Origin of the sequence: Bacillus sp. ISO11 (genome assembly GCF_003458115.1) — a bacterium.
In the GTDB taxonomy this organism is placed as follows: domain Bacteria; phylum Bacillota; class Bacilli; order Bacillales; family Bacillaceae_G; genus Bacillus_A; species Bacillus_A cereus.
The window spans coordinates 1-57,671 of sequence record NZ_QXCO01000002.1 but is presented as its reverse complement, the minus strand read 5'-3'; the positions used below and the strand labels follow the sequence as shown (position 1 = coordinate 57,671).

Below are 57,671 nucleotides of genomic sequence, written 5' to 3'. Positions count from 1 at the left end.
TTAAATAATTAGAGGGGATTCACTCCCCCTGGTTAACGAGGTTTACTTACAAATACAAAGATAAAAAAACCTTGAAACATAAAAGCTTCAAGGTTCTCTGCTTATTAACTTAATCTAATAATAGTCAGGGTAGCCCCTGGCGTTGCTGTAGATAATGTAGCTATTGCAACTACTCCAAATAACTGTAAGCTAACAGCAGCTCCAGCAGGCAAGTTAGCAATTATTGTTGCACTAAATGAACCAGTAGCAACTGTCGGAGCATTTATCGTTCCCGCAAGCGGACTGCCATTTACAGTTATACGAGAACTTACAAGTAATCCTGCCGTTAGATTAATTGTATAAGCTATATAATAATTCCCTGCATTCGCAACTGTAAATACAGTATTTCCTCCACTAACAGTAATTCCTGGACCAATATTTTGATTGTTCGGTAATGGTACATTCGTGCCACCTAATAAAACAGAAATAGCGGTTCCTGATGTATTATTCGCAAATGCATATGTTGCAGTTGTACTAACTCCAGTCGCCCCGGTCGCTCCAGTGGCTCCAGCTCCGGTTGGACCTGTATCTCCAGTTGGGCCTTGTGAACCGGTTGCTCCTGTAGCCCCCGTTGGACCTTGGATTCCTTGCGGGCCTTGAATTCCTTGTGGGCCTTGAATTCCTTGGAGACCTGTCGCTCCGGTTGCTCCTGTAGCTCCCGTTGGACCTTGAATTCCTTGGAGACCTGTCGCTCCGGTTGCTCCTGTAGCTCCCGTTGGACCTTGAATTCCTTGCGGGCCTTGAATTCCTTGGGGACCTGTCGCTCCGGTTGCTCCTGTAGCTCCCGTTGGACCTTGAATTCCTTGCGGGCCTTGAATTCCTTGTGGACCTTGAATCCCTTGTGGACCTGTCGCTCCGGTTGCTCCTGTAGCTCCCGTTGGACCTTGAATTCCTTGCGGGCCTTGAATTCCTTGCGGGCCTTGTGGGCCGGTCGGACCTATGTCACCTTGTGGACCTTGGATTCCCTGTGGGCCTTGTGCTCCTGTTGCTCCTGTCGCTCCTTGGATTCCTTGAGGACCTTGTGGACCTTGAATTCCTTGCGGGCCGGTTGGACCTATGTCGCCTTGTGGGCCTTGAATTCCTTGGGGACCTTGTGCTCCGGTTGCCCCCGTTACTCCTTGGATTCCTTGAGGACCTTGAATACCCTGTGGACCGGTTGGACCTATCTCTCCTTGAACACCTTGGATTCCTTGCGGGCCCTGTAAACCCGTCACTCCGGTTGCTCCCGTTGCTCCTGTCGCTCCTGTCACTCCAGTTGAGCCTGTCGCCCCGTTATCTCCTGTTACTCCTGTCGCACCTGTTGCTCCTGTCGGGCCAGGTGGTCCACCTGATGGACCTGTCACTCCTGTCGGACCTGATGGCCCCGTTGGGCCGGTCGGTCCTGCTGGTCCTCCTGACGGACCAGTCACCCCTGTTGGACCGGTTACTCCTGTTGGACCGGTAGTTCCTTCTCCCGTCGCTCCGGTTGCCCCCGTATCTCCTGTTGCTCCCGTCGGACCTTGTATCCCTTGAATTCCTTGTGGGCCTTGCACTCCTTGTGCACCTGTTGCTCCTTGAATCCCTTGAATTCCTTGCACTCCCTGTGTCCCCATCGGACCGGTTGGACCAATCACCCCTTGTATACCTTGCACTCCTTGGGGGCCCTCTGGACCCGTTGCTCCTATTTCCCCTTGTATCCCTTGAATTCCAGTTGCTCCTTGTGCTCCAGTTGCTCCCGTTATCCCTTGCACACCTTGGATTCCCTGTATTCCTTGTGGACCTTGTGGGCCTGTTGCTCCTACCGGTCCTTGAATGCCTTGTATCCCCTGAGGACCCTCTGGACCCGTTGCTCCAACTGGCCCTTGAACACCTTGTATTCCTTGCGGGCCCTGAAGTCCTTCTGGGCCTTCTGGACCTGTTGGACCTATTTCTCCTTGTATCCCTTGGATTCCAGTTGGACCTTGTGGCCCAGTCGGACCTATGTCACCTTGCGGACCTTGGATTCCCTGTGGACCTTGTGCTCCTGTTCCCCCTGTCGCTCCTTGGATTCCTTGAGAACCTTGTGGGCCTTGAATTCCTTGTGGGCCGGTTGGACCTATGTCGCCTTGTGGGCCTTGAATCCCTTGCGGACCTTGATCTCCAGTGGCCCCCGTTACTCCTTGAATTCCTTGGGGACCTTGAACACCTTGGGGACCCGTCGGACCTATCTCTCCCTGCACACCTTGGATTCCTTGCGGACCTTGCAAACCCGTCACTCCGGTTGCTCCCGTTTCTCCTGTCGCTCCTGTCACTCCAGTTGAGCCTGTCGCCCCAGTATCTCCTGTTACTCCTGTCGCCCCGGTTACTCCTGTCGGGCCAGGTGGTCCACCAGATGGACCTGTTACTCCCGCCGGACCTGATGGCCCCGTTGGGCCGGTCGGTCCTGCTGGTCCTCCAGATGGTCCTGTTACCCCTGTTGGACCGGTTACTCCTGTTGGACCTGTAGTGCCTTCCCCTGTCGCCCCAGTTGCTCCCGTATCTCCTGTTGCCCCCGTCGGACCTTGGATTCCTTGAATTCCCTGTGGACCTTGCACTCCTTGTGCGCCCGTCGCTCCTTGAATTCCTTGTACTCCTTGCACACCTTGGGGACCCATCGGACCTGTTGGACCAATCTCCCCTTGAGCACCTTGCACTCCTTGGGGACCCTCTGGACCCGTTGCTCCTATTTCCCCTTGTATCCCTTGAATTCCAGTTGCTCCTTGTACTCCAGTTGTTCCCGTTATCCCTTGCACACCTTGTATTCCCTGTATTCCTTGTGGACCTTGTGGACCTGTTGCTCCTACCGGTCCTTGAATACCTTGTATCCCCTGAGGACCCTCTGGACCCGTCGCTCCAACTGGACCTGGCACACCTTGAATTCCTTGCGGCCCCTGAAGTCCCTCTGGGCCTTCTGGACCTGTTGGTCCTATATCACCCATCGGACCTTGTATCCCTTGAACTCCCTGTGGCCCTGTTGCTCCTGATGGCCCTGGTACTCCTTGTATTCCTTGTGGACCTTGATCTCCTGTTGCCCCTGTTGCCCCTTGAGGCCCTATAGCCCCCTGTATACCTTGTGGACCTTGATCTCCTGTTGCTCCCGTTGCCCCTTGAATACCTTGAACTCCTTGTATTCCTTGTTCACCAGTTACTCCCGTCGGACCAGGAATACCTTGAATACCCTGCGGACCTTCTGGACCTGTTGGCCCAATTGGCCCTTGAATCCCTTGGATTCCTTGCAAGCCCTGTGCTCCCGTGCTTCCAGTCGGACCTGTACTTCCCGTTGCTCCTGTTACCCCTGTACTTCCTGTAGCTCCAGTATTCCCAGTTGCTCCAGTCGCACCTGTACTTCCACTCGGTCCACCGCCCGGACCTGTCGCACCAGTCGGCCCCGTCGGACCAGGAGGTCCTCCAGATGGTCCAGTTATCCCAGTTGGACCTGTTATTCCAGTCGGGCCTGTTATCCCCTGACCAGTTGCTCCGGTTGCACCTGTATTTCCACTCGGTCCTTGTGTTCCTTGTATCCCTTGTGCTCCTTGTATTCCTTGTGGACCAGTTACACCCGGTAACCCTTGGACGCCTTGTATTCCTTGAGGTCCCTCAGGTCCCGTCGCTCCAATTGGCCCCTGTAATCCCTGTATCCCTTGTATACCTTGTGCCCCAGTCGCTCCCGTTGGACCAATCGGACCTTGTAACCCTTGCACCCCTTGAGATCCTGTCGCTCCAGTTTCTCCTTGTGGTCCTCTCAATCCTTGTGGGCCCTGCTGTCCTTCTGGTCCAGTTGCACCTATTGGCCCAACTGATCCTTGTATCCCTTGCACACCTTGAGGTCCTGTCGGGCCCATCTCCCCCATCGGACCTTGTAATCCTCTTGGTCCTTGAGGTCCTGTTGGGCCTTGTGGACCGGTTGGACCAGTAATCCCTATACCTGTAAACCCAGTTGGAACAGGGGGGAAAGTAGGCCCAATAAGTTCGGGTGGAATTCTAAAATTAGAGCTTAACGAATTTTGCTTCCGATTATTATCACGATTCTTCACACTTTCACCACCTACAAACCATCTTTTTCATAATAAATAAGCCTCTTCTTAATCTATTTACAAAAATAATTTCCAAGACTATTTTTATTTTAAATAATAAAAACTCCCTTAATTTCTTAAGGGAGTCCTGCAATTGAATCCATATTATCTGTATTAGGGACAGCTTGCGCTATACTCGATGTATTTACATTTTGCCCCATATTTGCTCCTGTTACAGTACCAGCAGGAGTGCCCCTTGTATACGTCGTCGTCACCGAATCTCCCGGCTGTAAACAAAGCTTCGTCTCCGTCCCTATTACTGTAACAACATCAATCCAAGTACACCCCATTGAACCACTATATGATTTCGAAGCAGTAAATGAAGTGTCACTCAAATTATCACCGGTAAATATATTTCCAGTGTTATTCACAATAACAAACTCTTTTATATGAGCAGGCATAATTACACTCTACCTTTCCTCTATGAACCTAACGTACGTGTACTCGTTGCCAAAGGCGGAAGAAATACTGATGTTCTAATGACCGCTTCTGGCTGCCTTTTTCCATTAAAAAAAATAGCCGCACTTGATCCTCCAGCACCTGCATATACTTTTGCTACAGCTAAAGGTGAGAGATCATAACAGTCACCGACATTAACAGCTCCTGTATTATTAATAATTTTTACTTTACGCAAATTAATCCCCATTTACCCCTCCTCCTTTTTTATACTGTATGCAAAAGAAAAAAACTTGAAACAGACTCGTTTCAAGTTTTTTTCAATTAACTATTTCGTTTCACCTTCATATTGAAGCATACCGCCAACCATGTTCACTGTTTTAAACCCTTGTTCATTTAAATAATGACATACATTTTCACTGCGCATTCCTGAACGACAAATAAAGATATATTCATTCTCTTTATTAAAGAAATCTACTTTATGTGGGATATCGCCCATTTTAATATGTACAGCTTCTGGAATTTTTCCTGCCGCTACTTCTTCATCTTCTCTTACATCTACTAAAAATAACGTTTCTCCATTTTCTAAACGCTCTTGCACCTCTTCTGTAGTAATTGTTTTAACTTCTGTCATATGTAGTTCCTCCTTATATACAATAAAACCTTTAGTTTCTTTTTCACAAACATTCTCTACCAATTTTAGCATGCAAAAGAAAGAACGCAAAGAATCGAAAAGCTATTTCTCAATTTTCTCGTAAAACTTATTCTTTACAAACATAACTAGCACATTGTATCCTCAATATACTTGTTTTATGAAAGGAGTCGATTAAAATGACGCTTTTTCTTTTCATTATAGGCATTGTGTTCTTACTCGCTGCAATTATTGTACTTAGTATGAAAAATAATAAAAAGATAAAATCGCCACAAGAAATGTCATTCTTATTTCTATTGCTTAGCATAGCGTTTTTCGGTATAGCAATTGCTACATATATTTTCCGTCTACAAATCATGTGAAAAAAGGTGCCTACTTCAAACACTGCACCTTTTCCCCATCATTTTCCTTCTACACAAAACTAGATACTTTCCGATTCAAAAATTCATAAACTTTCTTTTCGAATAAATGAATATCCAATGCTCCTGCCATATGCCCATTTATACTTTCTATCTCATATACTTCCGCATATTTTCCTTGTTTTTGCAAAATATCAACCATTTTATAATTATAACGAGACGGCTGAAGCAAATCTTGTTTACACGGAATCATAAGTACATTCGCTTCTATGTTAGAAAGAGATTCTTCTAGTGAAGAAAACCCATGTGCAATATCATGCAATAAAACTGCCTTCGCAGTATATATCCATGAATTTGCATCTACTAACTCCATACTTCTATATGTCGCTTTATTTATTTCTTTTTCAAATGATGTTAGTGTAGCAAACTTTTCATAAGGTTCTATCTCTATACTATTACGAGGAAATGCCATTTCATAAAAATGCTCATCAAACGCGTTCATAAACATCATTCTATTTGCTAAATGAAGCCCCTTTATCGGCTGCTGTTCTCCATATTTCCCCTCTTTCCAACTTGGATCCAGTTGAATTGCTTCAATCGCATTTTGCGCTACGTTTACTGACGTAATAATTGGATTTTGTGGGTTCGTAATAACGCCAATCATCCGCTCTACCATATGTGGATAGTGAACCGCCCATTGTTGTGCAATCATCCCCCCCGCCGACGGTCCGATTACAGCGTGTAACCTTGAAATTCCCATACCTTTTATTAACTCATATTGCACACAAGCTACATCAAGAAATGTAAAAATCGGAAAATCCATAGCATATTCTTCTCCAGTTTCTGGATTAATTGATTTCGGTCCTGTTGTAATTACATATGGATTCCTCACCTGCACATTACAAAGATTATCCGTACATATAACAAAATACTTATTTGTATCAATTGCTTTTCCAGGTCCAATTAGCCCATCCCACCAACCAGACTCCTCATCATGCACTGTATATTTTCCTGCCGCATGACTTGTTGCACTAAAATAATGACAAACCAAAATCACATTTGACCTTTCTCTATTTAAAGTGCCATATGTCTCGTATCCCATTTGAACAGGAATTTCTCTGCCATTTTCAAACGTAAACCCTTTTAAAACAAACTTCTCCTTTTTTACAATTTGCACAGACTCTCCCTCTCCCCGTTATAGTATGAACTGCTTACTAAAGTTTTTTTTCTATGCAAACTAATCTCCTTCTTCTTTTCATAAATAAATGAATAATATACAAAATTAGCCACAAAATAGCACTATATTACAAGATTAAAGAGGGCGTACATATGATTTGGAATTGGTTACGTAAGAAAAAAAAATCAAATAAACCAGAAGCAAACGAAACAGATAATCAGGAGCAGCATTCTAACAATCAAGAGGATGATAACAAAGAACAGACTAGAAGTATGAAACATAATAAAGGTAAAAATAACGAGCAAAAAGATTCTTCTCAGAATAAGCAACAAAGTGCTAAACAAGAGGATTCCTCTCAGGATAAGCAACAAAACGCTAAACAAGAGGATTCCTCTCAGGATAAGCAACAAAACGCTAAACAAGGTGATTCGTCTCAGGATAAGCAACAAAACGCTAAACAAGAGGATTCGTCTCAGGATAAGCAGCAAAGTGCTAAACAAGATGACCCTTCTCAGGATAAGCAACAAAACGCTAAACAGGATGATTCCTCTCAAGATAAGCAGCAAAGTGCTAAACAAAATGACCCTTCTCAGGATAAGCAACAAAACGTTAAACAGGATGATTCCTCTCAAGATAGGCAACAAAGTGCTAAACAAGGTGATTCGTTTCAGGATAAGCAACAAAGCGCTAAACAGGATGATTCCTCTCAAGATAGGCAACAAAGTGCTAAACAAGATGATTCGTCTCAAGATAAGCAACAAAGCGCTAAACAGGATGATTCCTCTCAAGATAGGCAACAAAGTGCTAAACAAGATGATTCGTCTCAAGATAAACAACAAAGTGCTAAACAAGGTGATTCGTTTCAAGATAAACAGCAAAACACTAAGCAAGATGAACCTTCTCAAAGTAAGCAACAAAGCTCTGGAGGTAATAGTATTTATGACTTTACAAAACCAGAAAAAGATCGTATTCATTCTTTACAAAATTTAATAGAGAAGCTGAAAAAGTCTAGTGATTTTGTAAATTATCATACATCCGACGATGAAACGATGCCTTATTGGATTTCTTACTATCGCCCTTCACTTGATGGAGAAAAATTACAAAAGTATTTAATGCCCACTCTTTTAGAACGACCTAACGCATCACTAGAAGAGCTTAAGGAACATATCCCGATGAGCGGCATTACAATTACGAACGACTTACAAAAAATTGAGGATATGGTTTTAAAGGGGCATGCGATTATTCAATTGAATCAGCAAGATCAAAAATGTATGCTTGCAAACATTGCAATTGATAATTATCGTGCACCAACCCCTCCTTTAAACGAATCAACTGTTATTGGTCCGCAAGAAGGTTTCGTAGAGGATATTGATACAAACATTAATTTAGTTCGAAAACGTCTTCCTGTTTTAGATTTACAAACAAAAGAAATGATTATCGGCGAGTTTTCCAAAACAAAAGTTGTCATGATGTATTTAGACAACCTTGCTGAAAAAGATAATGTAGATTTTCTAGAAGAGTCATTACGCGCTCTTGAATATGATCAAATTAATGATAGTGCTTATTTACAAGAATTAATGGGTGAAAAATCGATTTTCCCTCTCTATATCAATACAGAACGTACTGATAGAGTTACAAAAGCACTAATTGATGGAAAAATCGCTATTTTTGTTGATGGTTCTCCAAGTGTTTTACTAACACCCGTATCCTATTTTGATTTTTTCATTTCACCAGAAGACTATAACGTCTCCTGGATGTACGCTACATTTTCAAGGATTTTAAGATTAATTGCCGTTCTATTTTCAATTTGCGCTACACCGTTATACGTTGCAGTTTTAAATTATCATTATGAACTTATTCCAAGTGATTTACTTGAAACCTTAATTTTATCAAGAGCACAAGTACCATTCCCACCTTTAATTGAAGCACTCTTTTTAGAACTTGCGATCGACTTACTGAGAGAAGCTGGCGCGAGGTTACCGATGAAAGTTGGTCAAACGCTCGGTATCGTAGGGGGTATCGTAATCGGACAAGCATCTGTACAAGCAGGTTTAACGAGTAACATTTTATTAATTATCGTTGCACTATCAGCACTCGCTTCCTTTATTACACCTATTTATAAAATGGGTAATGCGGTTCGATTACTACGTTTCCCGTTTCTCATATTTGCAGAAATAGGAGGACTTTTCGGGATTTCACTTGGATTTATCTTTTTATTTACCCATCTATTTAGACTCACTTCTTTACGCAAGCCGTACGCTTTATTTTATCCAACAAGACAACAATCTGTTAAAGATTCTTGGATTCGTTTTCCTTTAACAATGATTGATACAAGAGATGTACAAGCAAGGCCACAACATGTAAAAAAAGCAGCGAAAGGAATTTCAACAAAGCATAGATCAGACTTTGATGATTAAGAAATGAGGTGCATTCGATGAGTAAAGTTCAAGAAAAATATCAAATATCTCCTATCTTTGTTTTCTTCTTAATTCACGGTGCACAGTTCGGTGCTGGCGTTCTCGGCTTCGCTCGAATCATCGCAAAGGCCGCTGGATACGACGGATGGATGGGAGTTATAATCACAGGAATTTTAATCCACATTCTTATATGGATGATGTATGTCTTATTAAAAGAAACAAATGGGAATTTAGTTGATTTACATCGGCAAACATTTGGAAAATGGCTAGGAAATGGCATTAGCATCATCTTTATGGCTTATTTTTTAATCGTTAGTATTTCAGTCATCCGAACATATGTTGAAATTATTCAAGTATGGATGTTTCCTACCGCTTCTACCTTTATGTTAACACTCTTTTTATGCTTAGTTAGCTATTACATTATCTCTTCTGGATTTCGTGTAATTACCGGTATTTGCGTCATCTCTGTTGGTGGTACATTAGGATATTTATTTCTAAGCTTATTCGTTTTGAAATATTCACATTGGGATAATTTACTACCTATATTCACACATTCTTTTTCAGACATTTTAAAATCCGCTCAACTGTCAATCTACAGTATGACCGGTTTTGAGATTTACCTCATGGTGTATCCATTTGTGAAAAAGCCTATGCAATCTCATAAATACGCTCAGTTTGGAGCACTATTTTCAAATCTTCTATATTTATTTAGCACCCTTTTAGCCTTTGCATTTTTTAGTGAAAAACAATTGTTAAAAACGATATGGGCCCAACTTTCTATGACCCAAGTTATTCAATTACCATTTATAGAAAGACTCGAATATATTGCAATTTCAGGCTATGCACTCGTTATTATTTCAAGTTTTATCCTCCCTTTATGGGCGTCAATGAGAGCAACTCATGAAATATTCCGTGTAAAACAAAGGGGTGTTTTAATTGCTTTTATCTTTATCACTCTCATTGTTTCGCAACTTTTAACAAACAGACACGATATTAATAACTTTATTAGTAATGTATCAAAGGTTAGTTTTTGGCTCATTTATGTATACATCCCAATCCTATTTATTATTGTGTGGGTGAAAAGAAAATGGAAAAAATCAAAAGCACAAGCAAATTAATACTTATTTCTTGTATAACATTCTTCAGTCTAATTGGATGTTTACAAAAAAATATTATCGACGATGTACAACTTATTCAAGGATCCGTATTTGACGTTGCAAAAGATAATAAAGTAAAAGTGACATTCGTTTGTCCCATTCAAAAAAAAGGAAATAAAGTTCAAGTTTTTGAAGGCAGTGCAAATGCGGTAAAACAAGTAAAAGCAGACACATCTTTAGAGTCTTCTCAACCTTTTGCTAGTGGACAAATGCGTGTCGCTCTATATACGATAAGACTTGCCAAAACAGGAATGTCTACTTCATTCGATACATTACTCCGAGATGTGAATATAGGGAACGCTTTATATGCTGCTTTATTAGATGGGAATGGTACTGAACTTTTAAAAGGCAAATATTCGACTTCATACAACGTTGCAATTTATATAAAAAAATTGCTAGAACATAACATGGAGACCGGACCTTTACCAGCGGATAATCTACATATAGGAGCATTTCGCTATTATCAAGAAGGAAAAGACTACTATATTCCCATTCTAAAGAAGCATGGTGATAAAATAAAAATTACCGGAATTGGCCTTTTTAAAAAGGATAAATATATCGGTAAAATTGCGGAAAAAGATATGTTCATATTTAAAGGACTATTAGAGAAACATAAATTAGATTCACATGAATTTAAAACAGATTCTGCGTACGTAATGATTAATAATATTCGTTCTGTTCCAACTTACGATATAAAAATTAAAAACGGAAAGCCTTCTTTTTTCATTCACGTTCGTCTTGATGCACGTATTCAAGAACTATCAAAACAAATTAACTTAGAAAATAACAAGAACACAAAAAACATTGAAAAAGATGTACAAAAACAATTAGATAAACAAGCTGCTAAGTTAATTAAGCAATTTAAATCTTTAGGCGTCGATCCTCTCGGGCTAGGTGCAAAGTATAAACAACATTATCGCCCATTCAAATTAGAAGAATGGAGACAAATGTATAAAGATGTTCCGGTTCATATAAAATACACCGTAAATATTACAAATTCTGGTGTTATTGAATGAGAAATGATTGAACTCCTCTCTCCAGCATGATACAACGGAGAGAGGAGTTTTTTATTATCAAATAGAGAGAGAAGATATTTATGGGGGAGCTTATGTCTAAAAAATTAGTAAAGCCTATTTTAAATGGTATTTTATTTCTCGGCGTCTTTTTATTTGCTCATACATACTTAAAAAATGTTTCCTTCACACGTTACTTACTTGTCGTTATACCAATGTTACTCGTCGGTATTTTTGGCATCGATCTTATTTCATCGCTTTTAATAAAAAAAGAAGAATAACGAGCGAACATCTTATTTCGATAAGATGTTCTTTTCATTTCATAATCACCTTATGTTACAATAAACTTCGGCATAACGTAAGAAAGGATGAAACAACATGACAAACGAAAAAGGTTTAGATAAAGGATACGAACTTGTTGCGAAAATGCATGAAGTATTCGGACATCCTGTGACAAATACTCCAACAAAATTAACAGAAGAGCGTGCAAAAATCCGTGCAAGTTTTATGCAGGAAGAACTAGAAGAATTTCTAGAGGCAACGACTGTTGAAGATCAATACGATGCACTGATTGACCTTATTTACTTTGCATTCGGAACGTTTGCAGAAATGGGCGTACGTCCAGATAAAGGATTCGAAATTGTAAACAACGCCAACATGGCAAAACTATTCCCTGATGGGAAGCCTCGATTCCGTGAAGGCGACGGTAAGATTCTAAAGCCAGAAGGCTGGCAAGCACCGGAACCACAACTTCGTGCTGAAATTGAACGTCAGCGTCAAGAAGCTGAAAAAAACTGCTAGGATTTCCTAGCAGTTTTTTATTATGGCTTTTTTTCTGCCAATCATTAATGACCCACGTGCCCTGCGTGTCCTGCTGCTCCACTAATACTAGCTGCTCCTGCTGCTGCCCCTGCTCCTCCTGCTCCAATTCCACCTGTCCAAGGAGAAGATTGTTGTTGTTGTTGATATTGCTGATATTGTTGGTGCTGTTGGTGCTGTTGGTGCTGTTGACCTTGGTGTCCATGATGTTGGCCTTGGTGCCCATGATGACCGTGTTGGCCTTGATGACCTTGGTGATGGTGGTGACCTTGGTGTCCATGATGTTGGCCTTGGTGGTGATGTCCATGGTGACCATGTTGGCCTTGGTGAGTTTGATAAAGAACAGCTTGCGGATGAATGTGGTGGTGACCGTGGTGATGTACTTGTTGCCCCTGATGACCATGTTGACCTTGATGATGGTGATGACCATGATGGCCGTGTTGACCTTGATGGTGGTGATGACCATGATGGCCGTGTTGACCTTGATGGTGGTGATGTCCATGATGGCCGTGTTGACCTTGATGGTGGTGATGTCCATGATGGCCATGTTGACCTTGATGGTGGTGATGATGACCATGGTAGCCGTGAACTACTTGCGGATATCCACCTACTCCTCCTGCTACAACACCTACTCCCGGTACAGGAAATCCTGTCTGTACTCCTCCAACGAAAGATGGAAATGCAGTTGGTACGCCTACTGGTACTCCTCCCGCTGCTCCGCCAACAAATGTTGGGATTCCAGTTTGCACTCCGGCTACCGATGATGGAAATCCTCCTGTTAATGTTGGAATTCCAGTTTGTACACCCGCTACTGATGTAGAAAACCCTCCAGGTGTTCCGCCCATCCAGCTCGGAATTCCACCGTATCCTTGTTGTCCTCCTCCCATTAACATCATTTGTTCATAACTATCCGATCCACTCCCGAAGAAACCATGTGGTGCATTATTGTCCATCCCTTTCATTCCTTTCACCTCTTCTACTCAATTTAGCCTACCTTTTTTATCATATTTCCTATAGAAGAATAGGTGTTTGTCTGCACTAGAATTCCGCTTCTTTTTCTTCATTCATGATAAAATTAATTAACTGAATATTTTTTCTAGGAGGTATTTATATTGAAGAATGTAACAAAGGCTTCTATCAATGATTTAGATTCAATCGTCCATATAGATATTGACGTAATTGGAAACGATAGTAGACGAAATTATATTAAGCACACTATCCGTGAAGGCAGATGCATCATTGTAACAGAAGAAAATTCTATCTCTGGCTTTCTAACATACGATACAAATTTCTTTGGTTGTACTTTCCTCTCATTAATCATTGTTTCACCAACTAAAAGAAGGCAAGGCTATGCAAGCTCGTTAATCTCATATATGTTAAGTCATTCTCCTACTCAAAAAATATTTTCTTCAACGAACGAATCGAATGAAAGTATGCAGAAAGTATTTAACTCGAATGGTTTTATACGTAGCGGAATAGTTGAAAACTTAGATGAAGGTGACCCTGAGATTATTTTCTATACAAAAAAGCTCAGAACATAAACGCTCTGAGCTTTTTCAAATGATTTAGTTTGCAACAACGTTAACAAGTTTTCCAGGAACAACAATTACTTTACGAACTGTTTTCCCTTCAATTTGGTCTTGAATTGCTTCAAGTGCAAGTTGTTCCATTTCTTCTTTTGATGCGTCTTTACTCATTGTTAGTTTTGCGCGAACTTTACCCATAACTTGAACAACGATTTCAACTTCATCTTCTACAAGTTTAGACTCATCAAATGTTGGCCAGCTTGCATATGTGATTGTTTCATTGTATCCAAGTTTGCTCCATAGCTCTTCCCCGATATGAGGTGCAACTGGTGCAATCATTTTTACGAAACCTTCTACATATTCTCTTGGAAGTGTTTCAGCTTTGTATGCATCGTTGATGAATACCATCATTTGAGAAATCGCTGTGTTGAAGCGAAGCTCTGCATAGTCTTCTGTTACTTTCTTCACTGTTTGATGGTAAGCTTTTTCAAGCTCTTTATTTGGTGCGTCAGTAATTTTCTCACTTAATTCACCGTTATCTTGAACGAATAGACGCCATACGCGGTCTAGGAAACGACGAGCTCCGTCAAGACCATTTTCAGACCAAGCGATTGAAGCATCTAATGGTCCCATGAACATTTCGTATAGACGAAGTGTATCTGCACCGTGGCTTGCTACGATATCATCAGGGTTTACAACGTTACCTTTTGATTTACTCATTTTCTCGTTGTTTTCACCTAGAATCATACCTTGGTTGAATAATTGTTGGAACGGTTCTTTCGTTGGAACTACACCGATATCGTATAATACTTTATGCCAGAAACGAGCATATAGTAAGTGAAGTACAGCGTGCTCTGCACCACCGATATAAATATCAACTGGAAGCCATTGTTTTACTTTTTCAGGATCTACAAGTGCTTCGCTATTGTTTGGATCGATGTAACGTAGGTAATACCAACAGCTACCAGCCCATTGCGGCATTGTATTTGTTTCACGACGACCTTTTTTACCAGTCTCAGGATCAACAACATTTACCCACTCGTCAATGTTAGCAAGTGGTGATTCACCTGTACCTGAAGGACGGATGTTTTCTGTTTTCGGAAGAACTAATGGTAATTCCTCTTCTTTCACAGCTGTCATTGTACCATCTTCCCAGTGAATTACTGGAATTGGCTCACCCCAGTAACGTTGACGGCTGAATAACCAGTCACGTAGACGGTACGTTACTTTTTGATTTCCTGCGCTCGTTACTTCAAGCCATTCAATCATTTTTGCGATTGCTTCTTCTTTATTTAAACCATCAAGGAATGCTGAGTTTACGTGTGCACCATCACCTGTGTACACTTCTTTCGTAATATCTCCGCCTTTTACAACTTCCTTCATTGGAAGATTAAATACTGATGCGAATTCATAGTCACGCTCATCGTGAGCTGGAACTGCCATTACAGCACCTGTTCCGTAAGTTGCAAGAACATAGTCAGCAATCCAGATTGGTAATTTCTCACCGTTTACTGGGTTAACTGCGTAAGCACCAGTGAATACACCAGTTTTTTCTTTCGCAAGTTCTGTACGCTCTAGATCACTCTTCATTTTTACAGCGTTAATGTAAGCTTCTACCGCTTCTTTTTGTTCTGCTGTTGTAATTTCTGCAACAAGTGCATGTTCTGGAGCTAGTACACAGTATGTTGCACCAAATAATGTATCAGGGCGCGTTGTGAAAACTGTGAATTTCTCGTCTGTACCATCGATGTTGAAGTGTACTTCTGCACCTTCAGAACGACCGATCCAGTTACGTTGCATATCTTTTAAGCTTTCAGGCCAATCAAGCTCATCTAGATCTTCTAATAGACGATCTCCGTAAGCTGTAATTTTTAACATCCACTGTCTCATCGGACGACGCTCAACTGGATGTCCACCACGCTCACTCTTACCGTCAATGATTTCTTCGTTTGCAAGTACTGTACCAAGTGCTGGGCACCAGTTTACAGGTACTTCATCAACGTAAGCTAAGCCTTTTTCAAATAGTTTTAGGAAGATCCATTGCGTCCACTTATAGTAGTTTGGATCTGTTGTATTTACTTCACGGTCCCAATCGTAAGAGAAACCTAATGATTTAATTTGGTTACGGAACGTATTAATATTATGCTCTGTAAATTCAGCTGGGCTGTTTCCAGTATCAAGTGCATATTGCTCTGCTGGAAGACCAAATGCATCCCATCCCATTGGATGAAGAACGTTATATCCTTGCATACGCTTCATACGAGATAAAATATCTGTCGCTGTATAACCTTCTGGATGTCCTACGTGTAAGCCTGCACCTGATGGATATGGGAACATATCTAGTGCATAAAATTTTGGTTTTTCTGTCTCATCTGGCGTACGGAATGTTTTATTCTCTTCCCAGTACCCTTGCCACTTCTTCTCAATTTCTTGATGATTAAAGCTCATGAGATACCCTCCTTGAAATTCTATTTATTTTCACCGCCCAAAATACAAAGAACCTCTCATCCCTAAAAAGGGACGAGAGGTTATAGATTCCCGCGGTACCACCCTAAATTAATGTACAAATATACATTCGCTTAGATCCGTAACGTGGATTAACGGCAATTGCTACTATTAGTTTCACAACTGCAACTCAAAGGCGAGTTCATAACGAAACGTGGATTGACTTGCACCGACCGTCAACTCTCTAAACCAGCTTCTATTACTACTACTCCTTCTCACTGTTATTACACATATAAGTTACGTAAACTATCCTTCACCTAGTATCTCTTAAGAGCTTACTTAAAGCGAGGACTTCTCGGTTAATCGTTACTCTTAATAACTAACGAATTCATCTTAAGACAGCCGAGCTATCTCCCTTGTTCTAAAGGTTGTTTTATTTAAATATATTCTAAAACATGTTACATGTTCCGTCAAACTAAACTGCAATTTTTTCTTCAACTGTTTCTTCTACTTTTACTCGTTTATCATAAATGCTCGTTGCTATAAGCGCTACTACAAGCATTACCATGATTGCTATAAACAATACTTCCATATTGTATAAATCCACAATTGCTCCGCCAACGACCGGCCCGAACATTTTCCCTACAGTCGCCGCACTATTTACAACCCCTTGATAAAACCCTAATTTATCTTTTGGTGCAAGTATATTTGCAATCGTTGGAACCGCAGGCCATACAAATAACTCACCTATTGTTAATGTTACCATCGCAACGAGGAACATCGTAAATTGTTGCGCTTGACTTAACACAATGAATGAAGCTGCAAAAATGAAGATTCCAATCATAATTTGCTGTTTTAAAGAACGCTTCATCCAGCGAATTAGCATACTAACAAGTGGCTGTGCACAAACAATCATTGCTCCGTTTATCGTCCATAATAAACTATAGTGACGAAGGCTAATATTCAATTCTTGCATATGTGTTGCAATCGCTCCTTGCCACTGTACGTATGTAACCCAGCATAAAGCATATGCTACACACACGATAAGAAGTGCTTTAAATCCAGGTGTAAGTGACCAACCTTTTTTCATTTCCACTTCTTTTTGTACTCCTGGCTCCTTCTTGTCTTCCATACCACGAAATCCAATAAAAGCAATTAAGAAGAAAACAAAGTATAAAATAAAGTTCGCTAAGAAAATATAATCAAAACGATACGATGCAACTAATCCACCACATGCTGTTCCAATCGCAATACCAACATTTTGTCCAACGTACATCGCATTAAATGCCCGTCTTCCGCCTTCTGGCCAAACCGTACCAACCATCGCATACATCGATGGGAAGACCATTCCAGAACCGAAGCCGATTAACGCTAGCCATACAACATATAACGGCCAACCGTGGAAGAACACAAGACCTAAAATTGATACAAGTGTAATCACTATCCCTACTAAAGTTGATTTATAACCGCCCCATTTATCAAATAAAACACCGCCGAGCAAGTTTCCGATTACACCAGTAAGCGAGTTGATCATTAATACCATTCCGGCCACAGATAAAGATTTTCCCAAGTGATCATGTAAATAAATTGTATTAAAAGGCCATAAAAAAGAAGCACCCGTGACATTAATAATCATCCCAGCTACTAATAGCCATACTTTCCTTGGCATAGCTTCCCCTCCTATTCTATTTTTTTCGTTCATATATATAACAGTAAAATTGTAGTCGTTTTTAAATAGGAAGGCAACTGATTAATAGTTGATGAAATTCAGATAATAGTTCGTCGGTAAATGAATTTATATTGGTTGCTTCTTGGATTATATCAGCGATTATCAGAATATATCGGCGCAACTACAAATATATCAGCGATTATTAAAATATATCGACTTACCGACAAAAAACGACAACAGTAACAATATATAAAAGGGTAGACTGCATGAAATTTTCATGCAGTCTACCCTTATTTGTACTATCCAACTTCCTTTTCTCGCTTCACACGTTCTTTAGCACTCCATTTAAACACCTTATCTAGTAGCGAGTATATTCTCCCAGATTCTTTCGTTAACAAAGGTCCTAACGATGCTAATATTAAAACATACAAAGCTGAGAACGGTTTAATCGCTGCCATTAAGCCACCCGCAATTCCAATATTCGCGACGATAATAGAAAATTCTCCGCGTGATACAAGTGTTAAACCGATATTCGTAGAAGCCTTATGCGATAACCCAGCTTTACGCCCCGCAACCATTCCAGCAGTAAAATTACCGATAAGAGTAATGAAAACTGCTCCTAATGCCAACCACACTGCTCCGCCAAGTGAAAATGGGTCTATACTTAAACCGAAGCTGAAAAAGAATATAGCTCCAAAGAAATCACGAAACGGAACGACAAGCTGTTCAATTCGATCACTATGCTCTGTTTCAGAAAAAACGAGTCCTAGTAATAATGCTCCAATTGCCTCTGCAACATGAATCGTTTCTGAAAATCCTGCTACAAAGAACAAAATAGCGAATATTACAATAATAAAAATTTCATTGGACGAAATATCTAACATTTTATTTAAAAACCGTGTAGCTTTTCTAGCAACTACAAAGAATAGTAGCATATAACCTACTGCGATTAAAATAGATGTAAGAGCACCTACAAATGATGTTGCCCCTCCAAGTACTAATCCTGAAACGACTGATAAATATACCGCTAAAAAAATATCATCAAACATAATGATTCCTAAAATTAGCTCCGTCTCTTTATTACCAGATCTTCTTAAATCAACAATTACTTTCGCAACAATTGCACTCGATGAAATTGTTATGATCCCAGCAATAATTAATGTTTCTAATAAGGGGAAACCCATTATATATCCGTAAAGTAAACCTAATATAAAATTAAGCGATATATGAACAGTTCCCCCAAAAGCAATTGATTTTCCTGATTTAATTAATTTTTTAATTGAGAATTCTAAACCTAAGTAAAATAGGAGGAATATGACGCCAACACGGCCGAGGAAGGAAATAACTTCTCCACTTTCAATAAATCTTAAATCGATAAGCCCTAAATCTGGGGCATGAGGCCCCACTAGCATACCGAGTATAATAAGAAACGGAATAATCGAGAACTTTAACTTTGCAGCGAGAATAGCTGCAAAAGCGACTAATACTAACGCAGTTCCAACTTCAAAGATTAAAGTATCCATCGATTATGAATCCCCTCCTACTGAAAGCAACTCATTAATAATTCTTTTCACTTCATGTCTTTCACCTGATAATACGAGCATATCGCCAGCTTCAATGATAGAATCTGGGCCTGGATTAAAGAACTTCTTCATATTCTTTTTCAAAATGGCAATAATCGTTACGTTATATGTGTTTCGAACATGTAAACTACCAATTGTTTTTTGTACAACTGGTGCATTATTTTCCACCTTAAACCACTCAATTGATAATCCCTCAAAAGCCATTTCAATCGTATCTAAAGCTTGTGGCCTATATACCATTCCGCCCAATATAGCTGCAATTTGTCTCGCTTCAGAATCACGAAGAGAGACGCTTGAAATACTCTCTTCATGATCAGCATCAAAATGGTACATTTCTCTTCGGCCATCATCATGAATAACGATAACCATCTTTTCATTACCTTTTGTAATCACTTCAAACTTACATCCAATACCCGGCAGTTCACTCTCTCTAATATTCATATTTTCCGCCTCCTAATTTTTTAGTTACGGCTTTTATAAATCGACATCAATCTCCGTTTTAAAGCTCTCATCCTTTGAGATACCTAAATACTTTAGTGTCTCTGATGGAGTCGCGTGATGAAAATGTTTTTGCAATAGTGCAATCGCTATCCCTCTTTTGTACGCATGAAATCCGAACGTTTTTCGCATTGAATTCGTTCCGATTTTACCAACAACTCCAACTGCTTCTGCAGCATTATGAATTACACGATACGCTTGTTGGCGCGTAATTGAATTTGGCGTTTTATTAGATTGGAATACGTAATTTTCTCTTTTAACGCCAATAGATTGTACGTAATCTAAAAGCGCTTCTTTTACTTTTGTATTTAAATAAATATCTTGTTTAAATTTTTCATCTTTCACAGGAAGAGCATAAAACTCTTTAACAGTCCCGTCTTCATTTAATACATCTTCAAATTTCATGCTAAGTAGTTCTGTAATTTTTAATCCTGTGTTAATTCCAATAACAAATAAAAGATAATCTCGCTGGGAGTGCTCTTTTAAATATTTTTTCATAGCCTCAATTTGGCTTATATCTTTTAATGCCTCTACAACTTCCATACATGTATTCTCCTCATCTTATGAACGGTAATTTTCTCATTATGTTGTCCATTTTACCTTATCATGCTATGAGATTTCCATGTGTTATCCATTATTTTCACAATATACTCAGGTGGTTCTGAAAACTTTCAATGTGGAAACTTACGATTGTATAAATACGTTGCGGTAAAAAAATGTGGGGATAAAAGTTCAGCTTCTTTCTACAGATTGGATTCCTCCTTTCCTTATACAGCTACTTCTACTTTTATATTACGTTACTTACTTACATTATATTATACATTTCAGTAACATTAAAGTGTTTTTTCTGAAAATAATAAAAACCGAGCGTTTTTGCTCGGTTTTTATTATTAATCTTCTTTCGGAAGAACAATTCCTTTATACAATTGAACTGTAATGAAGTAATAAATCGCATAAATAACTACGAAAATTACGATTGGTATCCAAATACGGAAGTACGGATCGATTAAAATAAATCCGAAAATATTCATACCAACTAATACGTGAGCGATACCCACAATTGCTGGGAATAAGAATACTAAGAATAACTCTTTATAAATCGATTTCGTTAATAACTCACGGCGCACACCGATTTTACGAAGCATTTGATAACGCGTAATATCTTTTGATGCACCAGAAAGAATTTTAAACATAAGACAGCTTGCCATCATTGCTAAGAACGCAATTCCAAGGAAGAATCCCATAAATACTGTTCCACTCGCAATGCCATAGAACCCACTATAAGCTTGATATTTACTATCCATTTGTTCAGCTTTTACATTTTTATATTTATCTAGCTGCAACTCGTCAAGTTTTTTCCATTCTTTTTTATATGTTAAAAAATCATCTGTTTTTCCGATAAATGCTATACCTTCTTTACCATTTATCCCATCATACATTTTTTGATCTACAATTTTAATTGCATGATCATTGTATAAATAATATGGATGGATTGTACTAAAAGCATCTGTCCATTCCGCTGAAAGTTCTTTAGTATTCGCATCTTTTTGATTCATCTCTCTAGAAACTGCACCTACCGGTAGTTCCTCTGAAACTTTTTTCGTATTTACTAAATCCTTCATAGACTTCATCTTTGCCATATCTTTTACGAAAGGACGATTTTTCTCTAAATCTTCTTTTACATAGTAAACGTATTTATCATCAACTTTGTAACGATATTCGCTTTTCTCTTTAAATGTAATACCATCTAAAATTTTCTTTTCTTCAGCTGTTGGATTATGAACTACTGAATCATATATTACTAAACCATCTACCATTTTTATAACGTTATTTTTAAATGCCATACCACCTGAAATTGCACCAGCTCCAAGTGCAACTAACATTGCCACTGTTGCAAGTACTTTTGTTAAACTATTAATTCGGAAGTTTAATTGTGCAAATGTAAAAGCATTAAGTCCTTTTTCACTACGCTTTTTATTACTTTTTAACTTTTTAATAATGACTGGAAGAAGTGAGCCAAATAGCATGTAAGTACCAGCTGTCGTTGTAATTAATGCAATAAGGATTCCCATCTCTTTTAGTTTTTCCATATAGATCATAGATGCATAACCTATACCTAATAAAATAACAGCAAGGAATGCCACTACAACTGTCTTTTTACCTTTTACTGCAACACGCTCTGTTTGTGCATCTGCATGTACTAGTTGCAATACAGAAATACGTGACAATTTAATACTGTTCATAATTGCTGATAATACAAATAGTGCAAAGAAGAAGATGCAAGTAACAGTCATAGATGGTAGATAAAATGCTTTATACCCTTCACCAGCAAATTCAAGCTGTTTCATTAATAACTGTCCAATACCTTCTGCAAGTCCTACTCCAACTGCAATCCCGATTGCAAGAGACGCAGCACCTAATACGATTGTTTCAATAAACATAAGTAATGTAACTTTATGTTTTTTCGCACCTAACATCATATACATACCGAACTCTTTTTGACGAAGAGATAATAAGAAAGAGTTTGCATATAAAATGTAGAAGAACGTTATAATTGCTAATAAAAATGATCCTGCTTGGAATACGAATCCAATAGATTTAATCACTGAATTAGATTCTAAAAATGCTTTATTCAGTGCTAACGTTTGGAACATGTAAAAAATTGAAATCGACATGACAAGACCGACAAGTAAGACGATATAATCTTTCAGCTTACTTTTCAGCCCCGACATGGAAAGTTTAAATAACATACTGGAACCTCCTTTCTTACGCCTTTTGTGTACCTAAATCTGCAAGTACATCTAAAATTTCTTTGTAGAACTCTTCACGCGTACCACCGCGATGAATTTCTTTATATAGCTCACCATCTTGAATGAATAAAATACGCTGACAGTAACTTGCACTATATGGATCATGCGTAACCATCATAATCGATACGCCTTGATCTTTATTTAAGTTTGTCATCGCATCAAGTAAACTCGTTGCATTTTTAGAATCAAGCGCTCCTGTTGGCTCGTCCCCTAAAATAATTGCCGGCTCATGCACTAAAGCACGCGCTGCTGCCGAACGTTGCTTTTGCCCACCGGATACTTCAGATGGGTACTTTTGAAGTATTTCTGTAATTCCTAACATATCCGCTACTTTCTCGACTTTTGGTCCAATGTTACGTGATGCGACACCTTGAAGAGAAAGTGGAAGTGCAATGTTTTCATAAATAGATAAGTTCTCTAATAAGTTAAAATCTTGGAAGATAAATCCTAATTTTTGCGAACGGAAATCTGAAAGCTCACCTTGCTTCATTTTTGTAATATCCGTTCCCGCAATTTCAACAACGCCGCCCGTTGCCTTATCTAACGTTGAAATTACATTTAATAATGTCGTTTTACCGGAACCAGATGGTCCCATAATTCCAACAAACTCACCCTCTTGAATTGAGAATGAAACACCCTTTAACGCGTGTGATTGGTTCTCACCTTTTTTACCGTACACTTTTTGAACGTTTTTCACGTCTACAACTGGTTTCGTCATATATATCCTCCTACGCTTGTTTTTCCATTACCTATTTTGCGCTTTTTAGAAGTGAACTGCTATTTGTTAACATTACAATTACCTTACACTTTTGTAATATAAAGAAGGTGGGCGTGTAAGTTTGGCTTTTCATACTAGTTCGCATTTCGACATAGTAAATCGGTAAATGAAATTATATCGGCGATTGTTAAAATATATCAGCGGTTCTTACACTTTTATCAGCGATTTTTCAAATATATCGGCGATTCTTACACTTTTATCAGCGATTACCAAAATATATCGACTTATCGACAAAAGATGACAATAAAAATAGGCTGTTCCGCGAAAGGAACAGCCCACTGATTAAAGTTTCACTTTATTTCTTTAAAGGTGTTACCGTCCAGTACGTAATAACACGCCAAACCCATTCTAATGGACCCATTTTAAAGATTTTCATCCAAATTACACTAAACACAATTTGAATTGCATAAATTGCGATACATACATATAGCGTCTGCATGTATGTTAAGTTACCTGCAAAGTTAAATACACTACCAGCAATTAAAATCATTGCCGTTTGTCCGATATAATTTGTTAAAGCCATACGACCGTAGTATTTCAATGGTGCTAATAATGTTTGAACTGGTTTTAACTGAAGTAATAAAATTAATGCTCCTACATAGAAAGCTGAAATAATTGGTCCAACAGTAATACCAATTTTTAGAAACTGGCTTGCAGCATCCATTGTTCCATCTTCATTCATCAATATCATATTTACAAATGGGCCAGCAGGCACGTGTCCATATTGATACCATACAGCTGCCACACTTAAAACAAACATAATGCCTGTAAAAATAGCGACTTGCTTTATGTTTTTTGAAAGATTTTCAAATACACGATATTGTCCTGCAGCAAGACCTAATAAAATTAAACCAAGTGGTAATAGTTCTTTAACACCCATTACACTAAAGGCTATTGTCAAAATAAGACCAATTACTAAGTTCGCTTGTTTTTTCGCTTTATAAAACGGTAAAACGATTAATCCGCAAATTGCATATAACGTTAACGCTTCTCCAGGCTGAAACATGTAATGAATCAAACCAAAAATAAATAATGCAACTACGCGGCGGAAAAATAGAACATATCCATTTTTCCCTTTCGCAATCGCTCTTGTAATGAAGATATAGAATCCCACTCCAAATAAGAATGAGAAAATCGAGAAGAAACGACCTTCTACAAATAAGTATAGAAACCTTTGATAGCTAGCATCTACTGTATTAGGATCTGGAGTTTTAATATTAAGTAGTGCTAAAATATTTACTAAAATAATCCCCAGTAATGCGAAGCCACGAATGTAATCTAACTCATCAATTCGTTTGTTTGTAATATTGTTCCCCATAAAGCAGCTCCTTGTCCAAAATTTAATCCTCCCTTACTCTACTGGAAAAGGACAATTACAACTATCGGCAAACCTTACAGAAATCTTACACTATTGTCATATAGCAAAATAAAACCAGGTCATATTTCGACCTGGTTTACTCTGATTGTTTTGATTTTTGAGGTTGTCCTTTTTTACTATTACGCTGTTTTACTTGAACAATGGGATCAAGTTCATTCGAAAACTCAGCGTTATGTCCATTTTGTGTTTTTTGCTCTGGGTTATTTTGATCTGAACGTTTCGCCATTACATTCACTCCTTATTAGTGCGGTGTAATAATCATTTGATGTTGCAATTGGCGAATTGCCATACGCGCTCTATTTAATTGCTCACGTTGCTCATCATTCGCATGTTGTTGCATCGTTTGTAAATCGTTATACGCTTGTTCTAATTGTAACTGTGCATCTGAATACTCCATCGTATTGTAATGCTCTTGTCTCATGCCTTGTTCTAATTGTTCTTTTGCATATTCCACCGCTTGTTCCGCTTGTGTAATATACGATTCAAGTGATTGACGCTCTGCCATAATTGTCCCTCCTTGCTTCAATTCCCCTTTAGTGTGTCCCTTCCATCTCTACCTTATGAGTATGTTATAATGGATTTTGTTTCATTTTGACTCGGCTTAGGAGGGAAAATAATGAAGGTTCAAAACCCTTTTCCATATACAAACGACAATAAACGTTATCATACATGGAATTACCATTTACGAAATGAATTTGGTGAAAAAATCTTTAAAGTTTCATTAGATGCTGGCTTCGATTGTCCGAACCGTGATGGTACAGTTGCTTACGGTGGTTGTACATTTTGCAGCGCTGCCGGATCTGGCGACTTCGCTGGTGATCGCCGCGATGATGTTATAACACAATATCATGAAATGAAAGAAAAAATGCGCTCAAAGTGGAAAGATGGAAAATGTATCGCTTATTTCCAAGCGTACACAAATACACACGCACCACTTGAAGTGTTAAAAGAAAAATTCGAACCGCTTCTAGCAGAAAAAGATGTTGTCGGTCTTTCTATCGCAACTCGTCCAGATTGTTTACCAGACGATGTCGTTGAATATTTAGCGGACTTAAATAAACGTACGTATCTTTGGGTTGAACTTGGACTACAAACCGTTCATGAACGCACTGCAAACCTTATTAATCGCGCTCACGATTATCCGTCTTACGTGGAAGGCGTAAATAAATTACGTAAGCACGGCATTAGAGTTTGCTCTCATATTATTAACGGTCTTCCACTTGAAGATTACGACATGATGATGGAAACAGCTCGTGAAGTAGCGAAACTTGATGTACAAGGAATTAAAATCCACTTACTTCACTTATTAAAAGGAACGCCAATGGTGAAGCAATATGAAAAAGGACAACTCGAATTCCTTTCTCTTGAGGATTACGTAAGTCTTGTTGTTGACCAACTTGAAATTATTCCAGAAGACGTAATTGTGCACCGTATCACAGGTGACGGCCCACCTGATTTAATGATTGGTCCAATGTGGAGCTTAAATAAATGGGAAGTATTAAATTCCATCGATGCAGAATTTGTACGCCGCGGAAGCTGGCAAGGAAAATATGCAAATGAGGAGAAACAACAATGAAATTAGAACGTGTATTACCGTTTGCTCGCACACTGCTGCAAACGGCTGTTAAAGAAGGCGACTACGCTGTAGATGCAACACTTGGAAATGGTCATGACACTTGCTTCCTAGCTGAAATTGTTGGGGATAGCGGAAAAGTATTTGGATTTGATATTCAAAAAGAAGCGATTGAAAGCTCAACAACTCGTCTAAAAGAAAAAGAACTTTTTGAACGTACTGTTTTAGTTCACGATAGTCACGATACACTTCTATCCGTACTACCAGAAGACGCAAAAGGAAAAGTAACAGGCGCTATCTTCAACTTAGGTTACCTTCCTGGCGGTGACAAGCATATCGTTACAAAACCAAACTCAACAATTTCGGCAATTGAACAATTACTAGAAGTAATGGCACCTGAAGGTATCATCGTCCTCGTCATTTACCACGGACACCCAGAAGGACAAGTAGAACGCGACGCTGTTCTCAAATTTGCAGAAGAACTAGACCAAAAACAAGCTCACGTACTGCGATATGGCTTCATTAACCAGCAAAATAATCCGCCATTTATTGTGGCGATTGAGAAACGATAAAGTGAAACTTTAATCAGTGGGGGGGAATCCCCACTGATTATTAGTTGAACCAATCGGGCATTTATGGGCAGTTTATCTCCCACCTAACATCTTTGCTCCAGGCGAATTTTAAGGTGGGAGTTTTACTGCCCGTTAATGCGGGGTAATATATCAACGATTTTTCAATTATATCTATCGTAACTCGGGATATATCAACGATTTTTTCGATATATCTATCATAACTTACAATATATCAACGATTTCTCGGATATATCGATTATTCGACAAAACATAACAAAAAAAGACGTGCACTCATTGCACGTCTTTTTGTTATTCTCCTATATAATGGATATAAACATTCTTAAAGGAGACGACACAATGATCGGAATACTAGCAGGAATGGGGCCAAAATCAACTGGACCATTCGTCGATACAGTTGTAGCAGGGTGTCAAACAATATACGGAGCAAAGCATGATATGGACTTTCCTCATATGATGATTTATTCATGCCCAACACCGTTTTACATGGATCGCCCTATTGATCACGAAGCGATGAAAAAAGCAATTATTGAAGGAGCACAAAAACTTGAAAGTACTGGCGCAAGCTTTATCGCTATGCCGTGCAATACGGCGCATCTTTATTTTGAAGAATTACAGCGTTCTCTTTCTATCCCGATTTTAAATATAGTTGACGAAACGTTACAAGCAATTCCTGAAACTGCCAAAAGAGTCGCTCTTCTTGCAACGGAAGCGACAGTTCAAGCTGGTATTTATCAAGACGGGATTGCAAAGCGGAATATAGAATACATTCATTATGAAAAATGGCAAACGATGATTAATCAAATTATTATGTATATTAAAAGCGGAGAAGTTGAAGAAGCTCGCAAATTATGGAGCGCGCTCGTTGTGCAGTTGAAGGATGAAGTAGATACCGCAATTATCGCATGTACTGATTTGAATGTTGTGGCTAGTGAGGATTTTGTTGATTCTTCTCAATGTCTTGCGAAAGCGGTTGTTAGGATGTACTTATCAAATATAAAGAGATCTTCATAAACATAAAAAACACTCCTTCTAAAATGTGTTTTCTGTTTAATAAAAATCCCACAAACTTTTAACTTTCTTCACAATTCTTTCAAAGTAATCACACTTAATCTCGCTATATTAAATAAGTAGTTATTCATATAGGGAAGGTTAGGGGAACTGAAAGTATGAAAGTAGATCGTTCGCTTCATTACATTTTTTGGCGTTGGCATTTTTATGCTGGGCTTTTTATTACGCCGCTTCTTATTACGTTGTCACTAAGCGGAATTGGGTATTTATTTCGGGAGGAAGTTGAAGATTTCATCTATAAAGATTTATATTTTGGGAAGAGCGCCCAAACAGAATCTATTTCGATGGCTGATTCTATTTCCTTAACAGAAAAAAAATATCCACATTATAGCGTGGCGAAAATTAGTGAGTTTAATGGGGATTATAATACGAGACTTACGATTACAAATGAATATACAGGGCAACAAAAGTATGTGTATTTAGATAGCAATAATCAAATTGTCGGAGATCAAAACGCAAGTGAAACGTTTGCCAATATAATGCGGGAATTACATAGTTCTCTTTTAGTTGGTGGCACTGTCATCAACTATACTGTAGAACTTGCGGCGTGCTGGACAATCTTTTTAATTGTAACTGGTTTGTATATGAGTATACGACAGTTCAAAAACACACCAGCATCCAATAAGCGAGAAAAAGCAAAACGACGTCATTCTATTATCGGTATTATATTTACAATTCCACTCGTTCTGCTAGTCGCATCTGGATTGCCATGGTCAGGATTTATGGGTAACCAAATTTATAAAATTGCGTCGTCGAATGAATCGCTCGGATATCCGAAATTGTATATGGCGCCGCCTGAATCAAAGGTAAAAGAATTGCCATGGGCAACAAGAAAAGAAGCTCCTCCTGAATCGGATTCAAATGAACCGAAAGCTATTTCTGTCGATGAATTACAAAAAGGAATTGAAATAAAGAAGCCATACGTTATCTCACTACCAGCTGATCCGAAAGGTGTATTCACTGTTTCGAAATCGAGCGGTTCTGGTATTACAGGTATGCATGTTGCACCAAATGAAGAGATAACAGCTTACTTTGATCAATATAGCGGAAAGCTTATTTCCAAAACGGACTATCGTGATTATGGATTACTTGCACAATGGTTCACTTACGGCATCCCGCTTCATGAAGGACATTTATTTGGATGGCCAAATAAAATATTATGCTTACTAACAACATTATCTCTACTACTTCTTATTTATTACGGAGTAAAAATGTGGTTAGCAAGAAAGCCGAAAGGAAAATTAGCAGCACCTCCAAAACAAAGAGATAAGAACAGTATATTCGTTTTCTTTATCATGATGGTTATACTGGGCGCTGTCATGCCTTTATTTGGATTATCTGTATTAGTGATTTTTGCGATTGAACTTCTTATATATGTATTTTCAAAAATACAATCATAATGAAAAGAAAACCACTCTACATGAGTGGTTTTCTTCATCACTGCGCTGTTTTCTTTCGGTACATCTTCCCGTTCCAATAGAAGAATCGTGAAGTGAGGCCTCCGTACTTTACAATGCGCCGTGCCATTTTGTGCATATTCTTTTGTGCCGATACTTTTTGATCTGATAAATAAATACCAAGTAACCCTCGGCTTATAAGGCGATGAAACTTCGCATGAGGCAAATCACCAATGCTCTTCTCTGCTTCTTCTACAAAGTGTTTCATCCGATCTAATATCGCTTGCTCGTTTTCGTAATAACTACAGAAATTCAAATCTCCGCCTATACGGTCTTCTTCTTGATCAATGAAATAATCCAGCAAAATGTGAAGTCCTTGTACGTAAGGGAAGTATCCTTGTCTAATTTTCGCAATATCTTCATCATGTAATTCATCATGAAATGCATATGCGACAAGACAGAAAATCCCAAGTGTAGAACCGGCACATGCTGAAAATTCAAACCAACTCATCTCAGGTAAGTTTTCTTTATGTGCTTCAAACCACGTTTGTAATCGTGGTTCTCTTTCTTCTAATTTTACATGTTTATGAATTTGTAAATCACAATAATAACAAGCAAGTTCATGAAGAACAGGAGCAATTTTGTCATAGTGCTTCGTTTTCTTTAAAACATCTTGGCATGTTTCAACAAGTTCATCTAAATAACCACCATCATCTTGATCATCACGATAACGATAATAATTACCGCCGCCTTCTACTTCAGGTGATAATGCCATTAACATCGATTCATGCAGTGCGGCAAAATCATTTGGATCAAGTGATGTACTGCGATCACATAAATTATCTAAATAGTCGCTGATCGTTTGATACGCTACGATAAAACGAATACATTCTTCTCGGTGTTCATTTGCTAGCAGAGCTAAAATGCCACCGCCCTCACAATGAAACGTTTTATGCTCAATACTTGCGATTGCCTGACTATGAAGCTCATCATTCGGAATATGGTAGGCACGCTCTTTCCACATCGCTAGCTCATGGTGTACAACCGGAAACACATCACGGTATACTTTCGCCATGAGCGTTATGGGATTACTCGGTACGTTCACTTCTTCCTTCATCTCCTCTATTAAATGTACAAATAATGATTTATTTGTTTGTTTTTACTATATTATTGACATGCATTTCAGTAAATGACTGAATATAACTCAAAATTTCATCACGCTCATACTCATTTAATAGCTCGTGATAACAATTCGGCCATTCTTTAAAAGCCTTATCACTTATTTTAACATTATCAAACCAAGTGCGGACACGTGTTTTATCTACAAGTTTATCCTCACAAGCTTGCATTAGCAAGAGCGGAACATCTGGAAAATCATCTATTTTTTTATGAGCAATTTCGATAGACTTAATCAATTCACTATACCAACGTACTGATACTTTGCGCAAGAACAAAGAATCATTCTCCATTGCATCTCTCACTTCATGGTTACGTGTTGACATTTCCACCGTAAGATTCGTTGCAAATTGCAATTTTGGAGCCACAACATTTAATATTCTTGAAGCAAATTGAAGCGGAGCAGAGGGTCCAGTCACTACCCCTAAACAAGGCGAACTCAAAATAATACCTTCTACATCTTCTCTCTTCGTTTCTTGCATCATACGAATGACAATAAGACCACCCATACTATGACCGAATAGAAAAATAGGTAACCTATACTTTCTTGCTTCTTTCACCCATAATTTAACTTCCTCTATGTATTCATCAAATGAATCAATATGTCCTCTATTTCTTGAAGTCGTTCCATGTGACGGAAGATCCCCCATCACGACGTGGTAGCCGATATGATTCCACATTTCCGCAACTGCTTCGTAACGTCCGTGATATTCCATTGCGCCGTGCACAATAACAATGACAGCTTTTGCTTCCTCCGCTTCATAATTCCACATACGGCTCTCCTCCATTTCACTCTTTCTCATAATTTGATACACTAAAACTAGTCTCTAGGAAAGGAAGACTTTACATGATATATCCTTACAAAGAAAAAAAACCGAAAATTGCGAGTAGTGCTTTTATCGCTGACTATGTTACGATTACAGGCGATGTTTCCGTTGGCGAGGAATCAAGTATTTGGTTTAATACAGTCATCCGTGGTGATGTGTCACCGACAATCATTGGAGACCGAGTAAATGTACAAGACCAATGTACACTTCACCAAAGCCCGCAGTATCCTCTTATTTTAGAAAACGACGTAACAATTGGGCATCAAGTCATTTTACATAGTTGCCATATTAAGAAAGATGCTTTAATTGGAATGGGATCTATTATATTAGATGGTGCTGAAATTGGCGAAGGAGCTTTTATCGGCGCTGGAAGCCTCGTTTCACAAGGAAAGAAAATTCCACCAAACACGTTAGCTTTCGGTCGTCCCGCGAAAGTCATTCGTGAATTAACAGAAGAAGACCGTAAAGATATGGAGCGTATTCGCACGCAATACGTTGAAAAAGGTCAATATTATAAATCATTACAGAAGTAAATTTCCGCTGCCATAAGATTGGCAGCTTTTTTTATATAAAATCTAACTTTTTCTTTACAAAACATTATTACTCCCTCAACAAAATCTTATTAAAATAAAAGCTAATATCTCCATATATATGTAGATGAGGGAGGAGAATTTTCATGAAGGTCAGTGGATTATATAAAATAGAATGTTACATTTTCAGAGGAATTAACCGCTACTTTGATCAAAAAACATTAAATATCTTTTTCAGCAATATTACTCATATCGGTGGCGCGACTTTCTCCATCGCACTCACACTTTTCTTTTTAATTTTCGCAAAGGGAACTTTGCATCAAGCTGCAATTGCAACTGCTATTTCGTTAGCAATTAGCCATATTCCTGTGCAAATATTAAAAAGGTGGTATCCGCGAAAACGTCCTTATTTAACAATTCAGGATGCAAAATATCCAGTCCATCCATTAAAAGACCACTCTTTCCCGTCTGGTCATACAACAGCCGTTTTCTCTGTCTTCATTCCATTTATTTGCTATAATCCAAGCTTACTTGCTTTCCTATTACCGTTAGCATTATGCGTCGGTATTTCACGTATTTATTTAGGACTTCACTATCCGTCAGATGTATTCGTCGGTATGTGCCTTGGCACTTGCTCTGGCATCATCTCTTTTTATCAATTCATCCCACTTTTCACATAAAGGAGTGATATGATGAGAGTCGCCATTTTTACCGATACTTTTACGCCACAAGTTAACGGGGTTGCGAAAACGTTAGAGCGATTAACACAATATTTTCAGAAAGAACAGATCTCCTATTCTGTTTTCGCTCCTCAGCATACAGCTGAAGATAATTTTGTAGCGAATGTGAATAAGATGAGAAGTATCCCGTTAACAATATTATATCCAGAATGTCGTTTTTCTTTTCCTACTCCGCGCATTAAACGAGAACTACTTTCCTTTAAACCTGACATTATTCACATTGCCACACCTTTCAACATGGGACTTTGTGGATTGTATTATGCAAAAAAGTTAAACATCCCAGTTGTCGGTTCTTATCATACTGATTTCGATGCCTATTTACGTTATTACAAAATCGAATTCCTCTCCAATATGCTGTGGAACTATTTAAAATGGTTTCATAGTCATATGCAAAAAAATTTTGTACCTTCCTTTGAAACATTACATCAATTAAAAAACAAAGGCTTTCAGACCCTCTCTATATGGGGACGTGGTGTAGATTGCACACTCTTTCATCCTGCTTACAATACAGACCTATTCCGAAAAAAATATAATATTACAGCGAAGTATGTCCTTTCCTATGTTGGACGAATTGCTCCTGAAAAAGATATTGATACGCTGCAACACCTTATCGTTAAAACAGCACATACTCGAAACGATATTCATTGGCTCATTGCAGGAGACGGTCCTCTAGCAACAAGTTTACGTGAAGCTGTTCCAAAAACAAATATCACTTTTACTGGCTATTTACAAAGTGCAGATTTAGCTGAAGCATATGCTTGTTCTAACATAATGGTGTTTCCATCAGCTACTGAAACATTCGGAAATGTCGTACTTGAATCACTCGCATGCGGTACACCTGTCATTGGTGCAAATAGTGGCGGGGTTAAAAATATTATTACAGATGGAAAAACGGGAGTTCTTTGTCCGCCTAAAAATGAAGATGCATTTCTATCATCCATTTATTTTTTATTACAAAATGAAGAAAAACTTGAGCAGATGGGAATAGCAGCTTCATCTTTTGCGAAATCAAAGAGCTGGGATGAGATCTTTCACGGTTTGCTTAACCAATATGAAGAAGTCCTGCAGCATAACGCATCAGAGTTGCTTGCTTAAATAGAAAAACTCCCTTCAAAAAAACGAAGGGAGTTTATTACATGGTCATAAATTTTAGTTTAATAAATGATACATAAGGTTAAACATTGTTTTATTTCTATATTAATTATATCAAAAATAAACATAACTAAACAGACTTGTAATAAAAACCCATAAAAATTAATATATGGTTATACAGTATTTTAAACTGTATAATGATTTTAAGAATTCCCCTTAAAATCAACTTACTCACATACCTTTATACAGCAATTGTTCCCCAATTCTGTATATCAAAAAACCTTTCATTCATTTGAAAGGTCTTTTTGAGCCTGCACATATTCTTCTTTCGTATTTACATTTATAAACCAATCCGCATTCGCCTGTACATCTTCTCCAGAAACATACTTCACATTACATAGTGATAAAAGCTGGCCCATACTTCTTTTTTCTTCCTGAAGTAAAGCATAAATCTTTTCTTTCACGCGGTTATGATACGCCGCAAGTAGCGGTTGTTTTCTTCCATTAATAATAGGTACAACCGCATCATATTCATTGCTCGTTTGCTCTAGTAAAATGGCAAACCATTGATGCGAAACGTTTGGTGCATCGCAAGGCATAATAGCGTACCAATCTGCTTCTATGTATTCCATACCTGATACAATGCCCGCAAGCGGTCCATTTCCTTTATAGTGCGGGATATCTTCTATAACAGGAACTTGTACGAATTGCTCTACTCGCTCTTTTATATCAGTATGGCTAATTACTACAATGTCTTGCAAAGTAGTTCCCATCACTTTCACAATATGCTCAACAAAAGTAGTTCCCTTCCAAATTGCTAACGCTTTCGGCTCACCAAATCTACTCGACATACCGCCCGCTAATACAATTCCAGCACACTTACTCATTGGCGATGCAGCTCAAATGTAATATGGCCTAATTCCGGTAAAATTAATTTATTCATCGCAAGTCGAACCGCTCCGCTAGACCCTGGCATCGAGAAGACTACTTTGCGCCCAATTGTACCACCAATCGCTCTACTTAACATTGCGCTGCTTCCGATATCTTCTAAATAACTAATCATACGGAACAGCTCACCAAATCCAACAATTTCTTTATCTAATAACGCTGATACTGCTTCAATTGTGACATCACGTTTCGTAATACCAGTACCGCCATTTGTTAATACAACATCTACATCTTCCTTATGATAACCAGCTAACACCGCTTGCTGAATACTTTCTTTATCATCTTTTACAATTTCATAAGAAGTTACTTTATGTCCCGCTTCTTTTAACAATTCATGTAATAGTTGTCCGCTCTTATCTGTTTCTTCCGTACGTGTATCGGAAATCGTAACAATCTTGCAACGCACTTCTTTTGGAGCTTGTTTTTTATGTTCAGTTACACTCATTTTTTATCTTTCCTTTCTTAAAGACTTTTCTTCATTTTATCATACATACCTTTACACAATTATGTATGAAGCCAATCATGCGCCATGATACAATATAAGTATACTAACCCACAAAAAGGAAAGTGTACTTTCTTATACTCCTAGACTACACATCTTTAGCTACTCTTTATATTTTCTACATAATAGAATTCAATTTTAAAACTTGTACTAAAAAATAAATTGGAGGTCTACATAGTATGGAACTTTATAAAAAATTAACAACAACATTTATCCTCTTATTCATCGCTTCAATCACTGTCGGCTTTTCCTTAAAAGGCGCAATTCCATACGCTACATTAGTAAGCATTATATTCGCGACACTATTTTTACTAAGTAGTGCCTTTTGCGCAAGTAAAGCACGTCAAATGAAAGGTTGATTACATATGTTCAAAAAGAAATCAATCTTTTGTAAATCATGTAAAACAGAAATACAAACGTATGAAAAAGCGTGGATTCATATGCCCTTTCCGGCGAATGGCATGACAAATATGAAAAAGTATATTGAATTAGAAGGACAAATTTATTGTAGTTCGTGTGTTGAGATAATGAACAAAAACCAGTAAATACAAAAGGGGTGTTTACATTGTTTGAATCCAACCGTATCCAGTTACGAAAGTTTTCCGAAGATGATATTCTAACATATTATAAATGGCATAATGATATAGACGTTATGAGTTCAACTACACTCACTCTTGATAAATATTCCTTTCAAGACACAGAAAAACTTTGCCAGCAATTTATTCATTCTTCGAACTCTAAGAGCTATATCATTGAAGAAAAAGCTACGCATCTTCCAATTGGTATTACTTCTTTAATTCATATTGATTCGTATAATCGAAACGCTGAATGCATTATTGATATTGGTAAAAAGGATTACTGGGGGCAAGGTTATGGGCAGGAAGCTTTAACCCTATTATTGGATTATGCATTTTTAGAATTAAATTTACATCGCCTTTCTTTACGAGTATTTTCTTTTAACGATAGAGCAGTTAAATTATATAAATCACTTGGTTTTCAACATGAAGGAACTTGTAAAGAAGCTATATTCCGCAACGGCACTTGGCATGACATTGAACTCTTCGCTTTATTCCAACGTAATTATAAATAAAAAAAGCTTTGCGCTCACCGCGCAAAGCTTTTTTTCATATATTATAGACCAGCTTGCTCTTTTAAAGCTGCAGCTTTGTCTGTACGTTCCCATGATAGATCTACATCAGTACGTCCGAAGTGGCCGTAAGCTGCTGTTTGTTTGTAAATTGGGCGACGTAAGTCTAACATTTTAATAATACCAGCCGGGCGAAGATCGAAGTTGTTACGAACTAGTTCTACTAGTACGTCTTCAGATACTTTACCAGTGCCGAATGTATCAACTGAAATTGATACTGGTTGTGCTACACCGATTGCGTATGCAAGTTGTACTTCTGCTTTTTCAGCAAGACCAGCTGCTACGATGTTTTTCGCAACATAACGAGCTGCATATGCTGCAGAACGGTCAACTTTTGTTGCATCTTTACCAGAGAATGCACCGCCACCGTGGCGAGCGTATCCACCGTAAGTATCAACGATGATTTTACGTCCTGTTAAACCAGCATCACCTTGTGGTCCACCAATTACGAAGCGGCCAGTTGGATTAATGAAGAATTTCGTTTCTCCATCCATTAATTCTGCTGGTACTACAGCTTTAATTACGTGCTCTTTTAAGTCGCGATCGATTTCTTCCCATGTAACATCTGGATGATGTTGTGTAGAAATTACGATAGTATCAACACGTACTGGTTTACCATTTTCATCATACTCAACTGTAACTTGCGTTTTTCCATCTGGACGTAAGTATGATAATGTATCATCTTTACGTACTTCAGTTAAACGGCGAGCTAATTTGTGAGCAAGCGAGATTGGAAGTGGCATTAATTCTTGTGTTTCATTACATGCAAAACCAAACATTAAACCTTGGTCTCCTGCACCAATTGCCTCAATCTCAGCGTCAGTCATTTGACCTTCGCGTGCTTCTAGCGCTTGGTCAACACCCATAGCGATGTCAGCAGACTGCTCATCGATAGATGTTAAAACAGCACAAGTTTCTGCATCGAATCCGTATTTTGCGCGTGTGTAACCAATGCCTTGAATTGTTTCACGAACGATTTTCGGAATATCTACGTAAGTAGAAGTCGTAATTTCCCCCGCTACCAATACTAAACCAGTTGTTACAGTTGTTTCACAAGCTACACGTGCATTTGCGTCTTTTGATAAGATCGCATCTAAAATTGAATCAGAAATTTGGTCACAAATTTTATCTGGATGTCCTTCAGTTACAGACTCAGATGTGAACAGATGACGTTTTTTTGTCATGTGGTAAACCTCCCTACAGTAATTGTATATATTGTACGGAACTCATCCTTAATTTGCCACAAACTGCGACATACATTTATTCTCCCACACAAGCATACAGAAAAACCTTTCCTACTTTACATAGAGGAAAGGTTTAATTTGCTACTTGCATACTGCTTTTTGCCCTTCGCTCTTATCGTTCGAGACCTGTAGCCTCGCACAGGTTTTAGCACCTATTCACCTGCATTTATCAATACAAGTGAGGTTGCTGGGCTTCATCGGGCCTGTCCCTCCGCCAGCTCGGGATAAGAGAGTATCCGTCCCAACCTATACTAAAGAAATGATATTCATTTGTCAATTAATATTCACATTTTCCTGAAAGTTTTTCTCAATACGCCTGAAATGAAATATTAATAAGGAAATAATGCATTCACACAAACAAAAAGAAATAAATAGTATACATTATTTATATAATTGTGTTATACTCTTGTTGGGGATTACGAGAAATATTTCATTAAATGAAAAGGATGGTATATAAATATGAGTACTGTGAATGTCCAAATTGGTTTACACGAATTATTGAACGGAAGCAATGCACAGATTCAACTAAGTGTTCCGCAGTTAGTGGAAAAAGTATTAATGCGAAATGAAGGGAAATTAACTTCTACTGGTGCCGTTTCTGCTTCAACAGGAAAATATACAGGACGTTCTCCTAAAGATAAATTTATTGTGAAAGAAGCATCGGTTGCTGACAAAATTGCTTGGGGAGCTGTGAACCAACCGATTTCTGAAGAACATTTTAATAAATTATATACTAAAGTTTTAGAATACTTAAAAGAAAAAGAAGAGTTATTCGTCTTCAAAGGATTTGCAGGCGCTGACCGCAATTACCGCCTACCAATTCAAGTTATTAACGAATATGCATGGCACAATTTATTTGTACATCAATTATTCATTCGTCCAACTGAAGAAGAATTAACGACTCATGAATCAGAGTTCACAATTGTTTCTGCACCGAATTTCAAAGCTGATCCAGCTGTTGACGGTACAAACTCTGAAGCATTCATTATGGTTTCATTCGAAAAACGCATCGTATTAATTGGTGGTACAGAATACGCTGGAGAAATGAAAAAATCAATCTTCTCTATTATGAACTTCTTATTACCTGAACAAGATATTCTTTCTATGCACTGTTCTGCAAACGTAGGTGAAGAAGGCGATGTAGCATTATTCTTCGGTTTATCTGGAACAGGTAAAACAACATTATCTGCTGATCCAAACCGTAAATTAATTGGTGATGATGAGCACGGTTGGTCTGATAACGGTGTATTCAATATTGAAGGCGGTTGCTACGCGAAATGTGTAAACCTTTCTCACGAGAAAGAACCACAAATTTTCGATGCAATCACATTTGGATCTGTTTTAGAAAACGTTATCATTAATGACCAAACGCGTATCGCGGACTATAACGATACTACTTTAACAGAAAATACTCGTGCTGCATACCCTATGCATGCGATCGACAATATCGTACTGCCAAGTGTTGCTGGACACCCAAATACAATCATTTTCTTAACTGCTGATGCATCTGGCGTATTGCCTCCAATCAGTAAGTTATCAAAAGAACAAGCTATGTATCATTTCTTAAGTGGTTACACTAGTAAACTAGCAGGAACAGAGCGCGGTGTTACTTCTCCGCAAGCTACATTCTCAACTTGCTTCGGTTCACCATTCTTACCACTTGATGCATCTCGCTATGCTGAAATGCTTGGTGAAAAAATTGAGAAACACGATGCGAAAGTATTCTTAGTAAACACTGGCTGGACTGGTGGCGAATACGGCGTTGGTAAACGTATGAACTTAGGTTACACTCGTGCAATGATTCAAGCTGCATTAAACGGTGAACTTGCGAAAACTGAAACAGCTAAACATGACATCTTCGGTCTTGAAGTTCCACTTCACGTACCAGGTGTACCTGACGAAGTGTTAATGCCTGAACAAACTTGGGCTGATAAAGCTGCTTACAAAGCAAAAGCAATCGAACTTGCAAATGAATTCAAAGCTAACTTCAAAAAGTTCGACAGCGTATCTGAAGACATTATTAACTTAGGCGGTCCAATCGCTTAAATTAAAACTTTCTGTTGGAATAACCCTTTACTCATATGAATAAGTGTCGTGTAACCGTAAAGTTTCGCGTACTCACCGACAAAACCCAATGCGGCTTAACGGTTACACACACTTACATAAAAAAGAAGCTTACGTGAAAACGTAAGCTTCTTTCTATATCTTATATAAAGTGAAACGCTAATCTCTTCATCTGTGACCTAGATTATAAAATTACAGCTTCGAATATATACATTATATCCCTACTGGGTTTCACATCGTATGGGGCTAAAAAAGTCCCTGACCGCTTCTATCCGTGGCTGGATCATCTATTCCATCTAAAAAGAAGTCTTTTACCTTTTTTAGCTCTTTGTTAGTTCTTTCTCATCTTTCATGCTATAGTATCCTAAATTAACAACAATTAAGAAATACCCACCCAAAATCCCTACTGCAAATGCCCACATAACCATGTGGTGCTCAATTTCGTACATAATAATAGCACCCAAAATGGCAGCTGCAAAACGGTTAAACATACCGAGTGTCGGTGCTTTCGTCTTCTTTACAATACTATCTCCAAGCTTCTCAATTCGTCTCCCTAAAAGCCAAACGCAATACATACTTACAATAAGCCCAATTCCAGCACCTAGAAAATGAGCTGAAAACGGCGTTAACATCCAGCCTAGTAAAAGAAAACCTAGTAAATAATACGATTGAATTTTAAACGATCTTAATGACATACTAATCATGCTGTTCTCCTCTTCAGTAATTTTTATCTATCCAACAAAAAATTTCTTTCAAATTCATATTCCTTAAATCCATTTCACTCAAATTAAAAACAACATAAACAGTATGTTTATGTTGTTTAAATATTTTTAGGAAATAATATTATACAAGATTTCAAACATCATATTCTCATATTTTGTGACGGTTTTTCAAACTTTTTTCGTCCATTTATGAAAAAAATGATATCAATCTATGAACATACGGATATGATGTAATAAGCACACAAATAAAGGGGGCGTCTAATGATTTATTTTTTAATGGCTCTCATTCACCTCATTATCCCTGCACTTATTGGACTTTCATTGTATTGGTACACGAAAAACCATAGCATTTTTTACGCTGTCCTCGGTGTTCTTCTTCCAGGTATTATTCTTATTACACTCTTCCGTATTCCATTTTTAAACTTAATTCCACTTATTACTGCTATCTTATTTCTCATCTTCTTACCAAAAATAAAAAAATAGGAAAGCAGATCATAGGTGATCTGTTTTCCTATTTTGATATAGGTTCCCCTGCAATAGAATGAACTTTTACTTTCTCCGATTTCACAAACCATAGACCGACAAAAATGATAATTCCACCGATGATTTGTTGAAACGATACATATTCATTTGCCCAGACAGCTGCAAATAAAACCGCTACAAGCGGCGTTATATACATATATACCATCGTATGTGACGCCCCAATTTTTTGAACACCAACATACCACATTACTAGACCAAATACTGTTACAAAGAAAATAGAATATAGTAAAGCAAATAGTGTCATTTCGTGAGTAATGTGAAATGGCATGACAAACACATGTGGACCACTTAACAATAATAGCGGAATCGCACCCACTAATGCAGACCATGCTGTAACACGTAATGCTGAATATTTTTTAATTAATGGTCCTGCTAAAACAGGATAAAGCCCCCAGCATATTGATGTAATCAGTCCAATTCCATTGCCATAAAAAGAACTAGTAAGCGAATGTCCTGCTACTAAAACTAATGCTGCACCAACAAAGGCAGTCATAGAACCGATTAACTTTCGAGAAGAAAACTTTTCTTGTTTCAAGAAAATCGCAAATGCAGTTGTAAAAATAGGTGAAATAGAAATGAGTAAAGAGGCATTTGTAGCGGATGTATATTTGACAGTTTCCATAAATAACGTTTGATACAGTACAATACCTACAATGCTAACGATAATTAATCTAGGTATATCCTTTCGCTCCATATAAACCGACTTTTCAATAAAAAAGGTAAGGAGTAACAGAAGCGGTGCCGCCGCCATCATGCGAAGTGCAGTAAACTCAATTGCTGTAAATTCTAAAAGTCCATACTTCGCAATTGTATAGTTAATCCCCCAAATAATAACAACACTTAAAATTAACAACTCAATTCCCCATCTTCTCATGCGTATCCCCTCCGCAAAGAAAATTATACAGAAAATTCAATCACATGTACATTTCATTATGTGAAAAAATCTTTTTACTATTGAAACGTTTTGGTAAATGAAATTATATCGGCGATTTTCTGAATATATCGGCGCAACTCCATTTATATCGGCGATTTCCCAAATATATCAGCGCAACTCCATTTATATCAGCGATTTTTTCAATATATCGACTTATCAACAAAAATCGACAATAATAGCGACTTATAAAATAAAAAAGGTGATTCCAAAATACATTTTGGAATCACCTTTCCTTTACTATATTCGAACGTGTAACTTCATATTTGGATTATAAAACTGGCTCGGGCTCTTTAACTGAAAAGTTCCTCCACCTTCATGCCAATCAACAGTTAACTTATCATCCATAAATACAAGCTTTGTACGATCAGCGATAAAGTTCATTGTGCTTGATTCAATATCCACATCGCGCTCATCTTTCTCTGCTACAGCTACTAAATCGATAATTCCGCTCATAACACAACCGCAACCTTCATTATCGTAAAATAACTTTATATATTTCGCTTCACTTGGAATCGTATCCATAATCTTTTTATATGCTGCTTCTGTTACAGTAACGTACATACGTTAATCTTCATCCTCTCTTCTCTTATCATTCATATATTGTATCACCATTTTTCTCAAAAGTTATATACAGAAAATTAAGACTAATATACAATGTATGTGATAAAGTTTCAGCAATCGAGCTTTTATGAGTAGTTCATGCAGGAGAAAGGATGTTTACTATCCGTGTTCAAACTACAACGATATCCCATGTTATTAGGTCTATTTAGTAGTTTCTTCATTTCTAGCGGAATGCTATTACAGCATGTACTTCCCTATTCTCCTTCTATTAGCTGGATCCTAGGTTTTATTTGTTTCCTATCCGCTTCTTATTTTGCTACGAAGAATACAAACAACTCATAAAGCAAGAATCATCTTAAGGAGGATTATCAAACATGCCAGCCTTAAAAAAAATAGAGCAATCACTCGATCACTTATTCCAAATTGAAAAATACGGAAAAGATAGTGCCTTTAGTCGATTTATCCCAGCCGTATATGATCCTATCAAATTTCCTTGGCAACAATTTTTCGAAGCAAATTTTGTAGATTTATTTAACGGCCTTATGATGCACGGATCTGAAAATGTAAACAAAGTATTTTTAGCTGTATTCCCTACAGATGACGTTCTTGAAACATTCATTTCACAATCCACACCTGGTGATTTACTCTTTATGCACCATCCCCTTGTAATGGAGTGTGGTGATCCGCTTGGAAGATCCGGTCGCGGTTTCATACCAATTCCTGAAAAATATTTGCAAGGAATAAAAGAAAAACAACTTTCTATATATACATGTCACATACCAATGGATTTTCATCAAACGCATGGAACGAGTATTTCAATTGCAAAAGCATTAAACGCTACTGTAGTGGACGACTTTGCATATGGAGGTCCAGAACAAGAACCAATTGGCCTTATTTGTGAAATAGATGAAACATCAACAGAAGCACTCCAAAAACATCTAAAACAACTCTTCCAGATTCCTTACACAGACTTCGAAGGTAAACGACATGATTCCATTAAAAAAAATCGCAATTATCGCTGGGTGTGGCGATGTTGTATCTTTAATGAAGGAAGCAGAAGAAAAAGGTGCTGAAGCATATATTACAGGAGAAATCCACTGCCATATCGACAATGATTACGGCCGACATAAATACTCGCTCATTATGGATTATGTAAAAGAAACGAATATGTCTCTAATTGGTGTGTCACACTCTGCCTCTGAATATTTAGTGAAAGAGACATTGATGTATGATTGGTTTAAAGAAAATTTTGATGTGGATGTTATTTTGCTTCCGCAGGAGAAATGGTGGCTCTAACGCTATCATTTTTTAAATTTATATACACAATACAATCGACCACAGAAAAATAGAGAAATGTGAAAGCACCACCTGTACCAACGTAAATGCTTTCGTTGTGCCGGAAAACGAACCTACTGGTAGCACCGAGTTTACTGGTGCTACCAGTATTACAGCATGAATATATATTCTATTTTTCTAATCACTGACATATAGCAATTCATTTCATAAAAAAAAGACCCGAGATTCGGGTCAACAAATAGAAATATAAATGAACTACAACAAATAACAGACAAAGCCATTATATATTTTTCATAGTAAAACATCCATTATTTTCTTTTTACACTATCAATATATTATTTTTCGTTATCGTCCTCTTTTTTAGAACGTCTACCTAAGAAGAACACAAAAGCATTACTTCCAAATAAGTGATGTTTTTTCTATTTAATGCAGTGGTAACATAACCTCAACCGTTGTTCCAACCCCAACTTCACTTTCAAAACTCATTTTACCATTGTGGTCTTTAATAATTTTTTCTGTAACTACTAAACCTAGACCAGTTCCTGTTTCTTTCGTTGTATAAAAGGCTTCATTTAACTTTGGAATTTTATCTTTTGGAATACCACATCCCTCATCTTTCACTTGAACGATGATTCCATCTTTTACAGTAACTTTAATCGTAATTGTTCCCCCAACTGACATTGCTTCAATTGCATTTTTGATTAAATTAAAAAAGACCTGTTTTAATCGTTTTTCATCACATGTAATGGACGGTAAGTCTTTACTGTAAATACCTTGTATGTGGACTCCTTGTTTTAAAGCAGGCTTTTCCATAACTCGAATAACATAAGAGATAATTTCTTGTATGTTATGAGTTTCTGATTCTAGTGATTTAGATTTCTCAAATCCACTAAGTTCTGTAGCAATTATATGAATCCGATCTACTTCTTGTTTCATAATATCACTATAAATTTTATCCTCTGGATGCTTGTCGGCTTGTTTATTCACAAGTTTTTTTAAGTTTGCTAAAGGTCTTCTAATCTTATAACCAATAACCGTTGCCATTTTTCCAACAGCTGCTAGTTTTTCTGTTTGTTTTATTTCTTTGTCCATCATCTCAAGCGTACGAACGTAAGACTGAACCCTCAAAAATATAATCCAACATATAATAGTAAATACACTATATAATGCCATTGGGATTAAAACGAGAGAAGATTGAATAATGATTCCTGTAAGAGCGTACTTCCCGACAAGTATCGCTGGAACTAACCAGAAATATCTTTTGTTCACAAAGATTGGTGCGAACAAAATAAAAAATACTTCTACTATATTTCCACCGTCAAATTCCGCATCGCTACCATAATAAATCATAATGTTATGGATACAATCTAATACATTATAGCCAATTAGAATAATATACTTTACCACAAAAACATTCTTCCATTTCATAAAGTATATTCCACTGCAAAACAATACTACCGTCAAAAAGTAAAGCCATAAACCTAAACCATCTTCAAACTTTCCTACGCCTTCTTGCTCTCCCGCGATTAAAGGTACGATAAATTCATAGGCAAGATCATACACAAAAAATATAATAAAAAATAAACTTAAAAATACTTTCAATGCCTTTATTTCTTCATTTTTAAATATATAGCCTTTATTCATATGGTAACTCCTAGCTTTTCTTCCACTTGGATTTCAGTATTTCCACACTTCCTTGGGAGAATGATGTCTATTCTCGTTCCAGTATCTCTTTCACTTGAAATATGCAGCTCACCAAGGTGCTCGGCGACAATTCGATTCGCTACCGTAAGTCCCAGACCAATTTTATCTTGTTTCGTTGTATAAAAGGCTTCTGTAACACGGGTTAAGTTTTCTTGCTTAATACCATGACCATTATCGATTACGCTGATTATTACATATTCTTTCCCTTTATTCTCTAATTGCAAATGTAATATGCCACCTTGTTCCATTGCCTCTAAAGCATTTTTTATCGTATATAAAAAGACTCCTCTTATTTTTCGTTCATCACATTCAACTTCTATTGTTTTTTCTTCCACATTAGAAATAAACTGCACGTTTAATTCATTCATTTTTCCGCGAAGACTTGTTATTACTTGTAATACAATTTTTCCTACATCATGTTTCTTATAAATAGAAGGTTTGCATGTAGCAACTTCCATCAACTCACTTATCATATTATTCATATTTTCTATTTCAAAAATCATACGTTTATAAATAGGATCCTCTTCATGCTTCTCTCGTTGTAATTGCGTAAATCCTTTTAATGAAGCCAGTGGATTTTTAATTTCATGTCCAACAGTCGCTGCCATTTTTCCGATTACTGCTAATTTTTGTGATTCACTAGCAATCGCAATACTTTCCTTTACGGCTGAAAGATATTGTAAAAATCGATTTAAAATGATATATGCAACTATTAACATAAGTGTACACATAATAAGGAACATAAATGCTTTTATTTCCTCTAATACAAATAAATAAATTAAATATTTTCCTACAATAGAGGAAAGCAAAAACACATAAAATTTTTTATTTAAAAATATGGGTACAAAGAAAATGAGAATAATTTCTATTATATTTGTCGCATCAAACGCCGCCTTATTATAAAAAATATACGAAACTATATTAGCGATTTCTATCCCTATGTATGCAAATATCCATGCATATTTAACAAGGTTTGCCTTCTCTTTTTTCAGTAAATATATATTCACGCATAGTATTGCTACTCCGCAAATAACTTGCCATATTATGTTGTATCCCTTATCCATTATTGATTTATCTTCTAATACGATTGCATAGAAAATTTGATATACAATAACAATGACATATAACACCCATAAAAGGAGTTTTGCATTCCTTTCTTCTTCTTTATATGATAGAAAACTTTCTTTCACTTCAACACCCCTTCAAAATAACATCTCAAAGAATACCATTTATTATAATAAATGATTTTCATAGACAAACAAAGATAAATCGAACATTTGAGGAAAATCGTACCAAAAACGCAATATATTTAGACTATATACAGAGCATAAAATCTATGATCATTAATACGTATATTATGGAGGATGTTTTATATAGACGGCCTAAAAAGTAAAACAAAGCTTTTAGAATGGAGCCTATTGATAGAACAGGGGAGTTTTATGTTTGTTACTGTCGAGAAAGATGTGCATATTTTTGTGCAAGACGTTAATCCTGGTCCAGGTAGTAAGACTGTTTTCTTCGTTCACGGATGGCCTTTAAATCATCAAATGTATCAATATCAACTCAATGTTTTACCAGAGCATGGCTTTCGTTGTATCGTCATGGATATACGAGGGAATGGGCAATCTGATAAGCCATGGACTGGTTACACGTATGATCGATTAGCCGATGATATCGCAATTGTTCTAGAAGCACTCCAAGTAGAGAACGCTACATTAGTCGGTTTCTCAGTTGGTGGTGCTCTTTCTATTCGCTATATGTCTCGCTATCATGGGCGCCGCATTTCTAAGCTCGCATTAATTGACGCTGTCTCCCCCTCTTTCGTTAAAAATCAAGAGTCCCCTTACGGTGTACCGAAAGAACAAGCAGATGCTCTCATTAATCAAATGTATGCTAATTTACCAAAATTTTTAAATGACGTATCTTTATCCTTTTTCAATAGAAACTTAGGGGCTGCAACCCTTGAATGGTTTTCTTATCTCGGTATGCAGTCCGCTTCTTATGCCCTTATCAAAATTTTACAAGCAGCTGCAAATGAAGATGTAACGAAAGATTTAAATAAAATTAACGTCCCAACAAAAATCTTCCACGGCGTTCACGACCAACTAATTCCTTACAAAAGTGCTGAGCTTACGCAACAACGAATTAAAAATTCTCAGTTACATGCTCTTACAAATAGTGGTCATGGTTCACCAATCGATCAAGCGGATGAATTAAATAAAGAACTGATAAAATTTTTACATGCATAACAACTGCAATACAAGAACGAAAGTTAATATAATAGATTTTTTCACAAAACATAAAATTCACATATTTCTCACAAATACACAAATAAAACGATTACATTTTCATATATACTAAATGTACAGGTAATACTCCCTAAACCCAGCTTGTCTGGTTACCCCGTTAAATACTATGAAAAAAGAACTTGTATCGTTATACAAGTTCTTTTTGTTTCTTTTATTTAAAGAGGATATCTGTACTATATTGATTTCCAACGAGTAAATCATATTGGAGCATTTTATATTGCTCTAACATTTCTTTTTGTTTCTTTGTTAAATCATTGATTACTTCTCCATTTTTATCAACTTTTAATTCATCTCTAAGCACTGGTATTTCCTTGTAAAGTTCCGATAAAAATTGATAAAATAAGGATTTATTTAATCCTGCATAATCAAAAATAAGATTAGAAAAATGAATTGGGCTTACTAAACCTAAATTATCATTTGGCATATCAAAGTTTGCATACATTAATAGCGGCGTTTGCGCCATCGCTAAACGTTCACTCGGTGTTTTTTCATTCGTTATATACCCGTTTTCTTTATAAAAAGATTTATTTGTTCCTAGTGATGGAAGATGATCTCCAAAGAATACTAATAATGTAGGTCTATCTAAATTATCTAGTTGCTCTATTAAATATTGAAGTGCCTCATCTGAACGTCTTAACCCTTCTGTATACGTCTCTAATTCTCCCTTTGATTCTTCATTTTCTAGCCCGCTAATTTCTATTAGGTTTTCACCAAATCGGCCCTCTGTAAATGGAAAATGATTTTGCATCGTAACTGCATGAATAAATGTAGGCTGTTTTTGTTCCTCTAACTCAGCAATTATCTCTTTACTCATCGCTAAATCACTAATATAATCTCCATCAATATCCACATTTTTCATCGTGTCCTCTGCATTAAACTTATCAAATCCTAACACCTTATATACATCATCACGTTTAAAGAATGTGCGACCAAATGAATGAATTGCACTTGTGTAATACCCTTCTTTTTTCAACGCCGTAGGGATTGATGGAATTTCTTTCTTATTTGTAATAACCTGCTGATATGGTATAGAACCTGGCTTTAACAAACTCATTGAATAACTTGTTAATGCCTCAAATTCAACGTTCGCTGTATTTCCCCCAAATGTAGGAGAAATAGTTTGTCCCCCAGGAAAGTTTTCTATATAATGATGCAAATTTGGTACAGGATCTTCACTAAAAGAAAGGTTGGTTACTTTCGTCGGATCCCAAAACGATTCACTCATTACAAAAATAATATTCGGTTTCTCTTTTTTCTTTTGATTCCCTATATTTCCACTATATTGTTTTTTTATATCGTTTGCTATTTGAAGCATATTTTCTTTAGAATAATTTTTTGGTTTTTCCATAACTGTTGTATCTAAATTGCTAATAAACCCCAGTACAAAACCATTTGAAGCATAGTTCTCATTTTGATTCCACAAAACAAAATCTACACCTGATTTTTGAAATACTTTATTCATAAATGTATTCGCAAAATTACCGTACGCATATAGAACAAAAATAGATCCTACTACTAATAAGGCTCTTATTCCTAGATGAATCTTTACATTTTGAATATACCTTCTCATATATATCCCTGCTACAATACAAGCTACGATACTTACGATAATGACAAAAATATAACTCCAACTAAAATAGTCCATCACCATCGGTATAACAGATTGCATATGCGTAATTTGTGTGAAATCAGAAGGATATAACGGATCACCTCTGAAAATAAGCTTCAAATAATTCACAATACATAAAATGACTAACGTACAGCTCGTTAAAACCATACTTAGAAAAACCTTACCTATTAAATTATATACAAGAATATATATTGCATAAATTACTACAAAACTTAATATAAACTGCATATTATAAAAGTAAATCCAATTCATTGCCTCTATGAAACTCATATTAACTTGCATGACAATATAAAATAACGCTACTGTATGAGCTAATAAAAGTAATATAAAATGCACTCGCAGGGATGCTCTAAGTATAGACATCTCTTTTTTATTGAAATGCGTAATATAAAACGTTATGCCCCATATGAAAATCATCATAACACTTAAAACAAGCTTTTGATTTAAATGATCTTTCATCATGTCTAAATTAAAAACCTTTAAAATCATAAACAGCATAGTTATTACTAATAAAGTCACCATACTACTTATAATGCTAGAAATTAATATATTTCTTTTTGGAAGATGAAAAAGTGTAGAACCATACTTCAATTCATTCCCTCGTTTCTATGTCTTAATTTCCCCCGCATCGAAAGAACTATTTCTATTAAAATAACATATATTACATATTTCGTCTGCATACTTGCTTCTACCATAAATGTATTGTCTTAATATTCCCTTAATCAACAGTTAAATTGTGGTATACAAATTACTCATTCTTGAAAAACTTAATTTCAGCATTCCACTTTATGATATAATAACTATGTTTTGGAAATCCTTAATACTATTAAAGATTTCACATAAAAATACGAAAGAATTAATAAAAAAGGAGTTGCTCATTTTTGCTTACTAAGTTTAAGAGTTTGCCTAAAGCGGTATATGCAATTTTGGCGCTTTCTTTCCTGTTGCACGTTTTTTGTTTAGTAAAACAGCCAGGATTAGATGGAGAGTTAGTCAAAGTAACATATGGTGCAAATGATGCCTTTAACTATTCGTTAACAGCTGAACAACTATTAAAACATGGTGTATTTGGTTATGTGTATTTAGAACCTAGTGAAGTTCCAGGGAAAAATGCATATATTACACCAGGTCAGCCATTACTATTAGCTGGCGCTATGATTATTTCTGATATTACATCAATTCCTTACTATTACGTAGCAACTGTTATTAACATGATCATGAACCTTTGCACAGTGCTATTAGTATTCTTAATAGGAAAAGAATTGTTCGAAAAAAACATTTATGGAATTGTTGCAAGTATTTTATATGCTATTTATCCAAGTAACTATACATACTTCCGTACATTGCTAACAGAAGTTCCATCCATATTCTTATTGGCGTTATGTGTATATGTATTTGTTCTCGCATGGAAATACAATAAAGTGAAATTCCATATATGGTTTGGAATTGTCGTTTCAATTTTACTTATGTTCCGTCCAAATCCAGCTCCAATGATGCTCATTCCTGTTCTTGTTGTGTTATTTACATATGGATTTAAAGAATCCATTCGAATCGGATTGTTATGGTTTATCGGACCTTTCTTTATTATTGGCGCATGGGTTGTTCGTAACTACTTAGCACTCAACCAATTTATTTTATTCTCAACCCAAGGTGCAGATCCACTAATTGCCGGTGCAGATCCATTTAATAAAATTGGATATGAAAATATAGTAAATGAAATGAGAGCTAAAGGCTTAGATGACAAAGGTGCATACGCAAAAGAATTAATTAAGAACGGATTTAAAACGGACTTCACTTATTGGTTCTCTTGGTTCACTGTCGGTAAAACAATTGAATTATTCAAAACAGCTCCTGCTGTAGACCAATATCGTATTCACAACTTTATGCAACTATGTCATAGAGTGTTTATCATCGGTACATTCTTGAGCAGCTTCTGCTTCATGCTAAATTCATTTAAACATAAACGCGTTATGATGCTAGTAGCAAGTTCAATTATTTACATTATCTTCTCAAACTTATTCTTAGCAATTAATCGCTATGGATTTTTCATTAATCCTCTTATGTGCTTAATTCTTGCATACGGATTAATTCACATTGTGCAGAAGCTTCCATTCTTCCGCACTAATCAAGCATAATAAGAAAGAGGTCGTCCACCGTTGGACGACCTCTTTCTTATTCCCCCACACTTTACACACGGCCAATTTGTCCATTCTGTAATCACACTTTAATTCCGTATGTATGTGTGTCTGTATTTGTCAAAATATCTTTCACAACACCACTCACTGTTTTACGTATAAATGCAAGTTTTTTACAACTATTACTATAACGAAAAGAGAAAATGATTAGTATGTGTATTATATAAAAGGAAGCAGCCATATTTTCCATACGATACATACGAGCACTATAACTACAAAATCAAAAAAATCTAATCTCGGTCCTTTTTTCATATTCATATGTAGCCACATATGAAACCATTTTATTTTTGTATATTTATGGATGTTTTTCTTTGCAAATCGGTAAATAAGCATTTGCATAATAAAAAATCCGGCCACAAAAATAAATAATAAGATGAGAAATCCAATCACAAAATTCCTCCTATTTTTGTAGCGTTTTTTCTACTATCCGATTTTTCAAAACCCACTCTTCAAACTGGGCACTTCCAAATTCCCAACTAAGATCGCGAGCATGTACAGAAAAAACGTAATAACCGGCATATTCGTCCATAAACCTACCTAACTCTACATCGTCTTTCTGAATACCGTATACTCCAAAATTAAAATACACATCCCATACGTCTTCATTCTTCCTCTTATAAGCGATCGATTCCATATCACATTCTGTCCCGAAATAATCAAGATGTAAATGTACGCTATCATCGTATTCGTACTCCATTTTATCACCCCTTATATTTGTACTTCTTTACCACCCAAAAAATTCCTGCTATCTACACTCACATATGGGCACTTACCTACATATCATGCTTGTAGAGTGACTTCTAGGAGGTGTTATATAGTGAAAAAATTAATCGCGATTTTTTGCATCATGTTACTAGCTGTTTTTACTTTTGCTGCTTGTAGTAGTAAAAAAGAAAGTACGAAAGAACAAACTCAAAACATTCGCGTTGGCGAAGTTACCCATTCTCTCTTCTATGCCCCATTATATGTCGGGATTGAAAAAGGATTTTTTAAAGATGAAGGACTAAATATTGACCTACAAACAACAGCTGGTGGCGATAAAACGATGACCGCCCTATTATCTGGCGGAATTGATATTGCTCTCGTCGGTTCTGAAACGTCTATTTACGTTCATCAACAAGGAGCGAAAGACCCTGTCATTAACTTTGCACAGCTTACACAAACAGATGGGACATTTTTAGTTTCACGTAAAAAACTAGACTCTTTTAATTGGAATGACGTAAAAGGTGTTACATTTTTAGGACAGCGTAAAGGCGGCATGCCGCAAATGGTTGGGGAATACGTTTTAAAGAAAAATGGCATTGATCCTCGGAAAGATACGAACTTAATTCAAAATATCGAATTTGCTAATATTGCAAATGCCTTTGCATCTGGTACAGGAGAGTTTGTGCAGCTCTTTGAACCGACTGCAAGCATATTCGAAAAAGAAGGTAAAGGTTATATCGTCGCTTCATTCGGAAATGAATTTGGTACTGTTCCTTATACAACGTTCATGGCAAAAGAAAGTTTCTTAAAGAAAGATAAAGCTGCTGCTGAAAAGTTCACACGTGCGCTCTATAAAGCACAGCAATGGGTTGATACACATAGTCCAGAAGAGATTGCTGATGCTGTTTCTCCGCTATTTAAAGACACTTCGAAAGACATTACAGTAAAAGTAATTGAACGGTATAAAAAACAACATTCTTATGCGACAAATCCACTACTAGATGCGGAAGAATGGAAACAGCTCCAAACGATTATGAAAGATGCTGGTGAATTACAAAAAGAAGTCCCACATGAAGCGCTCGTCAATACAAAAATTGCCGAAAGCGTTATTAAGAAATAGAGGCGAAGTGTATGAGTTTTTTACAAATACGTAACGTTTCTCACTGTTTTTTCGCAAAAGAGAATGCCAAACTTATTCTCGAAGATATGAGCTTACAAGTGGAAGAAGGCGAATTTATTTCTATACTCGGCCCAAGTGGTTGCGGTAAAACAACGCTCCTCTCAATCATTGCTGGACTACTTGATCCAATTGATGGTATCGTCTTTTTAGATGGTGAACCAATTACAACGAAAACTTCATCTATGGGATATATGTTGCAGCAAGATTACTTATTCCCGTGGAAAACAATTGAAGAAAATATTATGCTTGGACTTCATATTCGAAAGATTTATGATGAACAGATGAAAGAACATACTTTAAATCTTTTAAAACAAGTCGGTCTACATGGGGTAGAAGGACAATATCCTCGTGAACTATCCGGCGGTATGCGTCAACGTGCTGCTCTCGTTCGAACGTTAGCAACTGATCCGAAAATTTTATTACTAGATGAACCATTCTCCGCACTCGATTATCAAACGAAATTAAAACTAGAAGAACTCGTTTTCAACTTACTAAATAAATATAAGAAAACATCACTACTTGTTACTCACGATATTGAAGAGGCGATTGCGATGAGTGATCGTATTTATTTACTGCAAGCGAATCCTGGAAAAATCGCAAAAACCTTTATCGTCCCGGAAAGTATCCGTTCTTTATCACCGTTAGAAGCACGCCATCACTACGATTTCCCAGCCCTCTTTCAAGATATATGGAAGGAGCTGGAACGACTTGGATAATATAAAACAACTACATGAACAATTTCGAAAGAAAGAACGCAGGCGTGCTTGGATTGCTCGCTCATTACAGCTTTTACTACTTATTCTTTTCTTTGCACTATGGGAAATAGCTAGCAAAAAAGAATGGATCGATCCTTTACTCTTTAGTTCTCCTTCGAGTATTTGGGATCTCTTCTTAACGAAATGGATCGACGGTTCACTTTGGGTCCACATATGGACGACATTGCTGGAAACAGGAGTAGGCTTCATTCTCGGAACGGTACTCGGTGCTATTATTGCCACATTTCTTTGGTGGATGCCACTTCTAGCCCGCGTACTTGATCCTTACCTCGTCGTCCTAAATGCAATGCCAAAAGTTGCACTCGGTCCAATCATCATCGTTATTTTCGGTCCAAACATTTCATCTTCTATCGCAATGGGAGTAATCATTTCCATCATCATTACCATTCTCGTTATTTACAGTGCATTTCAAGAAGTCGATTCTAACTATATAAAAGTGATGGACACATTTGGCGCAAATAAATGGCAATGTTATAAGCAAGTCGTTCTCCCTGCATCCTTTCCAGCAATTATCTCAACGTTAAAAGTAAATGTTGGTTTATCCTGGGTCGGTGTTATTTTCGGAGAACTTCTCGTTTCCAAACAAGGACTTGGCTACTTAATTAGCTACGGATTCCAAGTCTTTAACTTCACACTCGTCTTACTTAGCGTACTACTCACATGTGTTCTTGCAACTCTTATGTATGTATTTGTTGAGGCATTTGAAAAAATTCTAATTGGAAAAAGAAAAAGAAGCTGACTCAAAACAGTGCGCTATAGTCAGCTTCTTTCTTTTACCTTTTATCACACATTTTCGTTTCATTTGTAATGTTTCCATCCGCAACCGTAACTGTATGGAAACAGTCTTTCACACGTACTGTAACGACATTATCTTTTCGATCTATCACATGATAATCATTAAACTTTTCATTCAAAGCACTACGAATTTGCTCCCCTTCAAAAATCGGAAAACCGTGAGACATTACCCAAATGAGACCAGCAACAGCAAGAATCGTTTTCATACGTTTCATTACCTCCTCGAGAGTAAACTTATAGTCCCTACAACACGCGCATTATAATTGTGTCTAAATTGTGACATTTTTATACTAATTCTATTTTATACCGCAAGTTCCTTCTTCTTTTTAATAAAAATACAGAATTTTCAATTTTATCAACATAAAAAAACGCAAAGAATTAAAAATTCTTCACGCTTTTCTTTAACGAAACTATATCGAAAGCATAACTCACATTAGTCTCCACTTTGTTGTTCTATCGTTTTTGAAACATCATATAATCCCGACAGCACTTCCGCTCTCATTTTTACAAGCTCAGGGAACTGATAGAAGAAAGCAATTTTTTTATATTTTAACTCTGTTCCTTCTTTCACCTTTTTTGAATCTTGTAAAATGAACGCTGTAAATGTATCTGCGATATCCTCCGTTACATTTGTTGTTCCATACAGCGATACAAAATCATCATGCTTTTCTTTATAAAATTCAATTTGTGCCTCTTCACTTTCTTCTACTTTCTTTTCTGTCCACTCTTGCTCAATTGGTTTCCAAAATTCATTATAAAATTGGTTAATATACGAAGTTTTTCTCGCACATCCATTTTTCAAGAACACCGTTTTACATTTATTTCGATATGATGAAATGTCTTTCTCTTCATCAAACGCCTCTAAATATTTCCTATCCACTGGTACTTGTTTATGCCCAATCGTTAATACGTGAGCCGTTTCATGAATTAATGTTTTCATCACTTCATCTATATTCATCCCAGAATCGAGCACGTCTAAACTAAGCAACCAATCTCTCGGGTCATCCATACTTGGCATGACATGGGCAACAACGCCGTCATAACCATCCGTTATTAAATCCAACCCTGTTATATTCTCACGATATTTCACTGGAATGAGAGTGCGATACATGTCCCATAACGTTTCATGATACTCTCTATCTTGCCGCTGGCTTAACAAATCATCTTTTGCTACTTTGTCATCTGCAAAAACTTTATTCAATCTCTTACGATCCAATTTCTCAAAATAAGGATCTACAATTTCATCATCATCGATATAATAAGAAGCTAAAAAGAAGTAATTGTCATCCTCTTCTTTTTTCTGTTCCGCCTCTTTCATATTCATACTTTCATACTCTTCTATGTCATAATCCTCTACTTTTTCAAGTTCTGAAAGTCCCTCTATCTTTTTATATACTTTTTGTAATGTTTTATCTCCTATTTGCGTACACTCTTCTTCTGTTTTACAAATTTCTTTTTCTTTCGTAACCTCGATAGCACTCTCGCATCCTGTAACTAAACTGCTTGCTATAATACAACACACTAACTTGCCATACAGTTCCTTCATACAATCCCCCATTATTCCATTCTACAAAATATCATAATCATTTTTTTACGAATATGCGATAATTAATTATAAAAACTGCAAGGAGGCTTCCCATGATTCGTGCAATCTTATTCGACTTAGATGGAACACTATTAGATCGGCGCCAATCTTTAGAACAATTTATTTGTGAGCAATATAATCGCTTCGCCTCACATTTGAAGAGCATAGAGAAATCAAAGTATTGTTCTCGATTTCTTGAACTCGATAATAATGGCTATACGTGGAAGGATAAAGTATATGCTACTCTCCTTTCCGAATACAACATTACTACTTTAACGCAAGAACAACTACTACACGACTATATTACAAACTTCCAACATCATTGTATTCCTTTCAAAAACACGCATGAACTACTTCAACAGTTAAAACAGCGAAACATTAAAATTGGTATTATTACAAATGGTTTTACTGAATTTCAGATGAGCAACCTTCGAGCACTACATATACATACGTATACAAACACCATTCTCGTTTCAGAAGCTGAAGGAATTAAAAAACCTCATCCTGAAATTTTCGAACGTGCTTTGCAAAGACTAGATGTGAAGGCAGAAGAATGTCTTTATGTTGGAGATCATCCAGAAAACGATGTGCTTGGTTCTGAACAAGTAGGGATTCTTGGTGTTTGGAAAAAAGATTCGTTTTGGGGGAATTTTAAGCATTCACGTATCGTAGATGATTTGTTGGAGGTGCTTTCGTTTTTAGAGGTGGAGGTATCAACACAATAATAACAAATAAATTATATCAGCGATTTTCACAATATATCAATTCACCAACCAAAAGTAACAATAATAAGAGGAGGCGTTTGGTCATCTCCCTGTCAAGTAGACAGTAATAAAAAGAGTATTATGCCACGGCCTTTTCCCGATATTCTATCGGGGAAAGGCCGTGAAGTTTTTCTTGGAATCTTTCTGTATTATAAAACTGAATATATTCTTGAATTGCTCGGTAGGCCATTTCATATGTTTTTGGGCACACTAAATACAACTTCTCTGTTTTTAAATGTGAGAAGAATGATTCGATACACGCATTATCAAAACAGTTTCCACGTC

General features: G+C 37.1%; 57 protein-coding genes, 2 pseudogenes, 1 riboswitch and 1 other annotated feature. Of the genes and pseudogenes, 26 read left to right on the top strand and 33 right to left on the bottom strand.

Annotated elements, in window-relative coordinates; genetic code table 11:
• Nucleotides 1-104: 104 nt before the first annotated feature.
• From D1166_RS02190 to D1166_RS02175, 4 genes are all read right to left on the bottom strand, one after another.
• Nucleotides 105-4,070: a BclA-related collagen-like exosporium protein gene (locus D1166_RS02190; RefSeq protein ID WP_118043238.1), complete on the bottom strand. Its 3,966-nt coding sequence runs from the start codon at nucleotides 4,068-4,070 to the stop codon at nucleotides 105-107.
• 116 nt (nucleotides 4,071-4,186) lie between these two features.
• On the bottom strand, nucleotides 4,187-4,510 hold the full coding sequence (locus D1166_RS02185; RefSeq protein ID WP_001110848.1) for a hypothetical protein: 324 nt from the start codon (nucleotides 4,508-4,510) through the stop codon (nucleotides 4,187-4,189).
• 20 nt (nucleotides 4,511-4,530) lie between these two features.
• Nucleotides 4,531-4,755, bottom strand: coding sequence for a spore germination protein (locus tag D1166_RS02180; protein ID WP_097862833.1), 225 nt, complete (start codon nucleotides 4,753-4,755; stop codon nucleotides 4,531-4,533).
• 78 nt (nucleotides 4,756-4,833) lie between these two features.
• Nucleotides 4,834-5,139, bottom strand: coding sequence for a rhodanese-like domain-containing protein (locus tag D1166_RS02175; protein WP_000141207.1), 306 nt, complete (start codon nucleotides 5,137-5,139; stop codon nucleotides 4,834-4,836).
• A 197-nt stretch (nucleotides 5,140-5,336) separates the two neighbouring features.
• Between D1166_RS02175 and D1166_RS02170 the strand changes: the two genes are divergently transcribed.
• Nucleotides 5,337-5,519 carry a hypothetical protein gene (locus tag D1166_RS02170; RefSeq protein WP_000171881.1) on the top strand — a complete coding sequence of 61 codons (183 nt, stop codon included), beginning with the start codon at nucleotides 5,337-5,339 and terminating at the stop codon, nucleotides 5,517-5,519.
• 49 nt (nucleotides 5,520-5,568) lie between these two features.
• Here the strand turns inward: D1166_RS02170 and D1166_RS02165 are convergent, their stop codons facing one another.
• Entirely contained in the window at nucleotides 5,569-6,693 is a 1,125-nt protein-coding gene (locus tag D1166_RS02165; RefSeq protein ID WP_001167634.1) for a homoserine O-acetyltransferase family protein, read from the bottom strand.
• Nucleotides 6,694-6,845: 152 nt separating this feature from the next.
• Here D1166_RS02165 and D1166_RS02160 point away from each other — a divergent pair, with 152 nt between their 5' ends.
• The 5 genes from D1166_RS02160 to D1166_RS02140 all read left to right on the top strand — a co-directional run bounded on the left by D1166_RS02160 (nucleotide 6,846) and on the right by D1166_RS02140 (nucleotide 12,081).
• Nucleotides 6,846-9,110: a spore germination protein gene (locus D1166_RS02160; protein ID WP_097861985.1), complete on the top strand. Its 2,265-nt coding sequence runs from the start codon at nucleotides 6,846-6,848 to the stop codon at nucleotides 9,108-9,110.
• Between the two features lie 17 nt (nucleotides 9,111-9,127).
• Entirely contained in the window at nucleotides 9,128-10,228 is a 1,101-nt protein-coding gene (locus D1166_RS02155) for a spore germination protein (RefSeq protein WP_000049056.1), read from the top strand.
• Complete coding sequence (gerHC, locus tag D1166_RS02150) at nucleotides 10,198-11,283, top strand: spore germination protein GerHC (RefSeq protein ID WP_000411387.1); 1,086 nt, start codon at nucleotides 10,198-10,200, stop codon at nucleotides 11,281-11,283. The genes D1166_RS02155 and gerHC overlap by 31 nt, the downstream gene beginning before the upstream one ends.
• A 92-nt stretch (nucleotides 11,284-11,375) precedes the next feature.
• Entirely contained in the window at nucleotides 11,376-11,561 is a 186-nt protein-coding gene (locus D1166_RS02145; RefSeq protein ID WP_000038781.1) for a hypothetical protein, read from the top strand.
• A 97-nt stretch (nucleotides 11,562-11,658) separates the two neighbouring features.
• Nucleotides 11,659-12,081, top strand: coding sequence for a pyrophosphohydrolase domain-containing protein (locus D1166_RS02140; protein ID WP_000180554.1), 423 nt, complete (start codon nucleotides 11,659-11,661; stop codon nucleotides 12,079-12,081).
• A gap of 44 nt (nucleotides 12,082-12,125) precedes the next feature.
• On the opposite strand, the gene D1166_RS02135 is transcribed toward D1166_RS02140, so the two are convergent.
• Nucleotides 12,126-13,061 carry a hypothetical protein gene (locus tag D1166_RS02135; RefSeq protein WP_087875823.1) on the bottom strand — a complete coding sequence of 312 codons (936 nt, stop codon included), beginning with the start codon at nucleotides 13,059-13,061 and terminating at the stop codon, nucleotides 12,126-12,128.
• A gap of 150 nt (nucleotides 13,062-13,211) precedes the next feature.
• On the opposite strand from D1166_RS02135, the gene D1166_RS02130 reads away from it, so the two are divergent.
• Nucleotides 13,212-13,640: a GNAT family N-acetyltransferase gene (locus D1166_RS02130; RefSeq protein WP_000800325.1), complete on the top strand. Its 429-nt coding sequence runs from the start codon at nucleotides 13,212-13,214 to the stop codon at nucleotides 13,638-13,640.
• 24 nt (nucleotides 13,641-13,664) lie between these two features.
• Here D1166_RS02130 and leuS read toward each other — a convergent pair whose 3' ends face one another.
• From leuS to D1166_RS02075, 10 genes are all read right to left on the bottom strand, one after another.
• Nucleotides 13,665-16,073: a leucine--tRNA ligase gene (gene leuS, locus D1166_RS02125; protein WP_000009466.1), complete on the bottom strand. Its 2,409-nt coding sequence runs from the start codon at nucleotides 16,071-16,073 to the stop codon at nucleotides 13,665-13,667.
• 65 nt (nucleotides 16,074-16,138) lie between these two features.
• Nucleotides 16,139-16,358, bottom strand: a binding site (T-box leader).
• 187 nt (nucleotides 16,359-16,545) lie between these two features.
• Nucleotides 16,546-17,739: an MDR family MFS transporter gene (locus tag D1166_RS02120; RefSeq protein WP_001137554.1), complete on the bottom strand. Its 1,194-nt coding sequence runs from the start codon at nucleotides 17,737-17,739 to the stop codon at nucleotides 16,546-16,548.
• A gap of 299 nt (nucleotides 17,740-18,038) precedes the next feature.
• Nucleotides 18,039-19,262 carry a cation:proton antiporter gene (locus D1166_RS02115; protein WP_000380174.1) on the bottom strand — a complete coding sequence of 408 codons (1,224 nt, stop codon included), beginning with the start codon at nucleotides 19,260-19,262 and terminating at the stop codon, nucleotides 18,039-18,041.
• A gap of 3 nt (nucleotides 19,263-19,265) precedes the next feature.
• Nucleotides 19,266-19,763, bottom strand: a complete 498-nt coding sequence (locus tag D1166_RS02110) for a cation:proton antiporter regulatory subunit (RefSeq protein WP_001026053.1) — start codon at nucleotides 19,761-19,763, stop codon at nucleotides 19,266-19,268.
• A 33-nt stretch (nucleotides 19,764-19,796) separates the two neighbouring features.
• Nucleotides 19,797-20,363 carry a tyrosine-type recombinase/integrase gene (locus D1166_RS02105; protein ID WP_000454205.1) on the bottom strand — a complete coding sequence of 189 codons (567 nt, stop codon included), beginning with the start codon at nucleotides 20,361-20,363 and terminating at the stop codon, nucleotides 19,797-19,799.
• A gap of 347 nt (nucleotides 20,364-20,710) precedes the next feature.
• Nucleotides 20,711-22,570 carry an FtsX-like permease family protein gene (locus D1166_RS02095; RefSeq protein WP_000897799.1) on the bottom strand — a complete coding sequence of 620 codons (1,860 nt, stop codon included), beginning with the start codon at nucleotides 22,568-22,570 and terminating at the stop codon, nucleotides 20,711-20,713.
• Nucleotides 22,571-22,586: 16 nt separating this feature from the next.
• On the bottom strand, nucleotides 22,587-23,348 hold the full coding sequence (locus tag D1166_RS02090) for an ABC transporter ATP-binding protein (protein ID WP_000165837.1): 762 nt from the start codon (nucleotides 23,346-23,348) through the stop codon (nucleotides 22,587-22,589).
• A 355-nt stretch (nucleotides 23,349-23,703) separates the two neighbouring features.
• Nucleotides 23,704-24,726 (bottom strand): DUF418 domain-containing protein, encoded by a 1,023-nt coding sequence (locus D1166_RS02085; RefSeq protein ID WP_000527734.1) that lies wholly within the window; start codon nucleotides 24,724-24,726, stop codon nucleotides 23,704-23,706.
• A gap of 136 nt (nucleotides 24,727-24,862) precedes the next feature.
• Nucleotides 24,863-25,012 (bottom strand): hypothetical protein, encoded by a 150-nt coding sequence (locus D1166_RS02080; protein WP_001129340.1) that lies wholly within the window; start codon nucleotides 25,010-25,012, stop codon nucleotides 24,863-24,865.
• Between the two features lie 15 nt (nucleotides 25,013-25,027).
• Nucleotides 25,028-25,291, bottom strand: coding sequence for a YtzC family protein (locus D1166_RS02075; RefSeq protein ID WP_000840871.1), 264 nt, complete (start codon nucleotides 25,289-25,291; stop codon nucleotides 25,028-25,030).
• Between the two features lie 111 nt (nucleotides 25,292-25,402).
• Between D1166_RS02075 and mnmL the strand changes: the two genes are divergently transcribed.
• The 4 genes from mnmL (at nucleotide 25,403) to D1166_RS02050 (ending at nucleotide 29,420) form a co-directional block, all read left to right on the top strand.
• On the top strand, nucleotides 25,403-26,362 hold the full coding sequence (gene mnmL / locus D1166_RS02070) for a tRNA modification radical SAM protein MnmL/YtqA (RefSeq protein WP_000868034.1): 960 nt from the start codon (nucleotides 25,403-25,405) through the stop codon (nucleotides 26,360-26,362).
• Nucleotides 26,359-26,931, top strand: coding sequence for a tRNA 5-(aminomethyl)-2-thiouridylate-methyltransferase MnmM (gene mnmM / locus D1166_RS02065; protein ID WP_000764497.1), 573 nt, complete (start codon nucleotides 26,359-26,361; stop codon nucleotides 26,929-26,931). The genes mnmL and mnmM overlap by 4 nt, the downstream gene beginning before the upstream one ends.
• 357 nt (nucleotides 26,932-27,288) lie before the next feature.
• Entirely contained in the window at nucleotides 27,289-27,963 is a 675-nt protein-coding gene (locus D1166_RS02060; protein WP_016110824.1) for an aspartate/glutamate racemase family protein, read from the top strand.
• A gap of 155 nt (nucleotides 27,964-28,118) precedes the next feature.
• Nucleotides 28,119-29,420 (top strand): PepSY-associated TM helix domain-containing protein, encoded by a 1,302-nt coding sequence (locus D1166_RS02050; protein WP_097855665.1) that lies wholly within the window; start codon nucleotides 28,119-28,121, stop codon nucleotides 29,418-29,420.
• Nucleotides 29,421-29,457: 37 nt separating this feature from the next.
• Here the strand turns inward: D1166_RS02050 and D1166_RS02045 are convergent, their stop codons facing one another.
• Both D1166_RS02045 and D1166_RS02040 read right to left on the bottom strand, forming a co-directional pair.
• Nucleotides 29,458-30,522, bottom strand: coding sequence for a tetraprenyl-beta-curcumene synthase family protein (locus tag D1166_RS02045; protein WP_070757014.1), 1,065 nt, complete (start codon nucleotides 30,520-30,522; stop codon nucleotides 29,458-29,460).
• 40 nt (nucleotides 30,523-30,562) lie between these two features.
• Nucleotides 30,563-31,366, bottom strand: coding sequence for an alpha/beta hydrolase (locus tag D1166_RS02040; protein WP_000267424.1), 804 nt, complete (start codon nucleotides 31,364-31,366; stop codon nucleotides 30,563-30,565).
• A 74-nt stretch (nucleotides 31,367-31,440) separates the two neighbouring features.
• On the opposite strand from D1166_RS02040, the gene D1166_RS02035 reads away from it, so the two are divergent.
• From D1166_RS02035 to D1166_RS02025, 3 genes are all read left to right on the top strand, one after another.
• On the top strand, nucleotides 31,441-31,953 hold the full coding sequence (locus D1166_RS02035) for a gamma carbonic anhydrase (RefSeq protein WP_000640186.1): 513 nt from the start codon (nucleotides 31,441-31,443) through the stop codon (nucleotides 31,951-31,953).
• Between the two features lie 143 nt (nucleotides 31,954-32,096).
• Nucleotides 32,097-32,630: a phosphatase PAP2 family protein gene (locus tag D1166_RS02030; RefSeq protein ID WP_000868592.1), complete on the top strand. Its 534-nt coding sequence runs from the start codon at nucleotides 32,097-32,099 to the stop codon at nucleotides 32,628-32,630.
• A gap of 12 nt (nucleotides 32,631-32,642) precedes the next feature.
• Nucleotides 32,643-33,785, top strand: a complete 1,143-nt coding sequence (locus tag D1166_RS02025) for a glycosyltransferase family 4 protein (protein WP_061654614.1) — start codon at nucleotides 32,643-32,645, stop codon at nucleotides 33,783-33,785.
• Between the two features lie 281 nt (nucleotides 33,786-34,066).
• On the opposite strand, the gene D1166_RS02020 is transcribed toward D1166_RS02025, so the two are convergent.
• Nucleotides 34,067-34,669: a molybdenum cofactor guanylyltransferase gene (locus tag D1166_RS02020; RefSeq protein ID WP_000030834.1), complete on the bottom strand. Its 603-nt coding sequence runs from the start codon at nucleotides 34,667-34,669 to the stop codon at nucleotides 34,067-34,069.
• Nucleotides 34,666-35,175 (bottom strand): MogA/MoaB family molybdenum cofactor biosynthesis protein, encoded by a 510-nt coding sequence (locus D1166_RS02015; protein ID WP_000117124.1) that lies wholly within the window; start codon nucleotides 35,173-35,175, stop codon nucleotides 34,666-34,668. The genes D1166_RS02020 and D1166_RS02015 overlap by 4 nt, the downstream gene beginning before the upstream one ends.
• A 236-nt stretch (nucleotides 35,176-35,411) precedes the next feature.
• On the opposite strand from D1166_RS02015, the gene D1166_RS02010 reads away from it, so the two are divergent.
• The 3 genes from D1166_RS02010 to D1166_RS02000 are packed head-to-tail and all read left to right on the top strand — an operon-like array spanning nucleotide 35,412 to nucleotide 36,322.
• Complete coding sequence (locus tag D1166_RS02010) at nucleotides 35,412-35,591, top strand: hypothetical protein (protein WP_000424800.1); 180 nt, start codon at nucleotides 35,412-35,414, stop codon at nucleotides 35,589-35,591.
• Nucleotides 35,592-35,597: 6 nt separating this feature from the next.
• Nucleotides 35,598-35,777, top strand: coding sequence for a hypothetical protein (locus D1166_RS31670; protein ID WP_000473617.1), 180 nt, complete (start codon nucleotides 35,598-35,600; stop codon nucleotides 35,775-35,777).
• A gap of 20 nt (nucleotides 35,778-35,797) precedes the next feature.
• Nucleotides 35,798-36,322 carry a GNAT family N-acetyltransferase gene (locus D1166_RS02000; protein ID WP_000464119.1) on the top strand — a complete coding sequence of 175 codons (525 nt, stop codon included), beginning with the start codon at nucleotides 35,798-35,800 and terminating at the stop codon, nucleotides 36,320-36,322.
• Nucleotides 36,323-36,363: 41 nt separating this feature from the next.
• Here the strand turns inward: D1166_RS02000 and metK are convergent, their stop codons facing one another.
• The gene (metK, locus tag D1166_RS01995; RefSeq protein ID WP_000163123.1) at nucleotides 36,364-37,563 is read right to left on the bottom strand and encodes a methionine adenosyltransferase; all 1,200 of its coding nucleotides are present in this window, start codon (nucleotides 37,561-37,563) and stop codon (nucleotides 36,364-36,366) included.
• A 169-nt stretch (nucleotides 37,564-37,732) separates the two neighbouring features.
• A riboswitch (SAM riboswitch) is annotated at nucleotides 37,733-37,854 on the bottom strand.
• A 228-nt stretch (nucleotides 37,855-38,082) separates the two neighbouring features.
• Between metK and pckA the strand changes: the two genes are divergently transcribed.
• Nucleotides 38,083-39,669, top strand: coding sequence for a phosphoenolpyruvate carboxykinase (ATP) (gene pckA / locus D1166_RS01990; RefSeq protein WP_000108802.1), 1,587 nt, complete (start codon nucleotides 38,083-38,085; stop codon nucleotides 39,667-39,669).
• Between the two features lie 338 nt (nucleotides 39,670-40,007).
• On the opposite strand, the gene D1166_RS01985 is transcribed toward pckA, so the two are convergent.
• Complete coding sequence (locus tag D1166_RS01985; RefSeq protein ID WP_000624933.1) at nucleotides 40,008-40,391, bottom strand: ATP synthase subunit I; 384 nt, start codon at nucleotides 40,389-40,391, stop codon at nucleotides 40,008-40,010.
• Between the two features lie 279 nt (nucleotides 40,392-40,670).
• Between D1166_RS01985 and D1166_RS01980 the strand changes: the two genes are divergently transcribed.
• Nucleotides 40,671-40,892 (top strand): hypothetical protein, encoded by a 222-nt coding sequence (locus tag D1166_RS01980; protein WP_000639042.1) that lies wholly within the window; start codon nucleotides 40,671-40,673, stop codon nucleotides 40,890-40,892.
• A 28-nt stretch (nucleotides 40,893-40,920) separates the two neighbouring features.
• Here the strand turns inward: D1166_RS01980 and D1166_RS01975 are convergent, their stop codons facing one another.
• Together D1166_RS01975 and D1166_RS01970 are read right to left on the bottom strand one after the other, a co-directional pair.
• Complete coding sequence (locus D1166_RS01975; RefSeq protein ID WP_001255413.1) at nucleotides 40,921-41,826, bottom strand: DMT family transporter; 906 nt, start codon at nucleotides 41,824-41,826, stop codon at nucleotides 40,921-40,923.
• Between the two features lie 297 nt (nucleotides 41,827-42,123).
• A complete protein-coding gene (locus tag D1166_RS01970) occupies nucleotides 42,124-42,447 on the bottom strand; it encodes an iron-sulfur cluster biosynthesis family protein (RefSeq protein ID WP_000289569.1) in 324 nt (107 codons plus the stop codon).
• A gap of 374 nt (nucleotides 42,448-42,821) precedes the next feature.
• Between D1166_RS01970 and D1166_RS01965 the strand changes: the two are divergent.
• A pseudogene (locus D1166_RS01965) lies at nucleotides 42,822-43,743 on the top strand (Nif3-like dinuclear metal center hexameric protein).
• Nucleotides 43,744-44,166: 423 nt separating this feature from the next.
• On the opposite strand, the gene D1166_RS01960 reads toward D1166_RS01965, so the two are convergent.
• Together D1166_RS01960 and D1166_RS01955 are read right to left on the bottom strand one after the other, a co-directional pair.
• Nucleotides 44,167-45,387, bottom strand: a complete 1,221-nt coding sequence (locus D1166_RS01960) for an ATP-binding protein (protein WP_001032637.1) — start codon at nucleotides 45,385-45,387, stop codon at nucleotides 44,167-44,169.
• Nucleotides 45,384-46,637: an ATP-binding protein gene (locus D1166_RS01955; protein ID WP_061654617.1), complete on the bottom strand. Its 1,254-nt coding sequence runs from the start codon at nucleotides 46,635-46,637 to the stop codon at nucleotides 45,384-45,386. Before D1166_RS01955 ends, D1166_RS01960 begins: the two co-directional genes overlap by 4 nt.
• Before the next feature lie 249 nt (nucleotides 46,638-46,886).
• Here D1166_RS01955 and D1166_RS01945 point away from each other — a divergent pair, with 249 nt between their 5' ends.
• A complete protein-coding gene (locus tag D1166_RS01945) occupies nucleotides 46,887-47,696 on the top strand; it encodes an alpha/beta fold hydrolase (RefSeq protein WP_097861983.1) in 810 nt (269 codons plus the stop codon).
• A gap of 211 nt (nucleotides 47,697-47,907) precedes the next feature.
• On the opposite strand, the gene D1166_RS01940 is transcribed toward D1166_RS01945, so the two are convergent.
• Nucleotides 47,908-49,977 carry an LTA synthase family protein gene (locus D1166_RS01940; RefSeq protein WP_061654618.1) on the bottom strand — a complete coding sequence of 690 codons (2,070 nt, stop codon included), beginning with the start codon at nucleotides 49,975-49,977 and terminating at the stop codon, nucleotides 47,908-47,910.
• 290 nt (nucleotides 49,978-50,267) lie between these two features.
• Here D1166_RS01940 and D1166_RS01935 point away from each other — a divergent pair, with 290 nt between their 5' ends.
• Nucleotides 50,268-51,521 carry a glycosyltransferase family 39 protein gene (locus D1166_RS01935; protein WP_000956220.1) on the top strand — a complete coding sequence of 418 codons (1,254 nt, stop codon included), beginning with the start codon at nucleotides 50,268-50,270 and terminating at the stop codon, nucleotides 51,519-51,521.
• An 82-nt stretch (nucleotides 51,522-51,603) separates the two neighbouring features.
• Here D1166_RS01935 and D1166_RS31665 read toward each other — a convergent pair.
• The 3 genes and pseudogenes from D1166_RS31665 to D1166_RS01920 form a co-directional block, all read right to left on the bottom strand.
• A pseudogene (locus D1166_RS31665) lies at nucleotides 51,604-51,675 on the bottom strand (DUF2196 domain-containing protein); the annotation flags it as partial.
• Nucleotides 51,676-51,740: 65 nt separating this feature from the next.
• Nucleotides 51,741-51,971, bottom strand: coding sequence for a hypothetical protein (locus D1166_RS01925; RefSeq protein WP_000578981.1), 231 nt, complete (start codon nucleotides 51,969-51,971; stop codon nucleotides 51,741-51,743).
• Between the two features lie 10 nt (nucleotides 51,972-51,981).
• Nucleotides 51,982-52,278, bottom strand: coding sequence for a DUF3986 family protein (locus D1166_RS01920; RefSeq protein WP_000455580.1), 297 nt, complete (start codon nucleotides 52,276-52,278; stop codon nucleotides 51,982-51,984).
• A 120-nt stretch (nucleotides 52,279-52,398) separates the two neighbouring features.
• Here D1166_RS01920 and D1166_RS01915 point away from each other — a divergent pair, with 120 nt between their 5' ends.
• Genes D1166_RS01915 through D1166_RS01905 form a run of 3 tightly spaced genes read left to right on the top strand, consistent with a single transcriptional unit; the run spans nucleotide 52,399 to nucleotide 54,981 of the window.
• Complete coding sequence (locus tag D1166_RS01915; RefSeq protein WP_118043237.1) at nucleotides 52,399-53,406, top strand: ABC transporter substrate-binding protein; 1,008 nt, start codon at nucleotides 52,399-52,401, stop codon at nucleotides 53,404-53,406.
• Between the two features lie 11 nt (nucleotides 53,407-53,417).
• Complete coding sequence (locus D1166_RS01910; RefSeq protein ID WP_000009025.1) at nucleotides 53,418-54,182, top strand: ABC transporter ATP-binding protein; 765 nt, start codon at nucleotides 53,418-53,420, stop codon at nucleotides 54,180-54,182.
• Entirely contained in the window at nucleotides 54,175-54,981 is an 807-nt protein-coding gene (locus D1166_RS01905) for an ABC transporter permease (RefSeq protein WP_000368771.1), read from the top strand. The genes D1166_RS01910 and D1166_RS01905 overlap by 8 nt, the downstream gene beginning before the upstream one ends.
• Nucleotides 54,982-55,015: 34 nt before the next feature.
• On the opposite strand, the gene D1166_RS01900 is transcribed toward D1166_RS01905, so the two are convergent.
• On the bottom strand, nucleotides 55,016-55,243 hold the full coding sequence (locus D1166_RS01900) for a hypothetical protein (protein ID WP_000849112.1): 228 nt from the start codon (nucleotides 55,241-55,243) through the stop codon (nucleotides 55,016-55,018).
• A 227-nt stretch (nucleotides 55,244-55,470) separates the two neighbouring features.
• The gene (locus D1166_RS01895) at nucleotides 55,471-56,583 is read right to left on the bottom strand and encodes a recombinase family protein (RefSeq protein WP_118043236.1); all 1,113 of its coding nucleotides are present in this window, start codon (nucleotides 56,581-56,583) and stop codon (nucleotides 55,471-55,473) included.
• A gap of 92 nt (nucleotides 56,584-56,675) precedes the next feature.
• Between D1166_RS01895 and D1166_RS01890 the strand changes: the two genes are divergently transcribed.
• The gene (locus D1166_RS01890) at nucleotides 56,676-57,347 is read left to right on the top strand and encodes an HAD family hydrolase (protein WP_000617256.1); all 672 of its coding nucleotides are present in this window, start codon (nucleotides 56,676-56,678) and stop codon (nucleotides 57,345-57,347) included.
• A 118-nt stretch (nucleotides 57,348-57,465) separates the two neighbouring features.
• On the opposite strand, the gene D1166_RS01885 is transcribed toward D1166_RS01890, so the two are convergent.
• On the bottom strand, nucleotides 57,466-57,671 hold a 206-nt coding region (locus tag D1166_RS01885; protein ID WP_141195368.1), incomplete at its 5' end, for an IS3 family transposase.

Bases quoted from the DNA above. Each gene is read 5' to 3' on its own strand.
- D1166_RS02180 (WP_097862833.1), bottom strand. From the start codon at position 4,755: ATGGGGATTAATTTGCGTAAAGTAAAAATTATTAATAATACAGGAGCT.
- D1166_RS02075 (WP_000840871.1), bottom strand. From the start codon at position 25,291: ATGGCAGAGCGTCAATCACTTGAATCGTATATTACACAAGCGGAACAA.
- D1166_RS02090 (WP_000165837.1), bottom strand. From the start codon at position 23,348: ATGACGAAACCAGTTGTAGACGTGAAAAACGTTCAAAAAGTGTACGGT.
- D1166_RS02060 (WP_016110824.1), top strand. From the start codon at position 27,289: ATGATCGGAATACTAGCAGGAATGGGGCCAAAATCAACTGGACCATTC.
- D1166_RS02035 (WP_000640186.1), top strand. From the start codon at position 31,441: ATGATATATCCTTACAAAGAAAAAAAACCGAAAATTGCGAGTAGTGCT.
- D1166_RS02095 (WP_000897799.1), bottom strand. From the start codon at position 22,570: ATGTTATTTAAACTTTCCATGTCGGGGCTGAAAAGTAAGCTGAAAGAT.
- gerHC (WP_000411387.1), top strand. From the start codon at position 10,198: ATGGAAAAAATCAAAAGCACAAGCAAATTAATACTTATTTCTTGTATA.
- D1166_RS02085 (WP_000527734.1), bottom strand. From the start codon at position 24,726: ATGGGGAACAATATTACAAACAAACGAATTGATGAGTTAGATTACATT.
- D1166_RS01945 (WP_097861983.1), top strand. From the start codon at position 46,887: ATGTTTGTTACTGTCGAGAAAGATGTGCATATTTTTGTGCAAGACGTT.
- D1166_RS02105 (WP_000454205.1), bottom strand. From the start codon at position 20,363: ATGGAAGTTGTAGAGGCATTAAAAGATATAAGCCAAATTGAGGCTATG.
- D1166_RS02160 (WP_097861985.1), top strand. From the start codon at position 6,846: ATGATTTGGAATTGGTTACGTAAGAAAAAAAAATCAAATAAACCAGAA.
- D1166_RS02015 (WP_000117124.1), bottom strand. From the start codon at position 35,175: ATGAGTGTAACTGAACATAAAAAACAAGCTCCAAAAGAAGTGCGTTGC.
- D1166_RS02080 (WP_001129340.1), bottom strand. From the start codon at position 25,012: ATGGCGAAACGTTCAGATCAAAATAACCCAGAGCAAAAAACACAAAAT.
- D1166_RS02120 (WP_001137554.1), bottom strand. From the start codon at position 17,739: ATGCCAAGGAAAGTATGGCTATTAGTAGCTGGGATGATTATTAATGTC.
- D1166_RS02020 (WP_000030834.1), bottom strand. From the start codon at position 34,669: ATGAGTAAGTGTGCTGGAATTGTATTAGCGGGCGGTATGTCGAGTAGA.
- D1166_RS31670 (WP_000473617.1), top strand. From the start codon at position 35,598: ATGTTCAAAAAGAAATCAATCTTTTGTAAATCATGTAAAACAGAAATA.
- D1166_RS02040 (WP_000267424.1), bottom strand. From the start codon at position 31,366: ATGTGGAATTATGAAGCGGAGGAAGCAAAAGCTGTCATTGTTATTGTG.
- D1166_RS01890 (WP_000617256.1), top strand. From the start codon at position 56,676: ATGATTCGTGCAATCTTATTCGACTTAGATGGAACACTATTAGATCGG.
- D1166_RS01985 (WP_000624933.1), bottom strand. From the start codon at position 40,391: ATGATTAGTATGTCATTAAGATCGTTTAAAATTCAATCGTATTATTTA.
- D1166_RS02115 (WP_000380174.1), bottom strand. From the start codon at position 19,262: ATGGATACTTTAATCTTTGAAGTTGGAACTGCGTTAGTATTAGTCGCT.
- D1166_RS02140 (WP_000180554.1), top strand. From the start codon at position 11,659: ATGACAAACGAAAAAGGTTTAGATAAAGGATACGAACTTGTTGCGAAA.
- metK (WP_000163123.1), bottom strand. From the start codon at position 37,563: ATGACAAAAAAACGTCATCTGTTCACATCTGAGTCTGTAACTGAAGGA.
- D1166_RS02155 (WP_000049056.1), top strand. From the start codon at position 9,128: ATGAGTAAAGTTCAAGAAAAATATCAAATATCTCCTATCTTTGTTTTC.
- D1166_RS01895 (WP_118043236.1), bottom strand. From the start codon at position 56,583: ATGAAGGAACTGTATGGCAAGTTAGTGTGTTGTATTATAGCAAGCAGT.
- D1166_RS01970 (WP_000289569.1), bottom strand. From the start codon at position 42,447: ATGTACGTTACTGTAACAGAAGCAGCATATAAAAAGATTATGGATACG.
- leuS (WP_000009466.1), bottom strand. From the start codon at position 16,073: ATGAGCTTTAATCATCAAGAAATTGAGAAGAAGTGGCAAGGGTACTGG.
- D1166_RS02010 (WP_000424800.1), top strand. From the start codon at position 35,412: ATGGAACTTTATAAAAAATTAACAACAACATTTATCCTCTTATTCATC.
- mnmM (WP_000764497.1), top strand. From the start codon at position 26,359: ATGAAATTAGAACGTGTATTACCGTTTGCTCGCACACTGCTGCAAACG.
- D1166_RS02110 (WP_001026053.1), bottom strand. From the start codon at position 19,763: ATGAATATTAGAGAGAGTGAACTGCCGGGTATTGGATGTAAGTTTGAA.
- D1166_RS01975 (WP_001255413.1), bottom strand. From the start codon at position 41,826: ATGAGAAGATGGGGAATTGAGTTGTTAATTTTAAGTGTTGTTATTATT.
- D1166_RS02175 (WP_000141207.1), bottom strand. From the start codon at position 5,139: ATGACAGAAGTTAAAACAATTACTACAGAAGAGGTGCAAGAGCGTTTA.
- D1166_RS02185 (WP_001110848.1), bottom strand. From the start codon at position 4,510: ATGCCTGCTCATATAAAAGAGTTTGTTATTGTGAATAACACTGGAAAT.
- D1166_RS01900 (WP_000849112.1), bottom strand. From the start codon at position 55,243: ATGAAAACGATTCTTGCTGTTGCTGGTCTCATTTGGGTAATGTCTCAC.
- D1166_RS01920 (WP_000455580.1), bottom strand. From the start codon at position 52,278: ATGGAGTACGAATACGATGATAGCGTACATTTACATCTTGATTATTTC.
- D1166_RS02170 (WP_000171881.1), top strand. From the start codon at position 5,337: ATGACGCTTTTTCTTTTCATTATAGGCATTGTGTTCTTACTCGCTGCA.
- D1166_RS01980 (WP_000639042.1), top strand. From the start codon at position 40,671: ATGATTTATTTTTTAATGGCTCTCATTCACCTCATTATCCCTGCACTT.
- D1166_RS02145 (WP_000038781.1), top strand. From the start codon at position 11,376: ATGTCTAAAAAATTAGTAAAGCCTATTTTAAATGGTATTTTATTTCTC.
- D1166_RS01960 (WP_001032637.1), bottom strand. From the start codon at position 45,387: ATGAATAAAGGCTATATATTTAAAAATGAAGAAATAAAGGCATTGAAA.
- D1166_RS02030 (WP_000868592.1), top strand. From the start codon at position 32,097: ATGAAGGTCAGTGGATTATATAAAATAGAATGTTACATTTTCAGAGGA.
- mnmL (WP_000868034.1), top strand. From the start codon at position 25,403: ATGAAGGTTCAAAACCCTTTTCCATATACAAACGACAATAAACGTTAT.
- D1166_RS02050 (WP_097855665.1), top strand. From the start codon at position 28,119: ATGAAAGTAGATCGTTCGCTTCATTACATTTTTTGGCGTTGGCATTTT.
- pckA (WP_000108802.1), top strand. From the start codon at position 38,083: ATGAGTACTGTGAATGTCCAAATTGGTTTACACGAATTATTGAACGGA.
- D1166_RS01910 (WP_000009025.1), top strand. From the start codon at position 53,418: ATGAGTTTTTTACAAATACGTAACGTTTCTCACTGTTTTTTCGCAAAA.
- D1166_RS02025 (WP_061654614.1), top strand. From the start codon at position 32,643: ATGAGAGTCGCCATTTTTACCGATACTTTTACGCCACAAGTTAACGGG.
- D1166_RS02135 (WP_087875823.1), bottom strand. From the start codon at position 13,061: ATGAAAGGGATGGACAATAATGCACCACATGGTTTCTTCGGGAGTGGA.